The organism is Bacillus sp. AFS018417 (assembly GCF_002560985.1).
GTDB classification, from domain to species: Bacteria; Bacillota; Bacilli; order Bacillales; family Bacillaceae_G; genus Bacillus_A; species Bacillus_A rhizoplanae.
Genome location: NZ_NTTM01000023.1, coordinates 57,672 through 98,783, shown reverse-complemented (window position 1 = coordinate 98,783; position 41,112 = coordinate 57,672). Strand labels below are relative to the sequence as shown.

Sequence of the window (41,112 nt, the reverse complement as noted above, 5' to 3'; positions counted from 1 at the left end):
CAGGTCCTTCTTGCTCAGTACGTTGTCGATTATTTTGTTCTTGCTCTTGTTCTTGGCAGTGACAATCACACCTAGATCTGAAACATTTTCGACAAAAGCCAATAGGTGGACAAATGTCTTTTTTTCTATGGCGTCTATCTCTATCACACTCGCATTTTTCTTTACGGCATCTGTCACATTTTTCCTTGCGGCACTTTTCTCTATCGCAATCGCACTTTTCTTTACGGCATCTGTCACATTTTTCTTTGTGGCACTTTTCTCTATCGCAATCGCATTTTTCTTTGCGGCACTTTTCTCTATCGCAATCGCATTTTTCTTTACAGCACTTTTCTCTATCGTAATCGCATTTTTCTTTGCGGCACTTTTCTCTATCGCAATCGCATTTTTCTTTACGACATCTTTCTCTATCACACCTTTCTTCTTTGCTGCTCATATGTTCTCTCCTTTCTTTCAGATTTCTTCATTGTATTCAGAAGCAAATTGGAAAGTGCGGTATGGATAAGTACCCCTTTATTTTTGTGATATTTTAAAAAAATTCATATAATCACATTGTTTTAAGTGTAATTTTAGATGTTTAAGAAACAAAAATAATTTAAGAGCACATAAATTTGTATAGTGACAATAAAGTCATTTAAAGGATAGTAAAGCTCTTTCAAATGGGGGTTTAGTAAGTGTACACATTCATGTAAAGGGGAGTTGGAAGAGAGGTTGTCAATATAAGAAGACTATGGCAGTATATAAAAGTATATAAGGACGACCTATATTTTTATAAAAAGGAAATTAAAGCCAATTCTTATATATTAGAATGACAATAACGGATGGAGGAAATGGAATTATGTCGAATTTACCAAATTGCCCAAAATGTAATTCAGAATACACGTACGAAGATGGAGTCCTTTTTGTTTGCCCAGAATGTGCACATGAGTGGAGCTTAGAAACTGAAGGTAGCGAAGATGAAAAGGTTATTAAAGATGCGAACGGAAATGTTTTAAACGATGGTGATTCTGTAACAGTAATCAAAGACCTTAAAGTAAAAGGAACTTCACTAGTCGTAAAAATCGGTACAAAAGTAAAAAATATTCGTTTAGTTGATGGCGACCATGATATTGATTGCAAAATTGATGGTTTCGGACCTATGAAATTAAAATCTGAATTTGTTAAAAAGGTATAAAGTAAAGCATTTATCCCGCATTAACGGGCAGTAAGACCTCCACCTCGAGATTCAGAGAAAAGCGAAGAAGCTAGGTGGGGGATAACTGCCCGTAAAAGCCCGATTGGTTCAACTAACCATTCGAAGGAAAAGCACCTCTGAATGGAAGTTTCACTTTATAGAAACTTAAAAGGATTACCTTGTATTCATAAGAGGTAATCCTTTTTAATCTGTTTTCTTTTTTATCATTTTGTTGAAATGACTAACTATCGAAGGATAAAAGTTTGTAAACATCGCAGTGTCTAACTCCTTTAAGCGGTTGTTAAAAATAAGTGCTATTACATGAAAAATTGATGAACGATTTTTATAAAACAAGCAATACAAGATAATAATACAAAGCCTCCTAAGCAAGAACCAGTAACAATTTGGGTGAATAATAAATCTTGATTTTCGTTCATGAGAATCCGCTCCTTTGTCATATCCTCTAGCTTTATCCCGCATTAACGGGCAGTAAAACCCTCACCTCAAGATTGAGAGAAGCGAAGAAGCTAGGTGAGGGATAACTGCCCGTAAAAGCCCGATTGGTTCAACTAACCATCAGAGGGGGATGAAGAATCCCCCTCTGATGGAAGTTTCACTTTATTGTTAGCTTACATGGAATCAAGAAGCGGAAACATCGAATTGCCTAACAAATTTCTTACATTATTGTAAGAATTATAATTCCTTTAAAAAACAAATAAACTTCTCTAAACTTTGTGACCTTTGTTTCCCGCGTTTAATAATAAAATCAATCTTCATTTTGTCTGGTAATTCCTCATGATGAATGGTCTTCATTTCGTTTCGGCTATGTACAACATCTGCTGGCATGATACTAATCCCAAGCCCTGCATGAACAGCTTGGAGAATGGATTCAAGTGAATCAAATTCTATAATAGTTGGTTGATTAAAATGATGTTTCTCTGCAAAATCTAACAACTTATTTCTATATATACAACCTGGATCGCTATTCACAAGTAGTGTTGGATGATGATGCTGTTCAATTGGAGAAATGAGTATAAGGTTTTCGAAATAACGGTAAACACTTTCGAACTGTGAATCGTTATATGTACCGCTTATAAAAATTCCATCAACCTCTCCGTAAGAAAGCATTTCTTGTAATTTTGGCTTATTATTCGTCCGGATTTTTAGATCAATGTTTGTATTTGATTGCAAAAAAGAAGAGAAGAGCCACGGAACTTTCACAGCAGAAATCGTTTGAGATGCCCCGATGATTAAAGATTCTCTCCACTTTTTCGGATTTATTTTTGATTTGGCTTCATCCATTAACATCATAATTTGATTGGTGTAATCTAACAAAATTTGTCCTTGGTCAGTTAATGTTACTCCTCTGTTATTACGTATTAATAATGGGACGCCTAGTTCTTCTTCTAAGCTTTTTATGCGCTGGCTTATATTTGGCTGTACATATCCGAGTTTTTCAGCGGCTCTAGATATAGATTGTAATTCAGCAACATGTTTAAAAATCCATAAATCGTGACTTTCCAAAAATACATCCCTCCACTGATATCATTTTAAATGATACCGGCCTCATTATTCAGTATTATACCTTTCGTATGAGCGAAGATACAATGAGTCATAACAAATATGAAAAGAAGAGGAGAAGGAAAAATGGAGATAAAAGATAAAGTGGCTATTATAACAGGCGGTGGTACTGGTATCGGAAAGGCTGCGGCTATAAAACTAGCAGATGCAGGAGCGAAGGTTGTGATTAATTATAGCCGTTCGGAAAAAGAAGCGTTAGAAACAAGGAATGAAATTGTACAATGCGGAGGTACAGCGCTCATTGTGAAAGCTAATGTAGCGATAGAAAAAGAAGTTGAGGACATGGTACTGCAAACCGTGAAATCTTTTGGAACAGTAGATTTTTTAGTGAATAATGCAAGTATAACAGCGCAAATACCTATGGATGATTTGCAGTCTGTAACGGATGAAGTGTGGGATTCTCTTTTTAACGTAAATGTGAAAGGGATGTTTCATTGTGTAAAGGCTGTTGTTCCTTATATGAAGAAACAACGATCGGGTGCTATTGTGAATGTAGGCAGCGTTGCCGGAATAACAGGGCTAGGTTCGTCTGTACCGTATGCAGCAACAAAAGGAGCTATTCATACGATGACAAAATCGTTAGCCATTGCACTTGCACCTGAGATTAGGGTAAATAGTATCGCTCCTGGTGCAGTTCATACGAGATGGTGGGCTGACAATGAAGAGAAGATGTATCAACTTGCGGGAAACATACCGCTGAAAAGAATTTCAACACCTGATGAGATTGCAGAGGCTATTATTTTTCAATTGACTCAGGAGTCTATTACAGGACAGGTATTTACAATTGATAACGGGCAGACGCTTTGAAGTTTCACTTTATAAAAGAAACATCTTCTTATTTCATATGTAAGAAGATGTTTTTAGTTATAGATGTTTTTAAGATTCACGGTTACACAGCAGAATGGATATGCATGTTCGAAAATCGTACGTGTATTTTTAATTTTGTTGCTTCAGTTTATCGTTTAAAATATTCTCCTCCAAGACAGCAAATTTATCACCATATACTTTCGTAATATGTTTTTCTCCCCAAGTACATAGAGAGTTTAAAATATCTTGCAAGCTCCATCCATATTCACTTAGTTCATATTCCACTTTTGGAGGAACTTGATTGTAAACGATGCGATTGATGACGCCATCTTCTTCTAACTCACGTAATTGCTGCGTTAACATTTTCTGTGTAATGTTTGGCATAAGACATTTCAATTCACTTGTACGTTTTTTACCATGAGTAAGATGACAAAGAATCACACATTTCCATTTTCCTCCTATTACCTCGAGTGTTGCTTCTACGGAAATATTGTACTTTTTTTTCTCCATGCTCTTCCTCCTAATTAATAGGTACTTTTTAGTTCCTATATAACTTTCTGGTACCTATATTACTTAAAAGTACGTACTTTTCTTTATTTCTTCTATATCCCATAATAACATTTGTTGGCGGATTCTTACCATATGGTTTTCTATATAGTTTGTTTAGAAGAGATGGAACGATACAACAAGAAGATGAGGAGGAGAAAGAATGAGTTTAGATAAAAAACGAAGTACATTGGCACTGTTGGCATTAGCTGTAAGTGCTTTTGCAATCGGAACAACAGAATTTATTAGTGTAGGATTATTGCCACTTATTGCGCAAGATTTAAATGTTACTGTTACAACAGCTGGATTAACAGTTTCTTTATATGCTTTAGGGGTGACATTTGGAGCGCCTGTCTTAACTTCTTTAACATCCAGTATGTCACGTAAATCTTTATTACTTTGGATTATGATTGTCTTTATTGTTGGAAATAGTATTGCTGCGAGTGCAACAAGTATCAGTTTGTTGCTAGTTGCTCGTGTTGTTTCTGCGCTTTCACATGGTGTATTTATGTCAATAGGCTCTACGATTGCCGCGGATTTAGTTCCAGAAAATCGCCGAGCAAGTGCGATTGCGATTATGTTTACAGGGCTCACAGTAGCAACTGTTACAGGTGTTCCAATTGGTACATTTATTGGACAACAATTTGGCTGGAGGGCTTCTTTTGTAGTGATCGTTGTAGTAGGTATCATTGCTTTCATTGCAAATAGTATTCTTGTTCCATCTAATTTGCGAAAAGGTAATCGAACAACATTTCGTGATCAAATTACTTTGATCACAAACGGTCGTTTACTTCTTTTATTCATTATTACAGCTTTAGGGTATGGAGGTACATTCGTTGTCTTTACGTATTTATCTCCATTGTTACAAGAGATAACCGGGTTTACGGCAGGGGCTGTTACTATTATTTTACTCGTTTATGGAGTAGCAATTGCGATTGGTAACGTCATTGGTGGTAAAGTAGCGAACCGTAATCCGATTCGTGCATTATTCTATATGTTTATCGTACAAGCGGTTGTACTCTTTATATTAACGTTCACAGCTCCATTTAAGATAGCTGGTCTTATTACAATCATTTTAATGGGATTATTAGCGTTTATGAATGTACCAGGATTACAGATATATGTAGTGATGTTAGCTGAACGTTTTGTACCGGGTGCAGTAGATGTGGCATCTGCAATTAATATTGCTGCATTTAATGCTGGAATTGCCATTGGTTCTTATTTAGGTGGTGTAATTACAGATTCGATTGGGCTCATTCATACGCCTTGGATTGGAGCATTAATGGTTCTAGGAGCTGTAATTTTAACAGGTTGGAGCAAGACTCTAGAACAAAAAGATCAAAAACGTGCAGCGTAGAAAATTTTCTTTAAAAATTAGGAGGTTTATTTATAATGGCGAAACATTTACAAGATAAAACAACTTTGCATAACGGTGTACAAATGCCTTGGTTTGGTATTGGGGTATTTAAAGTAGAGGAAGGTCCTGAGTTAGTGAATGCTGTAAAAACAGCGATTACACATGGCTACCGTAGTATTGATACAGCAGCGATTTATGGAAATGAAGAAGGAGTTGGGCAAGGGATTCGTGAAGGAATACAACAAGCGGGTATTTCTAGAGAAGATGTATTCGTTACATCAAAAGTTTGGAATGCAGATTTAGGATATGAGTCTACAATTGCTGCTTATGAGACAAGTTTAAATAAACTTGGACTAGAGTATTTAGATTTATATTTGATTCATTGGCCTGTAGAAGGGAAATATAAAGAGGCATGGAGAGCATTAGAGACTCTTTATAAGGAAGGACGAGTAAGGGCGATTGGAGTAAGTAATTTTCAAATTCATCATCTTGAAGACTTAATGAAAGATGCAGAGATTAAACCAATGGTGAACCAAGTAGAATACCATCCACGCTTAACGCAAAAAGAGCTGCAAGCATTTTGTCAGGAACATGACATTCAGTTAGAAGCGTGGTCGCCGTTAATGCAAGGACAATTACTTAATCATGAAGTTCTTCAAGAAATTGCTAACAACTATAACAAATCTGTTGCCCAAGTCATTTTACGCTGGGATTTACAAAATGGTGTTATAACCATCCCGAAATCTACAAAAGAACATCGAATCATTGAAAATGCAGATGTATTTGATTTTGAGTTAAAGGAAGAAGATATGAAACGCATTGATGATTTGAATGAAAATCATCGTGTTGGTCCAGATCCTGATAATTTTGATTTTTAATGTAATGGGATAGAGAAGTTATACTGTCAGGCAGCTGTGTCAATTTTGCTCATGTTAAGCATCTGAGGAGATACATGAAGAACCCCACTTCAAGATCGCAAGGAGATAAGTGCGGGTTCTTCATAATATGATAATTGATACCAATCCAAGTAATTGAGTTATTGTCTAGTTCTCATGTACATCATCGGCTATAATATGGTTTAGAAAGGATGATTTCTATGGAACAGCGCTCGCTCGTCCTGCTTGGTTTGCTTATGAGCCAAAGTCAGCATGGATATCAAATTAATGAATTTATTGAAAGAAATTTAAGTACAGTTACAGATATGAAAAAACCTACTGCTTATGCAACTTTAGATAAACTCAATAAAAAGGGATACATTGATGTTCAATTGGAACAAGAAGGAAACAGACCATCGCGCAAGGTATATTCTATTAATGAAAATGGTAAGCAATATTTTTACAAATTGTTATTGGACAACTTATCATCAGCCGAGAGTGTCAATTATCAAGGCGATATAGGATTAATGTTTATTGATTTTCTGCCATTAGAAAAATCGTTGCCTGCTCTAGAGGAACGATTAAATAAAAATAAGAAGTTCATTCATATTTTTAAACAAACTCCAGCTCATGAGATGAGGATTGGAGTCAACCTGGCAATAGAACATAAAATAACAATGTTAGAAGCAGAAATTGCGTTTCTTGAAAAAACTGTTCAAACGCTTAGTTCTAACTAACTTCAATAATGCGAAAGACAAGGGAACCTCTGTGTATAGTAGGTTCTTTTTTGTTATTTACGTGAGCGTTTCTGCTGCATATCCCGTTGATATAATTGATCTAAATAGAACAATATAATTTATAGTCAGCTTTTTATTAGTCACGGTTGACTAATAAAATTGTTGTGTATATAATAATCTTAATTAGTCACACGTGACTAATTATTTTAAAACTAAAGGGGTGACTTATATTATTTCTCGCACTGTCATGGACAGTCCTTCTACTATTTTAGTAGATGAATCGAGAGTAAGCTTTGATATTTAGAGAGTCTATGAAGTCGTCCAACTATAGCAAAAGAAGTAACATTTAGAAATTAACCATTATGGTAATACATGATGAACGAATGCTTGCATACTGTGACAAAGTCTACCGAATGGAAGACGATAAACTAGAGCAAGCTAAGTGTTATTTAGCAAGAAAATAGAAACAGAGATCATTCTAGCATTAGGATGAATGAAAAAAGTATATATGTAATGCAGATATTCAATTCGAAGAAGTTTCCAAAATATTAAGGAGGTTTTTGAAGATGATCGTTGTTACAAACAGAATTAAAACAAAAGTAGGATTTGCAGAAAAGATGGCTCCAGCATTCACTCGTCCTGGTGCATTGCAAAAAATGGAAGGATTTGTGAAAGTTGAAATTTTACTTACACAAAACTTAACTGAGCATGATGAAATAAGTGTAAATACGTACTGGGAAGATATGGAGAGCTTTATGAACTGGAAAAATAGTGATGCTTTTAAACAAGCACATAAAAGACCAGAGTCAGGTTCTCAAGAAGCACAGCAAGAATCACCAATTTTAGGTAACCAAATTGTTGTTGCAGAAGTTGCGGGTGTAATGGAGGCACTTCCTGCGAAGTAATACAATATAAATATGTTTTTTTAATAGGAACGGATACATCCGTTCCTATTCTATTGTTTCATTTAAAAAGGTAAAGTAAATATGTGTCCCAAAACGAAAAAGTAGTATCTTTTTCGTTTTGGGGCATTTTTATTTTCTTAAGAAAAACTTAAGAAACCTCCTCGCTATTTTTTAAGAAACGATATTTATACTATTTAATACAGAATGAAAGTACAGAGTATTGCAAGCCGCTGCACTTTCTGCTTGAAAAAAACATATTTATACTTAGAGCCATCTTGCACAATACTGAGTAAGCGAGGAGATATTTCATGCGATTGATTACATTCGTAACTGAGTTTATAAAGGACCCGAAAAACATTGGGGCGATTGCTCCGAGCTCGAAAATATTAGCGAAAAAAATGGTAGATACTATCAATTTTGAAGAAGCGAAATATATTGTCGAATTAGGGCCTGGAACAGGATCTTTTACAAGAGAAATAATGAAGAGAAAAAAGAAACATACTATATTGATTCTTATTGAAATTAATGAAGTGTTTTTCAAAGACTTACAGAAACAGTTTGAGGATGATTCAAGCGTTTTTGTTGTACATGGATCAGCTGAAAATATTCAAGTGTACATCGAAGAGTTAAATATAGATAAAATTGACTATGTATTATCTGGATTACCGTTTACTTCTTTACCGGCGGAAGTATCGTCACGTATTTTAAGCAATGTTATGGAAGCATTACAAGAACACGGTGAATTCATAACATTTCAATATTCGCTCGTAAAGAGAGCATTTATCCAAAGTTTCTTTCCAGCGATATCACTCAAAAAGGTATGGTTCAATTTCCCGCCAGCTTATGTGTTTAGCTGTGGAAAAGAACAAGGAAGGACTGTAGCAAATGGACTTACATGAATTGTTATTATATATTCAACATTACGGTTACGGTGCTTTGTTTTTTTGTTTATGGTTAGGGATTATTGGGATGCCAATTCCTGATGAAATGGTTGTGATGAGTGGTGGATTTGTTTCATCGATGGGGATATTAAAACCAATTCCAGCTTTTATGTTAACGTACTTAGGTGTTGTGTCAGGACTCTCTTTAGGATATATACTTGGAAAAATATTTGGTTCGAAAATTCTTGATACACTCATGAAAAAGAAGAAGATGGAGTATCTTTTAAAATCACAAGAACTACTGAATAGATACGGACGTTATGCCTTGGTAACAAGCTATTTCATACCAGTAGTGAGACATATTGTGCCTTATTTAGTTGGAATCAATAATATGCCATTTAAAACGTATGCCAAGTACTCATACATTACAGGATTTGTTTGGACATTGTTATACTTTATAATTGGATTTATTTTTGGAGGAAACATAGAGAGTATTGTAGAACTCACAACTAAGTATGGTGTGTTTTTTGGAGTAGCTATCGCTGCTGCATTCGGTATTTCTTATTTATATAGACATCGAAAAGAACAGATCGTTATAAGGAAAGAATCAAAGGAATCATGCAATGAAGATTTGATAGGCTGAAAATGTTGGAGGGGCTATTGTGAGCAAAGAAACAATACTTGTCGTAGATGATGAGAAAGAAATTAGGGATCTCATTACGATTTATTTAAAAAATGAAGGATATGAAGTATTACAGGCCAGGGATGGTGCAGAGGGATTAGAGCTAATAAAGAAACATCAAGTGCACTTAGTTGTATTGGATATTATGATGCCGAAAGTAGATGGTATTCATATGTGTATGAAAGTAAGAGAAGTGGCTGAGATGCCGATCATTATGTTGTCTGCTAAAACACAAGACATGGACAAGATTTTAGGATTAACAACCGGAGCAGATGATTATGTAACAAAGCCTTTTAATCCATTAGAATTAATTGCGCGAATTAAATCGCAGCTTCGCAGATATATGAAAATGAGCGGAGGCTTTATACAAAACGAAAATGAAATTGAAATTGGGGATATGAAAATGAATATTGCAACACATGAGGTGATTGTTGCAGAGGAAGAAGTGAAATTGACACCGAGGGAGTTTTCGATTTTAGAGTTACTTGCTAGGAATCCCGGGATGGTATTTAGTGCGGATCAAATTTATGAGCGAATATGGAATGAACAACCCTTTCAATCTGATAATACTGTGATGGTACATATTCGGAAAATACGTGAGAAGATAGAAGAAAATCCAAGGAAACCTCGTTATATAAAAACAGTGTGGGGAGTGGGGTATAAGATTGAAAAAGATATTTAAACCATTTTATTATATGAATAAAAAGATAAAAATGTTAATAAATAAAATGATAAATGAAGTTCGTCGTAGCATTAGGATTCAATTAATTACTACGTTTATTTTTTGTGCCTTGTTAGGTTTTTTTGTAACGAGATTATCAGCTCCATTTTTTGAAAAAGCAAATCAACATGCGGTAATTGATTATAGCAGTGGTATGGAGGAAATTAATGAGGAAGCAAAGCACACAGCAGAGACAATAGCGAGAGAAAATACAGTAGATGCGTTGCAAAACATGATTGATATGGAAAATCAAAATGCAGAACATGGGCAGCATGCTTTAAAAGTGCTAGTTACAGATGAAACTGGTAAGGTTTTGTATAAAACAAAACAAGCAGAGGAAGAGCAAATTAACCTGCACGATACAATTCGAAATGTGATGTCTTTTGCGATTAACCGTCCAATTGATAATAATGGTTCAGGAGAAATTGAGGACTTGCATAAAGAATTTATCACTTTTTATCCAGTTACAATTGAAGGTAAAAATTTATATATGTTCGTAGGTGGCATTCCAAGAGGGGATGTTGTATATAGTACGACGGAAGGGCCTTTTCCATTTCTTATTGGCGTTATCGTATTTATCTTTTCTTTCTTCTATATAACGAAGCGAAAGATGAAGCAAATTGAAGCGATGGCACAAGGAGTGAAAGAAATCGCGAAGGGAAACTTAGCATATCGGATTGAGGAAAAGGGACAAGATGAAATGGCTTTACTAACAGAAAATATTAATCATATGGCAGAAGAGCTGATGGTGAATATTGAAAAAGAACGGAAAATTGAAAAGCAAAGAAGTGAATTGATTACAAATGTATCACATGACTTACGAACACCGCTTACTTCTATTATGGGATATTTGCGTTTGCTCCGTGATGCCAAATATGAAAATAAAGAACAATATGATGAGTATGTAAGAGTTGCATTTTCAAAGTCGGAGCAGTTAAAGAATTTAATAGAAGATTTATTTGAGTACACAAAGCTAACAAATGAGAAAATCACATTAGAAAAGCAAGAAGTATGTGTAAACGAACTTCTTGATCAATTAATCGAAGAACTTGTACCCCAAGCAGAAGAACATAATCTTTCGTTTGTGAAGGAATTTCCTGAAGAGCGTCTATACGCTGCCTTGGATTCGGAAAAAATTGTCCGTGTGTTTGATAATTTATTAATGAATGCGATTAAATATAGTAAAGATGAGGGAGAAATTACAGTTTCACTTCAAAAGCAGCGTCGCAATATTTTCATTTCTGTTGAAAATCATAGCGAAGAATTTACAAAAGAAGAGCTTGAGAACGTATTTGAACGCTTTTATAAAAAAGATCAATCAAGAAGTAGGGTCTCAGAAGGTTCGGGACTTGGTCTTGCGATTGCGAAAAGTATTGTGGAGCTGCAGGGCGGAGAAATTCGAGCAGAATATGAGAATGGGATAGTTCGGTTTATTATTACATTACCGATTGTAACGGCGGGATAAAGAGTTTAAAAGTATGAATGGAAGTTTCACTTTATATATAAGAAAAAACACCTCGTTAATTGAGGTGCTTTTTCTTATATATATTTACACACGTACAGCTGTACCGCTTACGGCAACCATTAACATTCCGTCACGAACAACCTCGTAGTCTACATCAATACCAACAATTGCATTGGCACCTTTTTGTTTCGCAAGAGTTTTCATTTCTTCCATCGCAATATCACGTGCTTCTTTCAATTTACTTTCATATGCACCAGAACGGCCACCGACAACGTCACGAACAGAAGCGAATATGTCACGTACGATATTTGCCCCCATAATTGCTTCACCATTTACAATATCAATATACTCAATAATTTCTTTTCCTTGAATAACAGAAGTTGTTGTTACGATCATTACCGACACTCTCCTATAATCTTTAAAAATTTATGATTGTTTCTTATGCTTTTATTATTACATTGAAACAGGAAAGTAACTATTTAATAACCTTACATAAAGGTGACAGTTTCGTAAGGTTTTATAAGTAAAAAATGAAAGTAAAATTTTATCCCGCATTAACGGGCAGTAAGACCCCCACCTTAAGATTCAGAGAGAAGCAAAGAAGATAGATGGGGGATAACTNNTGACGGAAGTTTCACTTTATTTAAAAGTTGTTGGGTAGTTCACGACATGTCTATGAACTATCCATTTTGGTGAAAAAATGGATAACAAAGAAGGGGGTATAGACTTAGAAGAGTTTGTCCTAAACTAGGAATACTCACGTATAAAATTATGTCAGATAATGGAGTTATTGATATGCAAAAATATTTTCAATTTCATTCAAAATTGGATCCGTTTCGTCTTTTTTCCAGGGAGCACTTATTGACGCTTGGAATCATTTTAGCCCTCAGTATTCTTCTGTTTGTTTTTAGAAAACAGATTCAAGAGCAGGGAAGAGAACGACTTTTTCGTTTCTCTCTAGCGTTTCTCTTATTGGCTTTTGAAGTTCTTAATCATCTCTGGCTCGTGTATGAGAATGCTTGGTCGCCTAAAACGGCTTTGCCGCTTCAACTTAGTGATTTAGCTGTCATTTTGGCTATTGTGATGTTACTGACGAGGAGCTACAGACTTTTTCAATTTATGTATTTTGCGGGATTAAGCAGTTCTATTCAAGCTATCCTTACACCTGATCTTGGAAAATTTTCGTTTCCCCATTTTCGATACATCGAGTTTTTTGTTTCGCATGGAGGAGTGGTGGTAGCATGTTTGTTTATGGTGGCGGTCTGCAAATATCGACCGACCATTCCTTCTATGTGGGTGACCATTCTCATTGTTAACCTTTATGCAGCTTGCGTATTTTTTCTTGATAAGTGGTTAGGAGCGAACTATCTGTATATCATGAAAAAGCCCAAAAGCGCTTCTCTTTTAGATTATCTCGGACCGTGGCCATGGTATCTTCTCTCGCTGGAGTTAATGATGATTGTAAGCTTTTATCTTCTGTACAGTCCATTTTGGTTAACAAGGAAAATAGGAAGAAAGTAATTGAGCCGTCTTAAGAAGATGAAGGATTCGGCTTATATAGATAAGGAGTTTCACGTTATAAAGGGAAGTACTGTGAAAGTATTAGACAAGGAAAAAATGCAGTTTCAAGCAACGTTTCAATTGGACGGAGAGTATGGCGTGAAGAATTTCAGCTTGAAGGATTATGTATTAGAAGTGGAGATGTCGCCGTTTCACCCTGATAAGACATTGCCGCCAGTTCAGATTAAATTAAAGTAAAACCATACTTCATGATTTGACATGCAATTGGTTATAGTAACAAAGGAACGATAATCAAGGAGGCTACTTTAGTGGACAACACAAGTAATTTTGTAGAGAAATTGCACGATACACAGGAAAAAGCTGAAAGAAATAAAAAGCGTCAAGGCAATGGGAATCCAGGCAAAAAAAAGCCAAATAAAACGCATAAATAATCACGAAAAGTTCATGTAAAAAAACACCTCCGTATTGAGGAGGTGTTTTTTCTTTGGTTTTAGTTCCTTTTCTTTTCCTCAACTTCATGTGCATCGCTTCGCATTTGCTTTTTTATTGCGCACATATAGAAAAACCAAAACGAAAAGCGCGAGAACGAGTAACACCAATAATAATATAGAAGCATAACGGTGAATGGAATGGCCGATTAGATGCCAATCTTTCCCGAATATCATTCCTAATTTAATAAAAGTGAAACTCCATATGAATGCTCCCGTGTAAGCGTAAAGGCAAAATTTCCGAAAGCTCAAACGGGAAATACCAGTTAAATAGGCGGTAACATGCCTAACTCCCGGAATAAAGTAACCAAAAATCAATAAAGGTGGACCAATTTTTTGAAAGAGAGTTCGTGTCCGAGCGATTTTATTTTCTGTAATGTGCAGTTTAGGACCAAATTTCTTTAAGAAGGGAAGTCCAAGTATTTTTCCTAATATATAACTAAGTGTAATGCCAATTGAAGAGCCAACCCATGCAGTTAGTAAGGCAAGAGAAAATATCATCTTTTTTTGAAATATAGAGTACCCTACAAAAGTTAATAAAGTTTCATCGGGTATCGGTAATCCGATAATTCCTCCAACTAAAGCAATGATCAGTCCGAAATATCCATAATGGGAAATGATATAAGTTAAGTGCTGTTCTATTTGTAATCACCGTCCATCTCATATGCATTAAGAATTACTATGTATTCTTCCTAGTTTCACCCAATTACATGTAATCATTACTATACGGATCATTTACTTTGCATGAAATAGCATGTATAAAAACGCCCCGTAATTAAATACTAAACATATTAAATTTGCTATTTTCTTTATTATAATCTAAAAAGGGGCTGTAAGCATGATTTTAAAACAACCGTATAAGTTCTGGATTGCCTTCGTGAGCGCGCTATTCATCATAACAAATCTCGTTTTTCCGCTTGGGAAGGCATTCGCAGAAGTGATGGATCATACGAAGTATCAAATGGATTGGAGTTATAGTAAATCTTTAAAGAAACCAATTCGAACTGAGCTCATTAAAACAGCAGATGGAAAAATTGCCTTTTGTTTAAATGTGCATTTAAAATCACCAAGCGGTCAGGATTTACCTGAAATAGGAAAAGCAGATATTGGGGTATACCGTGTATTACTCAATGGATATCCGGTAAAAAGTCCGCAAGAGCTCGGTGTATCGACTTGGGAAGAAGCGCATTATGCAACGCAGTTAGCTGTATGGAATGCGCTGAAGCAAATCGATATTAATGATTTAGAGCATCGCAATAAAAATGTAGGAAAAGCAATGAAAGAAATTGTTGCAAAAGCGGAGAGCAGCCAAGAAGTGCAAGAGATTACGATGAATGTAACTCCAACAGAAAAGCAAACAGCAACGTTAAAAGACGATTTCTTTGAAACCAATTTGTATACAGTTGAAACAAATGCGACAAAAGGTACGTACCAAGTGCAAGCAACGAATGCACCTGAAGGCGTAAAGTTTGTGAATGAAAATGGCGAAGCAAAAACACAGTTTAATGTAGGAGAAAAATTTCGTGTTTTAATTCCAAAGGCAACAAAAGCAGGAGAATTTAGTTTTAAAGTTGTTGCAAACCTTTCGAAGTTACAAGCTATTAAATATAAAGGTACTCCTGCAATTCAAGATGCCACAGTTCTTTTAGAACGAGGAGAAGAGAAAACGAGTCCTGATTTGTTAGTGAATTGGGAAGCGCCAGCACCTTCTAAAAAGAAAAGGTAAGTATAAAACCCAACGATTCGAGGTAGCATGAAACGTTGGGTTTTTTAATTTCTAAAATTTTTTTAAAAACGACGGACATAAAATCACATATCCTTTCGAATAATATAGTGGAACGTTATAAACACAATATTTATATATAAAGAGGAGAGAAGGAATATGATAGAAAAATATGAAGATATTGCTGAAGTATTAAAGGTATTAGCACATCCTGTTCGTTTATGCTTAGTAGAAACCATGCTTACAAAAGGCCCTACGAATGTAACAACAATGTATGAAAAATTGGGAATGCCTCAAAGTACAATTAGTCAACATTTAGCTAAGTTGAAAGCTGCTAAAATCGTTTCGGGCACTCGAAAAGGGTTAGAAATTTATTATGAAGTAGTGGATAATCGTACGAAAACGATATTATTAAACCTTGTGTAATTTTCTTGCCTTTGTAGTAAACGAGTGAAACGGAAACTGTGGAACTTGCTACTTTCGCAAAAGACATAAAACACCCCCAATTTGGGGTATCACATTCCGATCACTTTTTCAGTCTAATGCTATTTTTTAACAGTCTAATAATTTATCGTAGATTTGAAAATATTTCTTAATAAAATCTTAGGCTGTTAACCGAATAATAGAGAAAAGAAAACAAAAATCATATAAAAAAGCGCAATTCTTTCAGAAAAGGATTGCGCTTTTTTTATGTAAGTTATATTTTAATGTCAGAAAAGCTAACATGAATTATTTTTATGGAAGCGTTTGTATTATTGAGTATTTGTAAGGAAACTAGAGAATTAACGAGATAAGTTTATATGGAATTGTTGTTTTGTCGAAAATTGTTGATTTTTGAACGATTTTAGGATACAATTCAATTTATGTGAAAAAAAGGGAGGGGACAATATGATTGACATTTTAGAAAAATTCATCGGAGTAACGAATAATATTCTATGGACTTATGTTATTATTGCCATGTTAATTGGCTTAGGCCTTTATTTTTCTTTTAAACTTAAATTCGTTCAAATTCGTCATCTAGGGGAAATGATGCGTTTAATGACGGATGGATTGACAGGAAAGACGCGTAAAAAAGGAAGCGTTTCTTCTTTCCAAGCTTTCTGTATGAGTTCTGCGGCCCGTATTGGGATCGGAAACTTAGCAGGTGTAGCACTAGCGATTTCTTTGGGAGGTCCAGGTGCGGTATTTTGGATGTGGTTAATTGCGCTTATTGGGGCGTCTTCAAGTTTTGTAGAGAGCACATTAGCACAAATTTATAAAATAAAAGATGGCAGCGGGTTCCGCGGCGGTCCAGCTTATTATATGGAAAAAGGTTTAAATAAGCGTTGGATGGGGATTGTGTTCTCAATCTTAATTACAATTAGTTATGGACTGATTTTCAACTCAGTACAAGCGAACACAGTTACACTTGCATTTAAGAATGCATTTGGTCTTGATCGTTATATAGTTGGAATTGCACTTTCTCTTTTAGTTGCAGTTATTATTTTCGGTGGTGTTAAGAGTATTGCACGTATGTCAGAACTGATTGTGCCACCAATGGCAATTGTATATATTGGAATTGCATTGTTTGTTGTTATTAAAAACATCACATTGCTTCCAGATGTATTTACAGAAATCTTCACGAGTGCATTTGGTTTACAAGAAGCAGTAGGCGGCGGCGTTGGTGCTGCAATTATGATGGGTATTAAGCGTGGTTTATTTGCGAACGAAGCAGGTATGGGTAGTGCACCGAATGCAGCAGCAACAGCGAACGTATCTCACCCTGCGAAGCAAGGATATATTCAAACGATTGGTGTATTAGTTGATACGTTTTTAGTATGTACATCTACAGCATTTATCGTACTATGCTCTGGTGCTTACAAAACGCCAGGTTTAACAGGTATTGAATTAACACAAGTTGCGTTAAGTTCACAAGTCGGATCTTGGGCAAGTGGTTTCTTAGCGATTATTATCTTTTTATTTGCTTTTAGTTCTCTACTAGGAAACTATTATTATGGTGAAACAAATATTGAGTTTATTAAAACGAGCAAGACTTGGTTAACGGCATATCGTATTGCGGTAGTTGGAATGGTTATGTTCGGTTCTGTTGCAGCTGTACAAATTGTTTGGGACATGGCTGATTTATTCATGGGCTTCATGGTAATCACAAACTTAATTGCAATTGCACTTCTTGGTAAATTTGCATTTGCTGCACTTAAAGACTATGTGAAGCAGAAAAAGCAAGGGAAAGACCCTGTATTCCATGCAAGCTCTATCCCAGGATTAAAGAATGCGGAATGCTGGGAAGATTCAGTTGCTGGAAAAGAAAAACAAGTAGGTTAGTGGTACAAAAAGAACATAGAAGAAAGATTCTATGTTCTTTTTTTGGCTATTTTTCCCTTTAAAAAATATATTGCATTTCTGAAAGATAACGCTTACAATTTGCTTATGGATAGAACAAAATGATATCATTCTCATATTCCACATGAACTATGTAGTAGTATATAAATTTGCATAATGCAAACGCTTACTGGTGTAGGCGGTAAATTGTTTTTAGAGGTACTTATTTTTTTAATCTGAATTGTCAGACGTCTATCGTTCAACAACTAATAGGGAATAATAGATGAAACGAAAAAAATGGAGGATTCACGTATGAAATTTGTTATGTTTCTTGTAGGATTAATTGCTGTATTTTTCCTAGCGTTTCTTGTAAGTACTGATCGGAAAAAGATTAAATATAAGCCAATTGCTATAATGCTTGTTATTCAATTAGGATTATCATATTTCTTACTAAATACACAGATTGGATATTATTTAGTTAAAGGAATTTCTGACGGATTTAGTGCAATTTTAAAATTTGCGGACGCTGGAATTAGCTTTGTATTTGGCGGGCTTGTAAATAAAGGAGAATATACGTTTTTCCTTTCTGTATTACTTCCAATTATTTTCTTAGCGGTGTTAATTGGAATTCTGCAACATCTTAGAATTTTACCAGTTATTATTAAAGCGGTTGGATTTTTATTAAGTAAAGTAAATGGTTTAGGAAGACTAGAATCTTATAATGCAGTAGCAGCGGCAATTGTTGGTCAAGGGGAAGTATTTATTACAGTTAAAGATCAACTAAGCAAGTTACCAAAAAATCGTTTATATACGCTATGTGCATCGTCTATGTCAACAGTATCTATGTCAATCGTTGGTTCTTACATGAAAATGATTGATCCTAAATATGTTGTAACAGCACTTGTTTTAAACTTATTTAGCGGATTTATTATCATTCACATTTTAAATCCTTACGATGTAAGTGAAGAAGAGGATATTTTAGAGTTACAAGAGGACAAGCACCAAACGTTCTTCGAAATGCTAGGCGAGTACATTATGTTAGGATTTTCAATTGCAGTTACAGTAGCAGCGATGTTAATCGGATTCATTGCATTGATGGCAGCAATTAACGGTCTATTTGATTCTATTTTCGGTATTACATTCCAAACGATCTTAGGATATGTGTTCTCACCATTAGCGTTCATCATGGGTATTCCATCATCTGAGATGGTAACAGCTGGACAAATTATGGCAACAAAATTAGTAACAAACGAATTCGTTGCAATGCTTGATTTAGGAAAAGCAGCAGCTCATTTAACACCTCGTACAATTGGTATTTTATCTGTATTCCTTGTATCATTTGCGAACTTCTCATCTATCGGAATTATCGCAGGTGCAACGAAGAGTATCGATGCAAAACAAGCAAACGTTGTATCTTCTTTCGGATTAAAACTTGTATACGGTGCAACGTTAGTAAGTGTGTTATCAGCAATTATCGTTGGGGTAATGCTATAAAAAAGAAAAAAAGCAATGAGCAGCGGGCTCATTGCTTTTTTTGTTGCGTGCCCAGCTAAGCTGGACACTGCTCACTGGTGAAAGTCCGGTCTAGGTAAGAATCAAGTCGCCTAGTAATTGACAGGCAATCGGGCGAGAAATTCTAAGATTGAAGCCCTGTGACAAAGTAACTTCTTACTAGAAGTGCGAGCGAATTAGCAGACCGTAACATAAAGTGAACCTTGCCGCCTCGTCAAGAGCACCCTAGCAATAGGAGAAAGGGAAGTCGAGCCTGGAGTTAATAGATGAAGACCATGGAAGATGTGAAGAACTTGGAAATGCAACATCGAAGAATCCCTCGGGGTAAGGAGGACGGTATGCCTCACGTACAGTTTTCTACTCTACTACCTCTGTGCCCACCTAGGCATGGCGAACTGCTCTTTACCGTGTGAGTAACCCCTCCTTATCCACCTTCTGGTCTGATTGAAGAAGGGGAATTCTTTTGGAAGCATGTTAAAAAGAAAGAGGAGTACATAGATTATTTACAATACACAAAATCGTAACAAAGTAGACAGTATATTTAGAGATTTCAAAAGGTGTATGTCACTTTCTTGTTGAATAAGTTATGTAGAGAATTTTGACCAAATAAAAACCCGAATCATAGATAAACATGATTCGGGCTATCATTCAGATTAGTAAGCTAAGCTGAATAATCCTTTAATGTGTGATAAGTAACGAACGTTACTTGCTTCTTTCATTAATGATGCTGGTAAGCCTTTAAGTGGAGTTGAGCTTGCTCCGATTGTAGCAACAGCATCTTTACGTCCTAGACTTGCAAGTGTTCCAGAGTTTACTGGTGCGAACTCTTCGAATGCTTTGCCTTCTAGTGCTGCGTATAAGTTGTATCCAATTAACTCACCCATTTGCCAAGCGATTTGTGCAGTTGGTGGGTATGGACGGCCGTCTGGAGCGAAGACAACAGCGCTGTCTCCAGCAACGAATACGTCTTTATGAGAAGTAGATTGAAGGTATTCGTTAACAGTTGCACGGCCGCGGTTTACTTCAAGACCTGATTCACCGATTAATGGGTTACCTTGTACGCCGCCTGTCCAAACGAATGTGTTAGCAACGATTTTTTGACCGTCTTTTAAGTCGATTTCATTGCCAGCAACGTTTGTTACAGGAAGACCTGTTAAGAATTTAACGCCGCGTGCTTCTAAGCTAGTAGTTGCACGTTCAATTAAATGGTCAGGTAATACTGGAAGGATTTTTGGGCCTGCTTCAACAAGAAGAAGTTTAACTTCTTTTGGATTTACGCCGTGGCTTTTTGCAAGTTTAGGCATAATGTCAGCAAGTTCACCAACTAGCTCAACGCCAGTTAATCCGCCACCGCCGATTAAGATTGTAGCATCAGCTTCGTTTTTCGTTTTAGCGTATTCACGAATACGGTCTTCAACGTGTTTGTAGATTTTGTTTGCATCAGCAGCAGATTTTAATACCATGCTGTTTTCTTCTAGTCCTGGAATACCGAAGTAAGCAGTTTTACTTCCTAAAGCAACTACAAGTGCATCGTAAGATAAAGTAGTGCCACCAGCTAGTTTAATTTCTTTGCTATCAACTGAGAATGACTCAACTGTTGCGATTTTAAGATCGATATCTTTGCCTTTGAAAAGTTTTTCTAATGGCATAGCAATTGCCTGTTCAGAAATATTTCCTGCTGCAAGGCGGTGTAGTTCCGTAATAATTTGATGTGTTGGATATTGGTTGATAACTGTAACTTGTGCTTCTGATTTGCTGTAATGTTTACGTACATTTAAAGCTGCAAGAAGTCCGCCATAACCAGCACCTAAGATGACAATTTGTTTTGACATAGTATGATATCCCCCGTCTTTACTAATTGTTGTGTAAGAAAGAATTATTTATGATTGCGTTCTGCAGTAATTTGAAGATAAGCGTTTACAAAGCGAAACATTTTTTGTGCTTGCGGATCTTTTAGCATTCTTAAAAGGCCAAAAAGACCGATAACTTCGTTGCTTTCTTCAGCGCGATCTTTCGCTTCGATAGCAGTTGCAGCAATGGCTTTCACTGTATCTTTTACAGGTTCTGCAAGTTCTTGGATTGCTCCAACAGTATCATTTTTTAATACTTCATCAGTAGTGACTGCTTGAGCGAAATCATAAGACTTTGTTAAAATGTTAACGAGCTCAGTTAATTTTGGAAGTTGTTCTACTAATGTAGTTAAAGACTCTTGAACTTCAGGCTTTAATAGCTGATCAAGTACATCAAGCTGTCCTTGACTAGCAGAAATTTGTAATGATTCTTGTTCAGGCTTTGTTTGAGTGATTGTTTCTGGCATCTCCAATTCTCCTTTACGATAGCAATACTTCTTAAATTTTTGGGAATGAAAGAAGATTCCCCATTACAGGTAAGATTTTTTCGTCCGTAACAACTCGAGGAAATTTGTAAAAATTTACACAAAGATTTAGGGCAAGCTGCTCTTAAAGTTACTATTGCCGGTGAATATGTCTTTTCAAACCGTTGCAACATTCGAATGAACTATAAGTAATCACCGAATCTGAAATAGTAAATTTTAAAAGGCTAGTTGCGTCCTCTAGCTTATGGACTTGTCCAGTAAAAGACTTTGCCTACCAACTGAGTATATTATATACTGTAATACACCTATGTTAACATAAAAATGATTATTAAGCATTCGATTTTAATGACTATAATCTACGAACCTACAGGGCGTTATATCTGTTTTTTTATTCCAATTTTACAATGTAAGAAGCATAAATTGACGAAAGCGGTTGATTTATGCTTTTTTTGTTTGCGTGCCAGCTAAGCTGGAACAGAAAAGAGATGGCAAAGCCATCTCTAAGACATCTGTTTCAGTTTTCTACTCTACTACTCAGCTGGTGGAGTAAACGTGCGTTTTTCTAATTCAGCATCTAACATAAATAATGCATTTGAATCGTTTGTAATTCGTTTTAATTTTTGAATGGTGCTATCGAAAGATGCTTCTTCTTCAACTTGTTCGTCAACAAACCATTTTAAGAAGGTGATCGTAGCATGCTCGCGCTCATCCCAAGCAATATCAGATAGGTGATAAATTCGTTTTGTGACTTCGCGTTCATGTTCGAGCCCGATTTCAAAAGCAGCTAAAATGGATTCGTACTCGTTATTTGGATGATCGAATCCAGTAATGATCGCACGCTCACCGCGATCATTAATATAATTGTAAAGCTTCATTGCATGGAAACGCTCTTCCTCTGCTTGTACAAGAAAGAAGTTGGCAAATCCATCATAGCTTTCTGATGTACAGTAAGCCGCCATTGCCATATACACATGGGCGGAGTAAAACTCAAAGTTCATTTGATCATTTAGTGCTTCACGTAATTTTGGAGATAACATAAAAAGACCCCTTTCATATTATTACGATATAATCATATCATAATTGAAAATAATTCTCATTTATATTCGAATCGCTTGGAGAGTTTCTTAACATGCGTTTCCATAATATCTTGTAAATCTAAATTATATTTTTGCGCTAAAATAATAAGATTTCCTAACACATCTCCAATTTCTTCTTTTAATTCAATTGTTAATTCTTCTTCGCTTTTTTTTCGTTCATCTGGACGATCACGACCAATTTCAATAGCACGCACGACGCGAGAAACTTCTCCCACTTCCTCCGCTAAAAAATTAACGCGAATAAAGGAATTATATTGTGCCCAGCCCCGCTCATAATAAAATTGTTCCACCCAGCTTTGAAATTCATTCGTGTTCATCCTTTTCCCATCCTCCCAATATGTAGTATGATTACATTGTAGCATAACAATATGTAGTTTTGGGGTGGAGTAATGAAGCGTATTTGTGTATTTGCAGGATCGAATGTTGGAGAGCGTCCAGAGTTTCAAGCAGAAGCTCGGCAACTTGGAGAAATACTAGTTCAAAATAATATAGAGCTTGTATACGGAGGCTCTTGTGTTGGATTAATGGGAGAAGTAGCAAATCAAGTATTAGAGCTAGGCGGCCGTGTAACGGGTGTCATGCCTCGTGGATTATTTAGAGGAGAAATTGTTCATCAAGATTTAACAGAACTAATCGAAGTGGAAACGATGCATGAGAGAAAAGCAAAAATGAGTGAACTTGCTGATGCATTTATTGCACTTCCAGGCGGTTATGGAACGTTTGAAGAGCTGTTTGAAGTGGTATGCTGGTCGCAAATTGGGATTCATGAAAAGCCTGTTGGCTTACTGAACATTGCAGAATTCTACACACCGTTATTACAAATGGTGGACCGTGCAGCAGAGGAAGGCTTTATGAATCCATCGAATAAAGAATTGCTTGTATCTGCAAAAACGGCTAATGAGTTAATTCCTAAAATGAAAGAGTACAAACGACCAGTGATGGGGAATAAGTGGAAGCAGTTAACATAAATAAATAAATAAATAAATAAATAAATAAATAAAAAACCGAGCGGAATTGTCCCGCTCGATTTTTTGGTGTGATATTTGTCGAATGTGGTCGAAGGGTCTTTATATTGTGTCGAATCGCCGTTATATTAAAAAAAACGCCGATAAATGATGCATTTGCGCCGATATATTGCTAAGCTGCTGCCGTTTTTCTTATTGATTCAAGAATGCGCGTAACATCCATGCGTGTTTTTCAAGTTCTGTGTAGATGCCAAGTAGTAAATCAGATGTCGTTTCATCGTCTGCATCTTGTGCGATTTCCATGCCTTTTTTGAGCTCAAGAAGCATTGCTTCATAGTCTTTCATAATTGCTTCGACCATTGCTTCTGCAGTTTCTCCGTAAGCTGCTTCTTGAACAGAAGATAGTTCTAAGTATTCTTTCATCGTTGCTACTGGTTTGCCGCCGATTGCTAAAATACGTTCTGCAATTTCATCGATGTGCGTAGCTGCTTCTGTATAAAATTGTTCGAATTTCTCATGTAATGTAAAGAACTGAGGTCCTGTTACGTACCAGTGGTAGTTGTGTAATTTTGTAAATAAAACGTTCCAGTTTGCTACTTGTTTGTTTAACACTTCAATAACTTGAGTATTCATAATATCAATCTCCTTCACGTTTTTTTATTTTGTATCAATTACTAATTTATATTTATTATAATCTAATAGATGGTATAAAATCAACCCATTTTGCATATATAATTTTAAACATTTTGTGACGCAGGTGTAGGTTTAAAACAGGAGATAATGTGACATATAGATAAAAGAGAATAAATAGAAAGGAGAATGAAGATGCAGCTTCTATCTCAAAAGATATATCAACAAGCTGGGGAATGGTATGTACTTGATGAAGATTTTCCATGGGATATAAATCAAGTGCAGAGGGATGTGTTCTCATTAATTGAACGGCGTGAGGTATCTGTATTTTTCTGTGATACGTGTGAAACAAATGATGTGTTAGTCCGACTAGGAGAAGAGGAAGAAGAATTTTTATTTCCGCTGAACGGATTTTATCATAAAGAAAAGCGTTTAATTTTCGTTTGTATGTGGGAGGAGTATGAGTGCTTATTGGAAACATTGTTGCATGAGTTTCGGCATGATATGCAGCATGAACGGAAGTTATTATATGTCGGTAATGAAATGTATGAAAAGCGGTGGATTGAGAAGGATGCAAGAGTGTTTGCGAAGAGAAAGATGAGAGAATATAGGAGAAGGTGTGCAAACTAAAACATAGTGAATCCGGCACTATGTTTTAGTTTTACTTACAAAAAGAAAGTAGTTGACATTTCTATAGTTTAGTTCTAAACTATAGTTACAAAGCTTAGCGAGGTGATGGAATGAAAACAGATGAACGACTTGGTTTATTAGTATGGTTTCGTTTATCACGCTTTTACAACCAAAGTATTAGAGAAACGAATCAGCATTTAAAAAAATGGGATTTGTCTGCTGCACAATTTGATGTATTAGTACAAATTGGGACAGGGGATCGTTTAACGCAGCAAGAATTAGGTCAAAAGCTTTTCGTTACAAAAGGAAACGTTACGCAGCTTTTGAGTAAAATGGAGCAGCTTGATTTGATTCAAAGAGAGCAAGACGGAAAAACGAAATATCTTTCCTTAACAGACAAAGGTAAAGCACTGTATGAAGAAGTTGTTCCGCCCCAAGAAAGATTTCAAGCAGCGCAATTTTGCAAGTTGGATCGCGAGGAACAGAAACAGCTGCTAGCATTACTTCGTAAATTACAATCATAAAAATTTTAAATAAATATCTCGAATTCGAGATAAAATGAGGTGAAGGATATGTTCAAAAAAATTGATCATAAACAAATGGGAAGAGCAAATCACGGTTGGTTAAATACACATTTTCATTTTTCATTTGCAGATTACTACAACCCAAATAATATGAGATTTGGTGCACTTCGCGTAATTAATGATGATTTAGTAGCAGCACAAACAGGATTTGATACGCATCCACACCGTGATATGGAGATTATTTCTTATGTAGTGGACGGGGCATTAACGCACCAAGATAGTATGGGAAACCGTGGGACAATTGAGCGCGGTCATGTGCAATATATGAGTGCTGGAACAGGTGTCTTCCATAGTGAGCACAACTTAGGAGATGAAACATTGCGTCTTCTGCAAATTTGGATTTTACCAGACCGTGCTGGCCATACGCCAAATTACGGTGAATTTAAATTTGATTGGAATAAACGTGAGAATACATGGTTCCACATGGTTTCGCCAATTGATGGCGGCGCACCGATTGAAATTCATCAAGATGCAAATCTGTACTCTCTTGCTTTAGAAAAAGGAAAAGAGATTACATTCCCAGTTGGTGAAGGGCGTCAAGCTTATTTGGTTCAAATTGAAGGAAGCGGCATTGTGAATGGTGAAACGTTAGTGATGAGAGATGCAGCAGAAGTCATTGAAGAAGATATCCACATTCAAGCAGCAGAAACAGCTCATTATTTAGTAATTGAGATGAAGAAACAATAATTAAGTGAAACTTTCAACAGTGAGGGGGCTTACTGCCCGTTAATAAAAATATGCCACGAGTAGCGTCTATAGATAGCGCTGCTCTTTTTTTTTGTATGAATTTTCTGTCGAAACTTTCTAAAATTTAAACGGGAGGTTATTACTATTATCTCTAGAATTGTATAAAAGTGTCAAAACATTAGGGGATGGGGAGTGTTGTTTTTGAAAAAGAAGGTATTATCTTCAACGTTAGCTTTATCTCTAGCTTTAGGGGGATTTGCGACAATTGGTACGTCACGTACATATGCAGCAGAGCAAAAAGTTCAATACAATCAAGAATTTCAGACACCATCTTATATTGGGGAAGAGTGGAAAGCACCGGAAGGATTAGATAAAAAAGAAACGGTGTTTGAGTATTTAAAGAGTAAGAAAGACATGTTTAAATTAGCAGGAAATATGGAGAAACATTTTGAAATCGTTGGAGAAGAAAAAGACGCAGAAGCGGGAACAACGCATGTGAAGCTTATTGAAAAATATAATGGTGTTCCTGTATATGGCTCTGATCAAACAGTAGCAATTGATAAAGATAATAATGTGAAAGCATTTTTCGGACAAGTTATCCCGAATTTAGAAAATAAAAATATTCCAGCAAATGCAAGTATTTCAGAAGATGAGGCTGTAAATATTACAAAAGCTGATATTGAGAAAGAGATTGGAAAAGTAGACAACTATGATGGGATTAAGAAAGATTTATATGTATATGAAAAAGATGGACAATATTATCTTTCCTATCTTGTAAAAGCATCTGTTTCAAATCCAGCACCAGGCTACTGGCATTATTTCGTTGACGCGACAAATGGTAATGTGATTGAAAAGTATAATGCAGTTGATCATATGGCTGGATTTGGGTATGGTGTATTAGGAAATCGAACATCGTTTGAAATATCACAAAATGAAAAAACAGGCGCTTTTCAATTATTTGATGGCACGCGTGGACAAGGTGTTCATACATTCGATGCGAAAAATATGAATGAATTTATATTTAACATATTGTCACAATGGTTTGGATATACAGGTTATGAAATTGAAAGTAAAAACAAGTTCTTTGAAGATAAAGCAGCTGTTGATGCGCATGCTAACGCTGAGAAAGTATACGATTATTATAAGAAAACATTTAAGCGTAATTCCTTTGATAACGAAGGAGCGAAGTTAATTTCTTCTGTTCATGTCGGGGAGAATTGGAATAATGCAGCGTGGAATGGTGTCCAAATGATGTATGGAGACGGTGATGGAAAAGTATTCATTCCACTATCAGCTGGACTTGATGTTATTGCGCATGAGCTGACTCATGCAGTAACAGAATACTCCGCAAATCTAGAGTATAAAAACGAATCTGGTGCATTAAATGAATCGTTATCTGATATTATGGGTGCGATGGTCGATCGTGATGATTGGGAGATGGGAGAAGATATTTATACGCCAGATAAAGCGGGAGATGCACTGCGTTCTTTAAGCAATCCTGCTGCTCTTCCAAATCCATTAAAACCAACTGAAGGTTATCCAGATCATTATAGTAAACGCTACACAGGAACGGTTGATAATGGCGGTGTTCATATTAACAGCAGCATTAATAACAAAGCTGCATACTTAGTTTCTGAAGGTGGCACACATTACGGTGTTACTGTAAATGGTGTTGGACGCGCAGCGACAGAGAAAATTTATTACCGCGCTCTTACAAAATATTTAACTGCAAACTCAAACTTTGGCATGATGCGTCAAGCTGCCATTCAAGCGGCTACAGATTTATATGGTCAAAACTCTGATGCGGTATATGCTGTAACGAAAGCGTATGATGCAGTAGGTGTAAAATAAGAAACGAAGAAGACCTGACTTTAATAATGTCAGGTCTTTTTTTATCTAATCGCGAATTCCTAATGCGATTTTTGCCATGCGTGACATACGTTCTTTGGACCAAGGAGGATTCCAAACAACATTTACTTCTATTTCATTTACCTCTGGAACATTTGTCGATAATACCTTTTTGACATCAGATACAATTTGTCCAGCCATTGGACAACCGATAGAAGTCATTGTCATTGTAATAACAGCATTATTTTGTTCGTCAGTTGTGACATCATATACTAGCCCAAGGTTTATAATATCTACGCCAAGCTCAGGGTCAATTACAGCTTCTAAATTGGCATATACTTTATCTTCTAAAGTTTGAGACATATGAAAACACCTCTATTCATGATTGATAGTTATTCTCATTATACAAGATAGAAAGAGAAGATGCAGTGATTGAGCTCACAGCATTTTTTTCTAGATGAAAAAAGCATTCCTCATAAAGTTTCACTTTATCCTATTTAATTATATTTTAGTAATCTCCAACTTCGACTTATACGCGCTATACATAGAAGAAAAACTCTCTTCATTCTAAAGAGAGTTTTTCTATATATTTTTGGCGATCAGTGTATATAGTCCAGAGATGCGATGTTCAATTCCTTCCGGCGCGTGAGGTGGAAAGACCCATTTTTGCTTTGCACCACATTCTTCTGTGAGCTCTTCGATATGGAGTCCTGCTTGGGCGATTTTTGTTACAATTTCTCCTAACGTCCATCTGCGAATCGTATTTTTAGGTAAAGAGGAGCGCTCTGCTTCTGATAAGAGCATACCGTATGCTACATCTACTTCGATTACATCTTCATAAAAGTAATTGCCATTTGCGATTGCTTGGTTATTTTCTATTTGCAGAAGTTTTGTATACATCGGATGATAGTCGCGTAAAAGGAATGTTCCACCTTGTTTTAGTAATTGAGAAATAAGTGTAAATAAAGGCTCTAAATCTATGAAATAGTGGAGCACACCAAGCTCAAGTAATACTACGTCGAATGAGCCTATTGTTTCTGGTAAATCTAGTACATCAGACACGATGTATTCAATATGTGTTTTAGCGGCTGCGGCAAGTTCTTTAGCATATTTCGCATTGCTCTCTGAAATATCGACAACCGTTACTTCTGCCCCTAATAATGAAAGGGCAACCGCCTTACTTCCTTTTGATCCCATTAAATTTATAATTCGTTTTCCTCGCACTTCACCGATGTAAGGCAAATAATAAGCGACCTCGGCAGTAGGGTTTTCCCGTATTTGCTTGCCGAAAGAATGCGGCGTTCCGTGGCGGTTTGTCCAAGCTTCATAAGCGGCTTTACTCCAGCCCGCTTTATTTTTTGCGCTTAATTGCTGTTGATTCAAAAAGACCTCTCCTTTCCATGAAGATGTATAAGTTCTTCGTAAACATGGAATTTCCTTTCGATGGAATGAATTGTAATTTTTTTTGCAATAAAACGAACGAATAGTTTGATTTTTCTGTATGATATTATAAAATGTAAATTATATATGAAAAGCGTTGAAGAGGAAAAGTAGAATGAAATCATTCTTTCCAGAGAGCTTCGGTAGCTGAGAAGAAGCAAGAATACTCATTTGAACAATGGCCTCTGAGCTTCGTCCTGAACTTATCACTTGATAATAGTAGGCGACGACGAGTGTTGGCTCTCGTTATCAAAGTCACAGTATACGAGCAATAGTTGCTCCGTACTTGCAGAGGTCAATCGTGTGAGCGATTGACGAAATAAGGTGGTACCACGACTGTATATACAGCCTCGTCCTTATCTTTTTAAAAGATAGGGGCGAGGCTTTTTTATTTTTAAAGGGGGGCATGTAGGATGAATATTTTTATTGGAGGCGCTTGGCCATATGCAAATGGTTCATTGCACCTTGGTCATATTGCTAGTTTACTGCCAGGAGATATTTTAGCACGTTATTACCGTCTAAAAGGAGACAATGTGTTATATGTATCAGGAAGTGACTGTAACGGTACACCGATTGCAATTCGTGCTAAGCAGGAGAGAGTAAGTGTAAAAACAATTGCGGATCGCTATCATGAGGAATTTGAACAATGTTTTCAGAAGTTAGGTTTTTCCTATGATTGCTATACACGTACTGACTGTGTTCATCATCATGAAGTAGTTCAGAACATTTTCTTAGAGCTTTTAGAAAAGGGGCTTATTTATAAAAAGAAGGTGGAGCAAACATATTGTGAGACTTGTGCGCAGTTTTTGCCGGACCGTTATGTGGAAGGGATTTGTCCGCAATGCGGCGCACAGGCGCGTGGTGATCAGTGCGATGCATGTTCTGCTATTTTGGATCCGATAGATTTATTAGAGAAAACATGTAAGTTGTGCGGCAGTGTGCCGACAATTAAGGAGACAGAGCATTTTTATTTTGCACTAACGTCATTACAGAAGCAATTAGAAGAGTATATAGAAACGGTGAAACAGAATGGCACGTGGCGTGAGAACGCCGTGCAGCTGGCGCAGCGATATTTACAAGAAGGATTACAGGATCGTGCTGTTTCAAGAGATTTGCCAATTGGAGTAAGCGTTCCGGTTGCTGGGTACGAAGAGAAGAAGGTGTACGTTTGGATTGAGGCTGTGTCTGGTTATTATTCAGCAAGTAAACAATGGGCACAAGAAATAAACTGTGATGATACACCATTTTGGCAAGAGGATACACGGACGTATTATGTGCATGGCAAAGATAATATTCCATTTCATACAATTATTTGGCCAGCTATTTTGCAGGGAATACAAGCGAAAGCATTACCAGAATATATTGTTTCTAATGAATATTTAACGGTGGAAAAAAGGAAGTTATCTACGAGTAGGAACTGGGCTGTATGGATACCAGACATGTTAAAGGAATATAATCCTGATTCGATACGCTATTTTTTAACTATAAACGCACCAGAAAATCGAGATACAGATTTTTCGTGGCGAGAGTTTATTTATAGTCATAATAGTGAATTGTTAGGAGCATATGGAAACTTTGTTAATAGAACGCTGAAGTTTCTTGAAAAATATTACGAGAATACTGTACCAACTGGACACATCAATCAAGAAATTGAAGAAAAGCTAAAAGGATTATATATGGAAGCAGGGCGATTGATTGAAAAAGCGCATTTTAAACAAGCGCTAGAAATAATTTTTGAAACGATTCGTTATGCTAATAAATATTTCGATGAGAGACAGCCTTGGAAACAAATAAAAGAGGACAAGAGAGCCTGCGATGAAACAATGCGAAATTGTGTTCATTTCATTATAAACTTTACACAAGTATTAGCGCCGTTTCTTCCGTTTTCATCTGCACAAGTACAACAAATGTTAGAGGTTTCTCAGAGCAAATGGAATTACGTCACTGAATGTCCAGCTTATATTTCGAATGTATCACCGTTATTTGAACGTATCGATGTGAAGAAAATTGAGGAAGAAGTGGAAAAACTGTATGGGTCTTTAATATAAAAAAATAGCACCGATTGTGGTGCTATTTTTTTATTAAAGTATATAATCACTTTCCTTACAAAAATGTAAGCTTATTGTAAGCCATTGCGATAGTAGTTTCGACAACATTTTTATACAATAAAGATACAAAATTAGTACGTTATAGAAGATTGAATATCAGCAAGAAAAGGAGAGGGCGACATGGAATGGATTCATGAATTATTTCAACAATACGGGTACTATGTTGTACTCGTTGGACTGTTGTTAGAGTATATTGCATTTCCGTTTCCGGGAGAGCCAACATTAGTGTATGCAGGATATTTAGTGCATACAGGTGAGTTACACTTAACATTATTAATCTTCTTCTCTTTTCTAGGGACAAGCGTTGGTATGACCATTCAATATTTTGTAGGAAACAAGCTCGGTATGCCATTTATTCAAAGGTACGGAAAGTATGTCTTTTTAACGCAGCGTAAAATTGATTTAACGCGGAAGTGGTTCGATAAGTATGGGTATTCCCTAATATTTATTGCATTTTTTATTCCTGGTGTGCGTCATTTTACAGGGTACTTTGCAGGTATTATTAGTTTACCATTTCGCCGCTTTGCGATAACAATTTATTCTGGGGCATTATTTTGGGTGTCATTCTTCTTAGTAGGCGGTTATTGGTTAGGTGGAAACATAGATGCTATTTTTGGAGTGTTTGAAGATCATATCGGAAAGATTATTATCGGTGTTGTTGTGGTTGTGGCAGTAGGTTTAGCGGTAAAATTTCGCAAACAAATTAGACGTGCACTTGTGCAAACAGTAAATTAAAAATATCCATTCTATGTCGAAAAAGGTGGTCTCTGAAATGCANNTGCATTTCAGAGACCACCTTCTTTTTTATTACGAATTACTTTCCATTTGAACGTGGTTTTCATCTTGTAGTAAATCAAAGATATCTGCTAAGCAAAATGCGATAAACCAAGTCCAAAGACCATGGAAGAATGCTGTACTAAGTTGCAGAGGTAAATCATAAGTTGTTGTTGAAAATGAGATACAACCGCCGACAATTCCAATCATCGTTAAGAGTGTCGTTTTTCTTGCGTTTTCTTCCGGATTGAAAAGAAAGAAAGTAAACGCACCTAAAATTGAAGCGCTTACAATAGAATCGATTCCATTCATATATAAATTTTCACCAGTATGAGTATTTGTCCAAAAGCATACGAGACCACCTGCTACGGCAAATAATGTTGCAATTATAAATCTAATTCGTTTGTTCATACGTTCATCTCCTTTATCATCATCATTTGAACAGGAGGACCTGAATTTTAATTAATAAAAATTAAATAAGAAGATATAGTTATTATCTACTTTTATGATATATACATAGTATAACATGTTTTAGATTTGAATAAAAATAATTATCTGATATTTCCAGTTTTTGATGTTTCAAATAGCTATAAACATCATTCTATTTTCTTCTATATCATAAAGTGAAACTTCCATCAGTTGCTTTTACTGAACTCTTTTATATGCAAATAAAAACGCAAGGATTTCCTCCTTGCGTTTTGTTATATACGTTTAAATCGTCCAACCACTTCTACTGTTTCTGTAATGTTAATAAAAGCATGGCTATCAACGTGGCGGATTAGACGTTTAATTTCTCCTAATTCATAGCGCGTAACAATTGTGTAAATCACTTTTTTCTTATGATCTGTATATCCACCGACAGCATCAACCATTGTTACACCGCGAATCCCGTTTTGTAGTAATGCTTTTTTAATGGCACTTCCTTTTTCTGTAACGGTCATCACTGTTAATTTAATGTGCTTTGTATGAATAGAATCGATGACTTTACTTACAACAAATCGGCTGATAAGTGTGTAAAGTGTAATATCCCATCCAAAAATAAAACCACCGACTGCAAGTAGAATAAGGTTAAAGCCAAAAGTAATGGATCCAATGGAAATATCCCTATGTTTTGCTACAATTAATCCAATAATATCGAATCCACCTGTTGAAGAGGCAAAACGGAAAATGATTCCCGTTGCAGCTCCGCAAAGTATACCACCAAAAACAGAAGACAACAAAACATCCTCAGAAAGTTGATGAACTGGAATGATATTCATAGCAAGAGTCGATGCAGCAAGAAAGTATGCTGTTAAAAAAGTTGTTTTCTTTCCTAAATAAAAATAGCTAAGAAAGAGCAGTGGAATGTTTAATAAAAAGATGAGTGCACCAATGCTATAGTGCATTAAGTAACCGATAATCATCCCAACGCCAGCAAAGCCGCCACTAATCATGTGGTGTGGAATAAAAAACATATTCATTGAAATTGCATAGAGGATTGAAGCGACTGAAATAACAACAAGTTGAATGATGAATTCTAAATGCAATGTTTTTGCGGCTGGGAATGCTAAAAAGGCGGTATCGGGAACGTAATCGGCGTCTCCTAGTTGGCCCATAGTCTGTTTTCATCTCCATATTCGTTTTTGATTACAAGAAGAGAATAATGCTTTTTTCAAACACTGGCAATAGTTTTATTATTATACGAAAATTTTATAAAATTTTTACAATTTAAGTGCATAAATAAAAACATGAATATGTAAAATATAAGGAATTTACATGTTGAGGTAGTATGATATAATCCTGTCATAAGGATGTGAAGAGATGGAATTCCTATTGCAAGATGCAATGTTATGTATATCTGTTGTAACAACGGCACTTTGTTTATTAGAAGTCTTATTTCTCACTAATGTTTCACGTTTTGTACGTCAGCAAACATATAGAGGTAGACAGAAAGCTTTCGCAGTCGTTGAAACATGTGAGGAGCATATAGGGAATAGCTTACTTTTCTCTATCTTTTATAAACATGGAATGGCCCACTCAGTTCGCAGGCAAGAAGCAAGCGGAGAGAGTGACGATGTAGGTCCGTATATAACCAATGTTTCGCTAACGAATTAAGAAACATTGGAGGAATATATATATGTTTAAATCATACCGAGCTTGGCTCGTAAGTTTATCTTTATTACTTGTTGTTGTTTTATCTGGTTGTAGTAATGCGAATGCAAATGCAGGACCAGTGGATGCGAATAGTCCAGGATTTTGGAATCACTTTATTGTATATCCAATTTCTGTTATGCTGCAGTTTGTGGCGCACCATTTGCCGAATCATAGCTTTGGGATTGCCATTATCATTATTACGATTGTAGTTCGTACAATATTACTGCCGCTGACGATTACGCAATATCGCAGCCAATTAAAAACGAAAAAAATGCAGCCAAAGCTTCAGAAATTGAAGGAAAAGTATGGCGATACGACGAAGAATCCGGAAAAACAAAAGCAATATCAACAAGAAATGATGACTTTAATGAGAGAGGACGGTGTAAACCCGCTGATGGGTTGTTTACCATTGCTGCTGCAAATGCCGGTCTTCTCAGGATTGTACTATGCAATTAGTCACACGGAAGAGATTCGTTCATCTTCTTTCTTATGGGTAAATTTAGGACATGCAGATCCTTATCACATTTTACCTGTCCTTGCTGCTATGTCAACATTCCTGCAAATGAAAGTATTTCAGTCTAATATGACAGGAGAGCAAAGCCAAGTATTAAAAGTCCAGCAGTTTATAATGCCGGCAATGATTTTATTTATGGGATCAGCTGCACCATCAGGACTTGTCTTGTACTGGATTACAAGTAACCTATTTACTGTGATTCAAACTATAGTATTGAGGAAAGTTATGGATCGTGAAGATGTACAAGTGCAAGGGCAAGGGGCATAAGAAAAATTTATTTTTATAAATAAGACAGTGCTTGTGAGAGCACTGTCTATTTTTTGTGATTTCGATATACGAAATTGATGCATGAATGTAATGACCACTTGTTATCGGCTTGATTATGAAGGGGCTTGGAGGTTAACAGAGAGGAACTTTACATCTGTTATATTATACTGAGATAATTTGTATGTGTAATATAAAACACGCTTGCATTTTTTCAAAAATTCAATATAATGAACAGTAACAACAATATTCGACAAAAGTATTGATAAGGACATGATCTATTTTTTACGATTCTCAGAGAGGGAAGTCTTAGGCTGTGAACTTCCTAATACGAAAGAATAGTTTACCACCTTTGAACTGCAGCAGTGAACGAACATCTAGTAATTGTTTGCCGGCAACAGCCGTTATCTGAAACTTGAGCAATTGGCGCTTTGTGTCTTCGTGTCAATTGGAACAAGGGTGGAACCGCGAATCAAACACTCGTCCCTTTTTTAGGGAGGAGTGTTTTTTTATTTTATTTAGATCAAACTAGGATTATAGGGAGGAGACGCAGTATGCATCACGATGACAAAAATAAAATTGGTCTAACAGTCGCATTATCAATCGTTGTCGGAACAATTATCGGCTCTGGGGTATTTATGAAGCCAGGTAAGGTACTGGATTACGCAGGAAGTTCTAACATGGCAATCTTTGCTTGGGTAGTAGGGGGGATTTTGACCTTAGCAAGTGGTTTAACTGTTGCAGAAATTGGAGCGCAAATTCCGAAAAATGGTGGCTTGTATACGTATTTAGAAGAGATTTACGGAAGATTTTGGGGTTATTTATCTGGATGGATGCAAACACTTGTATATGGACCAGCAATTATTGGAACATTAGGATTGTATTTTAGTTCGTTAGTTTTAAACTTTTTCCATATTGATAAAGTGTGGAATTTACCAATTGCGATTGGAACAGTTGTATTTCTTGGTGCTGTAAATAGTGTTGGAACAAAGTATGGGGGTATTGTTCAAACTGTGACAACAGTTGGGAAAATGATCCCGGTTGTACTTATTATTGTGATGGGATTTTGGAAAGGGGACAGCGATATATTTAACGTCGTTGTACCAGCGTCCGCAAATCAAAGTATTGGGATGGCAATTTTGGCAACATTATTTGCATATGATGGTTGGATTTTACTAGCGTCTATCGGCGGTGAAATGAAAAATCCAACAAAGCTATTGCCAAAAGCGCTGATAATTGGAATCCTTGTAGTAACAGCAGCGTATGTGTTGATTAATATGGCATTATTAAAAGTGTTACCAGCTCCGCAAATTGTTGCACTTAGTGAGAATGCAACAGCGAAAGCGGCTGAAATGTTATTAGGTGAATACGGTGGGAAATTAATTAGTATTGGGGTTATCGTTTCAATTTTCGGATGTTTAAATGGAAAAATTTTAACATTCCCACGCATTCCAGTATCAATGGCAGAACTTGGTCAGCTACCGTTTTCAAAATTTATTGCGAAAATTAATGATAAGTTTAAAACGCCAGCAAATGCAATTTTTGTAGAGATTCTACTTGGTATTATTTTAATGATTGTAAGTGACCCGAATAAATTGTCCGAGATTTCCGTATTTATTATTTATATTTTCTATGTGATGACATTTATCGGTGTATTCATTTTACGAAAACGTAATGCAGGACAAAAGCGTGAATATAGTGTTCCTTTATATCCAATCGTACCAATCATAGCAATTTTAGGATCATTCTTTGTAATTGGAAGTGCGATTATTAATGATCCAATCAGTTGTTTCTTGTCAATTGGTATCGTATTAACTGGATTACCAGTGTATTGGTATTTGAATAAGAAAGAGGCAAATTTGAATAAGAAAAAGGTAAGTTAGTCGATAATGAATTTTGAAATAGGCATCTTTTGGAGATGCCTATTTTTTTGTGCAAGGATGTTGAAAGAGATTGTGGAATATGTTGTTAAAAGGAGGTGTTTACAGTATTAACGTCTGTTGTCGAATTTATCTTTATGATTGCACCACTTGCATTGCTTGCCTTTGTGTTTCGATGGATTCGTTTTATTTATATAAACTCAGAAGAACAAATAAAACAAAATGAACAAATTATTTCGTTGTTATCGGATATAAAGAATCAAAATGAAGAACGGACATGAGTGGGAATACATGTCCGTTTTTTTAATAACGTAATTTCATTAATATGCTTCGAATTTCCTCATCGTTCATAAATAAATCATGATGCTTTTCTGTAATTTTCGCAAGGGCAACGTCATGATAGAAAAATTCTGTGAAAAATTTAACGAATGGCTGAGACATTGTTTTCATTGCTTGCCATGAGTTTTGCTCAACACCTGCAAATAAAATTTCATGATCATCGATAATGATGAGTAAAAAGCGTTCAAGTGCATCATGTTCTTCTGTTGGGATGAGAAGATGAATTTGTTCTAGTGTTGTATGAAGATTCCCTACAACAAGTGCTTCTATCTCTACACCTTGCTTTTTCTTCTCTTCTAATAACGGCATATATTCTAGGAACGTATCATTCCATGCAGACATACGGATGGATTTCTTTGCTTCCTGCACAAGGTGTTTACTTTGCGCATGAATAGAAGACTGTATTTTTAAGCTCCAAACACGGTCATCTGTATATATTTTTTTCGATACGTTGTTTTGTAACTCTTCAATATTTGATTGAAATTCTGCGGTTAACTTTTCGATAGCAAGCTGCAGCGGCAAGGCGATATATAGTTTTTTCTTTTCAGAAACAGAATCCATCACCATGCCTTTATCAATAAGACGTGCCAATACTTCGTATATCTTTGCTTTCGGAACACCAGAATACTTCACGATGCTCGTTGCATCAAGCGGCTCTTCGCTTGAAACGAGGACTTCGTATGCTTGACTTTCATATTGTGAAAAACCGAATCTTTGTAACATAGTTCCTCCTGAACGAAAATTTCTTCTTTCTTAAGAATAAGGAACTCTCTTCGTGAATACAAGGGAAGAAGCTTCTTCTCTTGTGATTGAAACAGAAACACAGGTATCTCATTTAGAAAAAGTGCCAGGAACGATGAAGCAATTAACAGTGGAAATGAGCGATTTGGAAAAGCTAGTAGAACAGTTTAAAATAGAAAATTGAAATTTAGGCTGTCGGGATTTTTCCGACAGCCATTTTTTGAGGTGAATTTCTGTTGTATATTGTCGGAAGGCCTTTATCCCGCATTAACGGGCAGTAAAGGATGGAGAAGAGAGGGGAAGAAAACTGCCCCACTTCCGCCGATATATTGAGATTGTAACTCTTTTCATATTTAATTATGGACAGCTTGGAATGTGAGGATGCCGTTACTTTCTGTTACCATTAATGTCCCGCCAATAGCTTGTGTTGTATATTGATGAGATGTACGATCAGTTAATCCAAGTTGTTCTAAAATAGACATAACACCTTGCTGACCAAGAGAAGGGTCTAAACTCAAAATAACAAGACCTACCGTTGCATAAAAGGCTGAAGTGTCTTGTTCAGAAGCATCTGAACCGACAACAGCAACAGCACCGATATTGCCGTTAGATTTATAAATTGTCATGCCAAATCCTAAACCATTGCTGAATGTTCCATTGTACGTAACAGTTGCTTGATCCTCTGTGAATAGCTTAACATTTCCTAAGTTATATCCGGATGGCTTTCCAAGACGGTTAAAAGTGGAAACATATTCTTGGATAGTTCGAGTTGTCTCAGCTTGTTCTGGTTGATGTGGATTAGGTTGGCCCGGTTGAGGAGCAGGTTGTGGGTTTGGGGTAGGAGCCGGGGCTGGTATTTGTTCTGGTGGAACTGGCTTTTCAATTGGAGGAGAAGAAGTTGGTTTGTCTTTCTCTTTCTCACACGCTGTTGTTCCTAGCAGAAGACTTCCTGCTAATAATAAGGTAATAAATAAACGTTTCATAATCCACTTCCTTTCAAAGTTGCGAAAATGCGATTTCTTGCAGAAGTCATATCAATATATGCAGGGCGGACAGAAAAGAGTTACGGTAGATAAGCATATTCTGGGGAAATAAAGTAAAACTTCCATCAGTGGGGGGCATCCCCCACTGATGGTTAGTTGAACCAATCGGGCTTTTACGGGTAGCAATTTTTTGAGGTGAATTTCTGTCGTATATTGTCGAAAGGTCTTTATATTGTGTCGAAGCGCCGATATATTGTAAAAAGCGCCGATATATTTTTAGTTATGGAGAAAATTTTGTACAATAGTAAAGAATCTACAGAAGAGGTGAACAGAAATGGCAATTGTTGATGTTACCATTATTCCAGTTGGAACAGGCACTACAAGTGTAAGTGAGTATGTAGCGGAAATACAAAAAGTACTTGAGAAAAATGCAGATCGCGTGAAGTATCAATTAACACCAATGAATACAATTATTGAAGGAGAACTTCCGGTGTTATTTGAAGTCATTCAACAAATGCATGAGGTTCCATTTTCTAAAGGCGCAGGTCGCGTAGCAACAAATATTCGTGTTGATGACCGCCGTGATAAAGTCAGCTCCATGGAGAAGAAGTTACAGTCTGTACAGTCGAAGTTATAGAGTGGAACTAATCGGGATTTTACTGCCCGAATAGGAGAAGCAGCGAAATAAGGCTGCTTCTTTTTTAATATGACTTAAAAAAGTAGGACAAGAAAATTGTTTCTATCTTTAAATTTATTTACTATCAAATATGAAGAAATGAGAAGGGAGCTAGAGGGATGAGTGACAAATTTCAAGAACAGTTTGACGGCTTGCTACAGAAGTATACAGAGCTATTATTAGGAGAGAGCAACGAAGAATATAAACAAAAGGTTGAGAAATGGGCGTTATATTCGTATATTGCTAAAACGATGCCAGCTCTTGTAAAGCATTGGAATGAAACGTATCCAGATGCAAAAGAAGAGATGGTAAAGTTAATTACAGAAATTAAAAAGCGAAATGATGAGCATAGACAAAATAAGTGAAAAATAGGAAAAGGCTACTTGTATAAGTGGTCTTTTCTTATTTTTGATGAATAGGCATATGAGTTATTTTTATATAATGTTTGTTTATCTGTATACCACTTTTTATATGAAATGGAAGGAGTGTTTATAGAGAGGAGAAGATGTTAAAAAGCATTTGTCGAAATTATTTTTTGAAGAAGGCATTTTACTATATTGTTACCCACCCCCCCGAAATTTCTGTATGTCGAAAAAAATTTTATTTCGTATTTTTCCTTTTAAAATTCAATTATACATACATTCTTGTATTATTATGTTAATTATCTAAATAATTATTTGTATCAAATAATTTTAAACAATGATATAATTTAGAAGAGGGGTAAAAAACAGACAAAGTACAGTCATAGGGGTGAAATACATGGAACAATTAATGCGTAATTCTTTCTTGTTTTTATCAAAAAATAAAGCGTTAACAAAACTAGCGAAAAAATACGGTTTACGTTTTGGAGCAGGACGCTTTGTTGCGGGGGAAACAATTGATTTAGCAGTAGCTGCAATTAAAGATTTAAACAAACAAAACCTTTGCGTTACGATCGACTATTTAGGGGAATTTGTTGATAACGAAGCAGAGGCAAATGAAATGGCGGATGAATCGATTGAAGCGATTCGTGCAATCGGTCGCGAAAAGCTAGATTCTCAGCTTTCATTAAAAATGACTTCTATGGGTTTAGATATCTCAGAAAATTTAGTTATGAACAATATGCGCCGTATTTTAGATGCAGCGAAAGAAAACGGTGTGTTTGTAACAATTGATATGGAAGATTATTCACGTTGCGGAAAAACAATTGATAT

49 protein-coding genes and 2 other annotated features (1 of these 51 cut by a window edge) are annotated in these 41,112 nt (G+C 36.0%); of the genes, 32 read left to right on the top strand and 17 right to left on the bottom strand.

Annotated features, from left to right (window positions below; translation table 11 throughout):
• A partial coding sequence (locus CN326_RS10360; RefSeq protein ID WP_098308948.1) for a hypothetical protein occupies positions 1-411 on the bottom strand: 411 nt, incomplete at its 3' end.
• 424 nt (positions 412-835) lie between these two features.
• Between CN326_RS10360 and CN326_RS10355 the strand changes: the two genes are divergently transcribed.
• The gene (locus tag CN326_RS10355) at positions 836-1,171 is read left to right on the top strand and encodes a zinc ribbon domain-containing protein YjdM (protein ID WP_098308947.1); all 336 of its coding nucleotides are present in this window, start codon (positions 836-838) and stop codon (positions 1,169-1,171) included.
• A 317-nt stretch (positions 1,172-1,488) separates the two neighbouring features.
• On the opposite strand, the gene CN326_RS24155 is transcribed toward CN326_RS10355, so the two are convergent.
• Both CN326_RS24155 and CN326_RS10350 read right to left on the bottom strand, forming a co-directional pair.
• On the bottom strand, positions 1,489-1,608 hold the full coding sequence (locus CN326_RS24155) for a DUF4027 family protein (protein WP_141525022.1): 120 nt from the start codon (positions 1,606-1,608) through the stop codon (positions 1,489-1,491).
• Positions 1,609-1,864: 256 nt separating this feature from the next.
• On the bottom strand, positions 1,865-2,695 hold the full coding sequence (locus CN326_RS10350; protein WP_098308946.1) for a LysR family transcriptional regulator: 831 nt from the start codon (positions 2,693-2,695) through the stop codon (positions 1,865-1,867).
• A 123-nt stretch (positions 2,696-2,818) separates the two neighbouring features.
• On the opposite strand from CN326_RS10350, the gene CN326_RS10345 reads away from it, so the two are divergent.
• The gene (locus CN326_RS10345) at positions 2,819-3,559 is read left to right on the top strand and encodes an SDR family NAD(P)-dependent oxidoreductase (RefSeq protein ID WP_098308945.1); all 741 of its coding nucleotides are present in this window, start codon (positions 2,819-2,821) and stop codon (positions 3,557-3,559) included.
• A 129-nt stretch (positions 3,560-3,688) separates the two neighbouring features.
• Here CN326_RS10345 and CN326_RS10340 read toward each other — a convergent pair whose 3' ends face one another.
• Positions 3,689-4,069 carry a winged helix-turn-helix transcriptional regulator gene (locus CN326_RS10340; protein WP_098308944.1) on the bottom strand — a complete coding sequence of 127 codons (381 nt, stop codon included), beginning with the start codon at positions 4,067-4,069 and terminating at the stop codon, positions 3,689-3,691.
• Positions 4,070-4,268: 199 nt separating this feature from the next.
• Between CN326_RS10340 and CN326_RS10335 the strand changes: the two genes are divergently transcribed.
• From CN326_RS10335 to CN326_RS10300, 8 genes are all read left to right on the top strand, one after another.
• Positions 4,269-5,462, top strand: coding sequence for an MFS transporter (locus tag CN326_RS10335; RefSeq protein WP_098308943.1), 1,194 nt, complete (start codon positions 4,269-4,271; stop codon positions 5,460-5,462).
• Between the two features lie 35 nt (positions 5,463-5,497).
• Positions 5,498-6,340 carry an aldo/keto reductase gene (locus CN326_RS10330; RefSeq protein ID WP_098308942.1) on the top strand — a complete coding sequence of 281 codons (843 nt, stop codon included), beginning with the start codon at positions 5,498-5,500 and terminating at the stop codon, positions 6,338-6,340.
• 218 nt (positions 6,341-6,558) lie between these two features.
• The gene (locus tag CN326_RS10325) at positions 6,559-7,074 is read left to right on the top strand and encodes a PadR family transcriptional regulator (protein WP_098308941.1); all 516 of its coding nucleotides are present in this window, start codon (positions 6,559-6,561) and stop codon (positions 7,072-7,074) included.
• Between the two features lie 566 nt (positions 7,075-7,640).
• Positions 7,641-7,979 carry a heme oxygenase gene (locus CN326_RS10320; RefSeq protein WP_098308940.1) on the top strand — a complete coding sequence of 113 codons (339 nt, stop codon included), beginning with the start codon at positions 7,641-7,643 and terminating at the stop codon, positions 7,977-7,979.
• 308 nt (positions 7,980-8,287) lie between these two features.
• A complete protein-coding gene (locus CN326_RS10315) occupies positions 8,288-8,878 on the top strand; it encodes a class I SAM-dependent methyltransferase (RefSeq protein WP_098308939.1) in 591 nt (196 codons plus the stop codon).
• Positions 8,865-9,503 (top strand): DedA family protein, encoded by a 639-nt coding sequence (locus CN326_RS10310; RefSeq protein WP_098308938.1) that lies wholly within the window; start codon positions 8,865-8,867, stop codon positions 9,501-9,503. Before CN326_RS10315 ends, CN326_RS10310 begins: the two co-directional genes overlap by 14 nt.
• 19 nt (positions 9,504-9,522) lie before the next feature.
• Positions 9,523-10,224, top strand: coding sequence for a response regulator transcription factor (locus CN326_RS10305; protein ID WP_098308937.1), 702 nt, complete (start codon positions 9,523-9,525; stop codon positions 10,222-10,224).
• Positions 10,208-11,728, top strand: coding sequence for a sensor histidine kinase (locus tag CN326_RS10300; protein ID WP_098308936.1), 1,521 nt, complete (start codon positions 10,208-10,210; stop codon positions 11,726-11,728). The genes CN326_RS10305 and CN326_RS10300 overlap by 17 nt, the downstream gene beginning before the upstream one ends.
• 84 nt (positions 11,729-11,812) lie before the next feature.
• Here CN326_RS10300 and CN326_RS10295 read toward each other — a convergent pair whose 3' ends face one another.
• Positions 11,813-12,124, bottom strand: coding sequence for a heavy metal-binding domain-containing protein (locus CN326_RS10295; RefSeq protein WP_098308935.1), 312 nt, complete (start codon positions 12,122-12,124; stop codon positions 11,813-11,815).
• 399 nt (positions 12,125-12,523) lie between these two features.
• Between CN326_RS10295 and CN326_RS10290 the strand changes: the two genes are divergently transcribed.
• From CN326_RS10290 to CN326_RS10280, 3 genes are all read left to right on the top strand, one after another.
• Positions 12,524-13,249: a YwaF family protein gene (locus CN326_RS10290; RefSeq protein WP_098308934.1), complete on the top strand. Its 726-nt coding sequence runs from the start codon at positions 12,524-12,526 to the stop codon at positions 13,247-13,249.
• Positions 13,250-13,486, top strand: coding sequence for a hypothetical protein (locus tag CN326_RS10285; RefSeq protein WP_253630822.1), 237 nt, complete (start codon positions 13,250-13,252; stop codon positions 13,484-13,486).
• A gap of 71 nt (positions 13,487-13,557) precedes the next feature.
• Entirely contained in the window at positions 13,558-13,680 is a 123-nt protein-coding gene (locus tag CN326_RS10280; RefSeq protein ID WP_098308933.1) for a DUF4023 domain-containing protein, read from the top strand.
• Positions 13,681-13,764: 84 nt separating this feature from the next.
• Here CN326_RS10280 and CN326_RS10275 read toward each other — a convergent pair whose 3' ends face one another.
• On the bottom strand, positions 13,765-14,379 hold the full coding sequence (locus CN326_RS10275; RefSeq protein ID WP_098308931.1) for a DedA family protein: 615 nt from the start codon (positions 14,377-14,379) through the stop codon (positions 13,765-13,767).
• A gap of 196 nt (positions 14,380-14,575) precedes the next feature.
• Between CN326_RS10275 and CN326_RS10270 the strand changes: the two genes are divergently transcribed.
• The 4 genes from CN326_RS10270 to CN326_RS10255 all read left to right on the top strand — a co-directional run bounded on the left by CN326_RS10270 (position 14,576) and on the right by CN326_RS10255 (position 19,273).
• On the top strand, positions 14,576-15,463 hold the full coding sequence (locus CN326_RS10270) for a thioester domain-containing protein (RefSeq protein ID WP_098308929.1): 888 nt from the start codon (positions 14,576-14,578) through the stop codon (positions 15,461-15,463).
• A gap of 156 nt (positions 15,464-15,619) precedes the next feature.
• Positions 15,620-15,886, top strand: a complete 267-nt coding sequence (locus CN326_RS10265) for an ArsR/SmtB family transcription factor (RefSeq protein WP_098308927.1) — start codon at positions 15,620-15,622, stop codon at positions 15,884-15,886.
• 465 nt (positions 15,887-16,351) lie between these two features.
• Positions 16,352-17,782, top strand: coding sequence for an alanine/glycine:cation symporter family protein (locus CN326_RS10260; protein WP_098308954.1), 1,431 nt, complete (start codon positions 16,352-16,354; stop codon positions 17,780-17,782).
• A gap of 309 nt (positions 17,783-18,091) precedes the next feature.
• Positions 18,092-19,273 carry a NupC/NupG family nucleoside CNT transporter gene (locus CN326_RS10255; protein ID WP_098308924.1) on the top strand — a complete coding sequence of 394 codons (1,182 nt, stop codon included), beginning with the start codon at positions 18,092-18,094 and terminating at the stop codon, positions 19,271-19,273.
• A gap of 671 nt (positions 19,274-19,944) precedes the next feature.
• Here the strand turns inward: CN326_RS10255 and CN326_RS10250 are convergent.
• The 4 genes from CN326_RS10250 to CN326_RS10235 all read right to left on the bottom strand — a co-directional run bounded on the left by CN326_RS10250 (position 19,945) and on the right by CN326_RS10235 (position 23,040).
• On the bottom strand, positions 19,945-21,123 hold the full coding sequence (locus CN326_RS10250; RefSeq protein WP_098308922.1) for an NAD(P)/FAD-dependent oxidoreductase: 1,179 nt from the start codon (positions 21,121-21,123) through the stop codon (positions 19,945-19,947).
• A gap of 44 nt (positions 21,124-21,167) precedes the next feature.
• The gene (locus CN326_RS10245) at positions 21,168-21,608 is read right to left on the bottom strand and encodes a DUF1641 domain-containing protein (protein WP_098308920.1); all 441 of its coding nucleotides are present in this window, start codon (positions 21,606-21,608) and stop codon (positions 21,168-21,170) included.
• A gap of 548 nt (positions 21,609-22,156) precedes the next feature.
• A complete protein-coding gene (locus CN326_RS10240; protein ID WP_098308918.1) occupies positions 22,157-22,663 on the bottom strand; it encodes a ferritin in 507 nt (168 codons plus the stop codon).
• Between the two features lie 56 nt (positions 22,664-22,719).
• A complete protein-coding gene (locus CN326_RS10235) occupies positions 22,720-23,040 on the bottom strand; it encodes a MazG nucleotide pyrophosphohydrolase domain-containing protein (protein ID WP_098308916.1) in 321 nt (106 codons plus the stop codon).
• Positions 23,041-23,112: 72 nt separating this feature from the next.
• Between CN326_RS10235 and CN326_RS10230 the strand changes: the two genes are divergently transcribed.
• The gene (locus CN326_RS10230; RefSeq protein ID WP_098308914.1) at positions 23,113-23,691 is read left to right on the top strand and encodes an LOG family protein; all 579 of its coding nucleotides are present in this window, start codon (positions 23,113-23,115) and stop codon (positions 23,689-23,691) included.
• A 189-nt stretch (positions 23,692-23,880) separates the two neighbouring features.
• Here the strand turns inward: CN326_RS10230 and CN326_RS10225 are convergent, their stop codons facing one another.
• Complete coding sequence (locus CN326_RS10225) at positions 23,881-24,321, bottom strand: Dps family protein (protein WP_098308912.1); 441 nt, start codon at positions 24,319-24,321, stop codon at positions 23,881-23,883.
• 192 nt (positions 24,322-24,513) lie between these two features.
• On the opposite strand from CN326_RS10225, the gene CN326_RS10220 reads away from it, so the two are divergent.
• From CN326_RS10220 to CN326_RS10205, 4 genes are all read left to right on the top strand, one after another.
• Positions 24,514-24,948: a DUF3920 family protein gene (locus tag CN326_RS10220; protein WP_098308910.1), complete on the top strand. Its 435-nt coding sequence runs from the start codon at positions 24,514-24,516 to the stop codon at positions 24,946-24,948.
• 110 nt (positions 24,949-25,058) lie between these two features.
• On the top strand, positions 25,059-25,472 hold the full coding sequence (locus tag CN326_RS10215; RefSeq protein ID WP_098308908.1) for a MarR family winged helix-turn-helix transcriptional regulator: 414 nt from the start codon (positions 25,059-25,061) through the stop codon (positions 25,470-25,472).
• Between the two features lie 48 nt (positions 25,473-25,520).
• Entirely contained in the window at positions 25,521-26,219 is a 699-nt protein-coding gene (locus CN326_RS10210) for a pirin family protein (protein ID WP_098308906.1), read from the top strand.
• 201 nt (positions 26,220-26,420) lie between these two features.
• Entirely contained in the window at positions 26,421-28,070 is a 1,650-nt protein-coding gene (locus CN326_RS10205) for a M4 family metallopeptidase (RefSeq protein WP_098308953.1), read from the top strand.
• A 45-nt stretch (positions 28,071-28,115) separates the two neighbouring features.
• Here CN326_RS10205 and CN326_RS10200 read toward each other — a convergent pair whose 3' ends face one another.
• Both CN326_RS10200 and CN326_RS10195 read right to left on the bottom strand, forming a co-directional pair.
• Positions 28,116-28,430, bottom strand: a complete 315-nt coding sequence (locus CN326_RS10200; protein ID WP_098308904.1) for a metal-sulfur cluster assembly factor — start codon at positions 28,428-28,430, stop codon at positions 28,116-28,118.
• A gap of 219 nt (positions 28,431-28,649) precedes the next feature.
• On the bottom strand, positions 28,650-29,450 hold the full coding sequence (locus CN326_RS10195) for a class I SAM-dependent methyltransferase (RefSeq protein ID WP_098308902.1): 801 nt from the start codon (positions 29,448-29,450) through the stop codon (positions 28,650-28,652).
• Positions 29,451-29,595: 145 nt separating this feature from the next.
• Positions 29,596-29,868 (top strand) — a binding site (T-box leader).
• Positions 29,869-29,920: 52 nt separating this feature from the next.
• Between CN326_RS10195 and metG the strand changes: the two genes are divergently transcribed.
• Together metG and CN326_RS10185 are read left to right on the top strand one after the other, a co-directional pair.
• Entirely contained in the window at positions 29,921-31,555 is a 1,635-nt protein-coding gene (metG, locus tag CN326_RS10190; RefSeq protein WP_098308900.1) for a methionine--tRNA ligase, read from the top strand.
• A 180-nt stretch (positions 31,556-31,735) separates the two neighbouring features.
• Entirely contained in the window at positions 31,736-32,350 is a 615-nt protein-coding gene (locus CN326_RS10185) for a DedA family protein (protein WP_098308898.1), read from the top strand.
• A 72-nt stretch (positions 32,351-32,422) separates the two neighbouring features.
• Here the strand turns inward: CN326_RS10185 and CN326_RS10180 are convergent, their stop codons facing one another.
• A complete protein-coding gene (locus tag CN326_RS10180) occupies positions 32,423-32,800 on the bottom strand; it encodes a DUF3938 domain-containing protein (protein WP_098308897.1) in 378 nt (125 codons plus the stop codon).
• A gap of 290 nt (positions 32,801-33,090) precedes the next feature.
• Positions 33,091-33,984, bottom strand: coding sequence for a YitT family protein (locus CN326_RS10175; RefSeq protein WP_098308895.1), 894 nt, complete (start codon positions 33,982-33,984; stop codon positions 33,091-33,093).
• Positions 33,985-34,189: 205 nt separating this feature from the next.
• On the opposite strand from CN326_RS10175, the gene CN326_RS10170 reads away from it, so the two are divergent.
• From CN326_RS10170 to CN326_RS10155, 4 genes are all read left to right on the top strand, one after another.
• The gene (locus CN326_RS10170) at positions 34,190-34,483 is read left to right on the top strand and encodes a hypothetical protein (protein ID WP_098308893.1); all 294 of its coding nucleotides are present in this window, start codon (positions 34,190-34,192) and stop codon (positions 34,481-34,483) included.
• 22 nt (positions 34,484-34,505) lie between these two features.
• A complete protein-coding gene (yidC, locus tag CN326_RS10165; protein ID WP_098308891.1) occupies positions 34,506-35,303 on the top strand; it encodes a membrane protein insertase YidC in 798 nt (265 codons plus the stop codon).
• 250 nt (positions 35,304-35,553) lie between these two features.
• Positions 35,554-35,791: a binding site (T-box leader), on the top strand.
• 63 nt (positions 35,792-35,854) lie between these two features.
• On the top strand, positions 35,855-37,183 hold the full coding sequence (locus tag CN326_RS10160; RefSeq protein WP_098308889.1) for an APC family permease: 1,329 nt from the start codon (positions 35,855-35,857) through the stop codon (positions 37,181-37,183).
• A 95-nt stretch (positions 37,184-37,278) separates the two neighbouring features.
• Positions 37,279-37,461, top strand: coding sequence for a hypothetical protein (locus CN326_RS10155; protein ID WP_141525021.1), 183 nt, complete (start codon positions 37,279-37,281; stop codon positions 37,459-37,461).
• Between the two features lie 22 nt (positions 37,462-37,483).
• On the opposite strand, the gene CN326_RS10150 is transcribed toward CN326_RS10155, so the two are convergent.
• On the bottom strand, positions 37,484-38,242 hold the full coding sequence (locus CN326_RS10150) for a TrmB family transcriptional regulator (RefSeq protein WP_098308887.1): 759 nt from the start codon (positions 38,240-38,242) through the stop codon (positions 37,484-37,486).
• Positions 38,243-38,294: 52 nt separating this feature from the next.
• On the opposite strand from CN326_RS10150, the gene CN326_RS24595 reads away from it, so the two are divergent.
• Positions 38,295-38,444 carry a hypothetical protein gene (locus tag CN326_RS24595; protein WP_176524583.1) on the top strand — a complete coding sequence of 50 codons (150 nt, stop codon included), beginning with the start codon at positions 38,295-38,297 and terminating at the stop codon, positions 38,442-38,444.
• A 169-nt stretch (positions 38,445-38,613) separates the two neighbouring features.
• Here CN326_RS24595 and CN326_RS10145 read toward each other — a convergent pair whose 3' ends face one another.
• Positions 38,614-39,243, bottom strand: coding sequence for an adhesin (locus CN326_RS10145; RefSeq protein ID WP_098308885.1), 630 nt, complete (start codon positions 39,241-39,243; stop codon positions 38,614-38,616).
• Between the two features lie 334 nt (positions 39,244-39,577).
• On the opposite strand from CN326_RS10145, the gene CN326_RS10140 reads away from it, so the two are divergent.
• The 3 genes from CN326_RS10140 to CN326_RS10130 all read left to right on the top strand — a co-directional run.
• Positions 39,578-39,880 (top strand): MTH1187 family thiamine-binding protein, encoded by a 303-nt coding sequence (locus tag CN326_RS10140; RefSeq protein ID WP_090998954.1) that lies wholly within the window; start codon positions 39,578-39,580, stop codon positions 39,878-39,880.
• A gap of 158 nt (positions 39,881-40,038) precedes the next feature.
• Positions 40,039-40,284: a YusU family protein gene (locus CN326_RS10135; protein WP_098308883.1), complete on the top strand. Its 246-nt coding sequence runs from the start codon at positions 40,039-40,041 to the stop codon at positions 40,282-40,284.
• A 394-nt stretch (positions 40,285-40,678) separates the two neighbouring features.
• Positions 40,679-41,112: the 5' end (the start) of a proline dehydrogenase family protein gene (locus CN326_RS10130; protein WP_098308881.1), read on the top strand. The gene runs 484 nt beyond the window's last position; 434 of the gene's 918 nt are visible here — the first part of the coding sequence; its start codon is at positions 40,679-40,681; its stop codon lies beyond the right edge, outside the window.

What these genes read in the sequence shown, in the direction of transcription:
- CN326_RS10355 (WP_098308947.1), top strand. Translation starts at nt 836, where the DNA reads ATGTCGAATTTACCAAATTGCCCAAAATGTAATTCAGAATACACGTAC.
- CN326_RS24155 (WP_141525022.1), bottom strand. Translation starts at nt 1,608, where the DNA reads ATGAACGAAAATCAAGATTTATTATTCACCCAAATTGTTACTGGTTCT.
- CN326_RS10345 (WP_098308945.1), top strand. Translation starts at nt 2,819, where the DNA reads ATGGAGATAAAAGATAAAGTGGCTATTATAACAGGCGGTGGTACTGGT.
- CN326_RS10340 (WP_098308944.1), bottom strand. Translation starts at nt 4,069, where the DNA reads ATGGAGAAAAAAAAGTACAATATTTCCGTAGAAGCAACACTCGAGGTA.
- CN326_RS10335 (WP_098308943.1), top strand. Translation starts at nt 4,269, where the DNA reads ATGAGTTTAGATAAAAAACGAAGTACATTGGCACTGTTGGCATTAGCT.
- CN326_RS10330 (WP_098308942.1), top strand. Translation starts at nt 5,498, where the DNA reads ATGGCGAAACATTTACAAGATAAAACAACTTTGCATAACGGTGTACAA.
- CN326_RS10325 (WP_098308941.1), top strand. Translation starts at nt 6,559, where the DNA reads ATGGAACAGCGCTCGCTCGTCCTGCTTGGTTTGCTTATGAGCCAAAGT.
- CN326_RS10320 (WP_098308940.1), top strand. Translation starts at nt 7,641, where the DNA reads ATGATCGTTGTTACAAACAGAATTAAAACAAAAGTAGGATTTGCAGAA.
- CN326_RS10315 (WP_098308939.1), top strand. Translation starts at nt 8,288, where the DNA reads ATGCGATTGATTACATTCGTAACTGAGTTTATAAAGGACCCGAAAAAC.
- CN326_RS10310 (WP_098308938.1), top strand. Translation starts at nt 8,865, where the DNA reads ATGGACTTACATGAATTGTTATTATATATTCAACATTACGGTTACGGT.
- CN326_RS10295 (WP_098308935.1), bottom strand. Translation starts at nt 12,124, where the DNA reads ATGATCGTAACAACAACTTCTGTTATTCAAGGAAAAGAAATTATTGAG.
- CN326_RS10290 (WP_098308934.1), top strand. Translation starts at nt 12,524, where the DNA reads ATGCAAAAATATTTTCAATTTCATTCAAAATTGGATCCGTTTCGTCTT.
- CN326_RS10270 (WP_098308929.1), top strand. Translation starts at nt 14,576, where the DNA reads ATGATTTTAAAACAACCGTATAAGTTCTGGATTGCCTTCGTGAGCGCG.
- CN326_RS10265 (WP_098308927.1), top strand. Translation starts at nt 15,620, where the DNA reads ATGATAGAAAAATATGAAGATATTGCTGAAGTATTAAAGGTATTAGCA.
- CN326_RS10255 (WP_098308924.1), top strand. Translation starts at nt 18,092, where the DNA reads ATGAAATTTGTTATGTTTCTTGTAGGATTAATTGCTGTATTTTTCCTA.
- CN326_RS10250 (WP_098308922.1), bottom strand. Translation starts at nt 21,123, where the DNA reads ATGTCAAAACAAATTGTCATCTTAGGTGCTGGTTATGGCGGACTTCTT.
- CN326_RS10245 (WP_098308920.1), bottom strand. Translation starts at nt 21,608, where the DNA reads ATGCCAGAAACAATCACTCAAACAAAGCCTGAACAAGAATCATTACAA.
- CN326_RS10240 (WP_098308918.1), bottom strand. Translation starts at nt 22,663, where the DNA reads ATGTTATCTCCAAAATTACGTGAAGCACTAAATGATCAAATGAACTTT.
- CN326_RS10235 (WP_098308916.1), bottom strand. Translation starts at nt 23,040, where the DNA reads ATGAACACGAATGAATTTCAAAGCTGGGTGGAACAATTTTATTATGAG.
- CN326_RS10230 (WP_098308914.1), top strand. Translation starts at nt 23,113, where the DNA reads ATGAAGCGTATTTGTGTATTTGCAGGATCGAATGTTGGAGAGCGTCCA.
- CN326_RS10225 (WP_098308912.1), bottom strand. Translation starts at nt 24,321, where the DNA reads ATGAATACTCAAGTTATTGAAGTGTTAAACAAACAAGTAGCAAACTGG.
- CN326_RS10220 (WP_098308910.1), top strand. Translation starts at nt 24,514, where the DNA reads ATGCAGCTTCTATCTCAAAAGATATATCAACAAGCTGGGGAATGGTAT.
- CN326_RS10215 (WP_098308908.1), top strand. Translation starts at nt 25,059, where the DNA reads ATGAAAACAGATGAACGACTTGGTTTATTAGTATGGTTTCGTTTATCA.
- CN326_RS10210 (WP_098308906.1), top strand. Translation starts at nt 25,521, where the DNA reads ATGTTCAAAAAAATTGATCATAAACAAATGGGAAGAGCAAATCACGGT.
- CN326_RS10200 (WP_098308904.1), bottom strand. Translation starts at nt 28,430, where the DNA reads ATGTCTCAAACTTTAGAAGATAAAGTATATGCCAATTTAGAAGCTGTA.
- metG (WP_098308900.1), top strand. Translation starts at nt 29,921, where the DNA reads ATGAATATTTTTATTGGAGGCGCTTGGCCATATGCAAATGGTTCATTG.
- CN326_RS10185 (WP_098308898.1), top strand. Translation starts at nt 31,736, where the DNA reads ATGGAATGGATTCATGAATTATTTCAACAATACGGGTACTATGTTGTA.
- CN326_RS10180 (WP_098308897.1), bottom strand. Translation starts at nt 32,800, where the DNA reads ATGAACAAACGAATTAGATTTATAATTGCAACATTATTTGCCGTAGCA.
- CN326_RS10175 (WP_098308895.1), bottom strand. Translation starts at nt 33,984, where the DNA reads ATGGGCCAACTAGGAGACGCCGATTACGTTCCCGATACCGCCTTTTTA.
- CN326_RS10170 (WP_098308893.1), top strand. Translation starts at nt 34,190, where the DNA reads ATGGAATTCCTATTGCAAGATGCAATGTTATGTATATCTGTTGTAACA.
- yidC (WP_098308891.1), top strand. Translation starts at nt 34,506, where the DNA reads ATGTTTAAATCATACCGAGCTTGGCTCGTAAGTTTATCTTTATTACTT.
- CN326_RS10160 (WP_098308889.1), top strand. Translation starts at nt 35,855, where the DNA reads ATGCATCACGATGACAAAAATAAAATTGGTCTAACAGTCGCATTATCA.
- CN326_RS10150 (WP_098308887.1), bottom strand. Translation starts at nt 38,242, where the DNA reads ATGTTACAAAGATTCGGTTTTTCACAATATGAAAGTCAAGCATACGAA.
- CN326_RS10145 (WP_098308885.1), bottom strand. Translation starts at nt 39,243, where the DNA reads ATGAAACGTTTATTTATTACCTTATTATTAGCAGGAAGTCTTCTGCTA.
- CN326_RS10140 (WP_090998954.1), top strand. Translation starts at nt 39,578, where the DNA reads ATGGCAATTGTTGATGTTACCATTATTCCAGTTGGAACAGGCACTACA.
- CN326_RS10135 (WP_098308883.1), top strand. Translation starts at nt 40,039, where the DNA reads ATGAGTGACAAATTTCAAGAACAGTTTGACGGCTTGCTACAGAAGTAT.